This is a genomic window from Mycobacterium sp. P2_H7, from assembly GCF_056403275.1.
Window position 1 is genome coordinate 55,401 of the sequence record NZ_JBFUFU010000021.1, and the last position, 56,180, is coordinate 111,580.

Here is a 56,180-nt window from a genome sequence, read left to right on the forward strand (position 1 = left end):
ACTGCATGAACTGCTCGCCCAGGTAGTCGCCCTCTTCGCGGGCCACGCTGGCCAGCCGGGTGATCTGCTCGGTGACGGTGCGCTCCTGCTCCAGCGCCAGCCGTAGGGCCTGGGCGGGGGTGTCGAAGGTGTTGTGCACCGAATCGATGCCGGGGATCTCGACATCCAGGTCGCGATCGAGCAGGTACTGCACCAGCATCATGGCGTGATTGCGCTCTTCCACGGACTGGGCGTAGAAATGCGCGGCCAGCCGGGGCAGGTCCGTCCCATCGCAGTACACGGCAATGGCGATGTATTGCTGCGACGCGGTGAACTCACTGCGGATCTGTTCACGCAGGAGGGTGTTGAATTTCGTGTCGAGTGCGGTCGCGTCGTTCATGATCAAGACAATAGTGCAGGTCAGGGCACCTGTCAGCCAAGGTCACCCTTATTCAGGTTAGCGTTTCCTAACTGGAGTGACTCCAGTTACACCCAACATTTGAATGCGGCAAAAGTTTGCTGGAGCTAGGGCCCGTCGGTATTGAGGACGTCGTCGGGCACCGGGGTGTCGGCGCCCAGCGCGGCGAACAGCCGACCGGCCGCCTCGCTGTCCCACACCACCACCGAGCCGGAGTCGCTGCTGGTGAACTCGCCGATGGGCACCGTCGTGGTCACGGTGTCCCCGTGCAACGCCCAGCCCAGCCGCGCCAGATCCCAGACGTGCCCGCCCTGATCGACGGCGAGCGCTCCACCCGCGGCGTGCACCATCGGATACCACCGCAGCGGGTTCAGCAGCACCTCGGGGCTGGCGGCGCGGTGCAGGAGTGCGGCCATGAAGGCGCGCTGGTTGAGCATCCGGTCCAGGTCGGCCCGCGGTGTCGCACGGGAGCGGACGAAACCCAGCGCGTCGCGTCCGTCGAGTTCCTGACAGCCCGCCGGGAGATCGATACCCGCCAGCGGGTCACTGATCGGCTCGGCCGGACACATGGTCACCCCGCCGACCGCGTCCACGAGTTCGGCGAAACCGTCGAAGCCGACCTCGGCGTAATGGTCCAGCCGCAGCCCGGTGGCCTGCTCCACGGTCTGGGTCAGCAGGGGTGCGCCGCCGATGGCGAACGCGGCGTTGATCTTGTCCTCGCCGTGGCCGGGGATGTCCACGTAAGAGTCCCGGGGCAGCGACACCATCGTCGTCGGCACACCCGATCCCAGGCCCCCGATGTGGACCAAGAGGATGGTGTCGGTTCTGCCGTTGCCGATGTCACCGCCCGTGGCGAGGGCGGCCTGCTGCTCCGGGCTGAGGTTCTGACGACTGTCGGACCCGACCAGTAACCAGGTGACGCCCTTGCCGGCGCCAGGCCGGTCCGGGTAGCTCGCGAGCGCAGGAATCCGGTGCAGCGTGGTGTCGAACCACACCGCACTCGCGGCGCCGGCGGCCAGCACGGTGAGCAGTAACACCATGAACACCGCCACCGCGCGGCGGAGACGACCGCGGCGACGGGGTTTGGCGGGAGTGGGGGGAGCCGCCTGACGCAGTGGGGGCGGTGGTGGCGGGCGGCGCGGTGTGGGCGGCGGAGATGCCGGCCGATTGACGGGTGGCGGAACCGGTCGCCGGGGTGTGGGCGGCGGTGCCGGCGTCGGCGGATTGGGTGGCCAGGGCGGCGGCGGCCGATGACCGGGATCGCGCCGGATGACTTGCGACGGCTCCCGCTGCGGTGGCCGCCGCCTCCGGGGCAGCGGCTCCGGTCCAGGCGGCCGGTAGTCGTTCACAACTGCGAATGTACTGGTAGTGACCGCGAAATCAGGTGAGCCAGCTCAAGTGGCCGGCGGCCAAGGAGTAGCCGACGAAGGCGACGGTGTCGATCAGGCCGTGCGCGACGATCAACGGCCACAACCGGCCCGTACGCATCCAGACGTAGCCGAACACCAGGCCCATGACCACATTGCCCAGCCCGGCGCTGTAACCCTGATACAGGTGGTAGGCGCCGCGCAGGACCGCGGACAGGGCCAGTACCGCCGCCGGATTGAACTGCAGCTGACGCAGCCGGGTGATCAGGAACGCGACAACGATGATCTCTTCGGCCCACCCGTTGGCGAAGGCGAGGGCCACCAGCACCGGGATGCGCCACCACGTGTCGTACAGCTCGGCGGGTTCGACGGAGGCGCTCAGCCCCAACAGCCGTGCCGCGACGTACAACCCGAGTCCGGGCAGCCCGATCAGCGCCGCCAGGGCCAGGCCGCCGGTCACGTCGGGATGCCAGCGGATGCGGCCCAGCCCGATGCTTCTGGGCCCGAAGCCGCTGCGCCACAACAGATAAAGGCCCAGCGCACCCCAGGCGAGCAGCTGGAAAACCGAGGCCATGTTCAGGCCGAAGTCGATCAGGTCGAACGGTGAGCGGCGCTGGTTGAGGGCGACGTGGCGGCCGGACAGGCCGAGCAGGACGGCCTCGATGAGGTCGAGCAGTGCCGTGTAGGCACTCAGGCCGAAGGTGACCGCGAGGACGACGAGGATCTCGATGCGGACGGTGCGCTTCGGCATGTCCGTGGGTTGGTCCGGTCCGGCGGTCACCGCAGACACGGTAGCCGCCGTCGGGTAGGGCTCAGATCCGGCGCGCGCGCAGCCCGTTGAGGAAGGGGCAGCCCATCAGCACCCGGATCGCCTGGCTCAGTCCGGTGACGTCGTCGACCGGCTTGGCGAACGGCAGTCGGACGTCATGATCGCCGGTCTCGTCCTCGACCCGTAGCTGCACGCCGTAGCGGTCCAGGCCCAGCGGCCGGACCCGGCCGGTGCGCAGCGCCATCGGCAGTTTCGCCGAGAGCCGTTCCACGACGTCGCGGTGCGCCGACTCCAGATGACGCAGCCACCCGGACTCCAGCCCGCAGAACGGGTCGGGCACGGCCTCCAGCAGTGCGCCGACACCGACAGATTCGGCGCCGGTCGAGTCGGCGACCACCACGGATTCGATCTCCAGGCGCACCAGGGCGTACGGGGTCTCGTCGCCCTGGGTGCCTTCGGTGTTCACCTGCAGCAGAGCGGGATTGGGGTGATCGGTGGCGATCAGGTCCAGTAGGCCGGGGATCTCGCCGGTGGGCACGGTGAACAGCCTGCCGCGGATCCATACCAGGGAGCGGACCGGTTCGCGCAGCGGCAGCGGCGCATAGTCCGTCATTTCCAGGACCGCCTGCAGGCCACCGGCACCGGCCGAGACCAGCGCGCCGGCCAGCGGACCGTCGGTGGGAATGGTGATCGCGAACGAACCGTCGGCGAGCAGGTGGTGCACCGGGGTTGCGGCCGGCTCCAGTCCTTCGACCGCGAGCATCGCGCCACCGGCCCGTGTGCAGGCGCTGCGGATCCGCTCGGCCGTTGTCGGTGCCGCCACCACAGTCGTCATCTGATCACCTTCCGGTTAGTGAGGTAAGCCTTACTTAACTACATGCTGGCCGGGGTCGCAAGGTTTCCCTCTCGGCGTACCTGACCCGCCGGGATCAGCCACTAGGGTTGAAGGCGTGCCACGCATCGCCTACTTCGGACCGGAGGGAACGTTCACCGAGGCGGCATTGCTGCAGATGGCGGCCCTCGGGATGGTGCCCGGAGGCGGCGCGGTGGACCCGGTCCCCTACGACAGCCCCGCCGGTGCGCTCGAAGCCGTCCGGGCCGGCAGCACCGACTATGCGTGCGTCCCGTTCGAGAACTCCATCGACGGATCGGTGCTGCCCACCCTCGACGGCCTGGCCACCGGATCGGCCCTGCAGGTCTATGCCGAGCACACCCTGGACGTCTCGTTCAGCATCGTCACCCGGACGGGCACCGCGGCGGCGGACATCGCCACCGTCGCGGCCTTCCCCGTCGCCGCCGCACAGGTCCGCAAGTGGCTGGCTGCCGAACTGCCGCAGGCGTTGGTGGTCCCGGCCCAATCCAATGCGGCGGCCGCCGCGGACGTCGCCGGCGGTCGCGCCGATGCCGGGGTCAGCACGGCGCTGGCAGCCACGCGTTACGGGCTGGCGGTGCTGGCCGCCGATGTGGTCGACGAACCCAATGCCCGGACGCGGTTCGTGCTGGCGGGCACACCGGGACCGCCGCCCGCCCGCACCGGAGCCGACCGCACCTCGGTGGTGCTGAGCCTGGCCAACGAGCCCGGTGCGCTGGTGGCCGCGATGACCGAGTTCGCGATCCGCGACATCGACCTCACACGCATCGAATCACGGCCCACCCGAACGGAATTGGGCACCTACAAGTTCTTCCTGGACTGCGTCGGGCACATCGACGACGACGCCGTGGCGCAGGCGCTCAAGGCGTTGTACCGGCGGTGTGCGGACGTCCGCTATCTGGGGTCGTGGCCGACGGGTGCCGCGACGGGAGCAGTGCCACCGGCGTCGGATGTGGCGACGCGGTGGCTGACAGCACTACGGCAGGGGGAGCGATCGTGAGCGGGCGGCTGGTACTGGTACGGCACGGGCAGTCCTTCGGCAATGTCGAGAAGCGCCTCGACACCCGCCCGCCCGGCGCGGCGCTCACCGACCTCGGCCACGAACAGGCGCAGACCTTCGCGAGGGACTGGACGCATCCGGTCGGCATGGTGGCGCACTCGGTGGCCGTCCGGGCCAGGGAGACGGCCACCGATATCGGCACCGGTCTGACGCTGACGCCCCACGAGTTCGACGACATCTACGAGGTCCAGGTCGGCGATCTGGAGGACCGTAACGACGACGCCGCCGTGCAGCAGTTCGACGAGGTGTACAAGCGTTGGCAGCTGGGCGATCTCGACGCGTCCATGCCCGGTGGAGAGAGCGGGCGCCAGGTTCTGAACCGGATTGTCCCGGTGCTCACCAAACTGCGGTTGCGCCACCTCGACGACCGGGACTGGCACGACGACATCGTGGTCGTCAGCCACGGCGCGGCCATCCGGCTGGTGTCCGCGGTACTGGCCGGGGTGGACGGCAACTTCGCGCTCGATCATCACCTCGCCAACACCGAGAGCGTGGTGCTCAGCCCCATCACCGACGGACGTTGGAGCTGCGTGCAGTGGGGGCTGCTGAGCCCGCCGTTCTACGCGGAGCGCACCCGTGAGGACCCGGTACCCGATCCGATGGGCTGAACCTCGGCGCAGAGGCAGCCGATGGCGGCACAGTCGAGGATGAAGGTGTGTTCGATCTCCGGGGCGCCGCAGTCGTCGGTGCACTCGGGCCGTTGCCCGACGTGCAGGATCACGGTGCCGTGGCAGTGTGCGAGGTCGGCCCCGCACTCCCGACAGCCAACATCCATGACTCGTTTCTAGCACCGCTCACCGACAAGCCGGGACTCCCACGCGGGATCTGCTAGGCCCAACCCAATTCGTGCAGCCGGTCGTCGTCGATGCCGAAATGATGGGCCAGTTCGTGCACCACGGTGATCGCGACCTCCTCGACCACCTCTTCGTCGGACGCGCACATCTCCAGTAGCGCGTCGCGGTAGATGGTGATGGTGTCCGGAAGGTAGCCGCCGTAGGACGAGTCGCGTTCGGTCAGTGCCACGCCCTCGTAGAGGCCGAGCAGCTCGGGCTCCTCGGGATGGCGACCTTCCACCAGGAAGACGACGTTGTCGGCGGCGGCGGCCAGCTCGGGCGGGATCAGGTCCAGCGCATCACCCACCAGTTCGTCGAACCGTTTCCGGTTCATCTGCACCGGCATCGGGCGATTACTGCCCCGGCGGGGGCGGCAGTACCGGCTCGGCCGGGCCGGGGGCCGGACCCGCAGGCGGTGCCGCGGGAGCATCCGCCGGGGGCGGCGGGCCGTCCAGCGGCGGGCCTGCGCCCGGCAGGGGCTGGTCGCCGACCTCACCCGGAGGCGGCGGCGGGGGACCGTTGATGAACGTGTTACCACCGCCGGGCGGTACCGGTGCCGGCGACGACGGCTGGGCGCTCTGCGTCGTGGGTGTCTGGGTGCCCTGCCCGGGCAGATGCTGATTGGACTGCGTCTGCTGGGTCGACTGGGTCTGCTGCGACGACTGGCTCGAGTCGTAGGACCCGGAGGACTGACTCTGGGACAGATCGATGGACGGCGCCGGAATGGCGGGCATGTTGAGGCGCTCGTCGGGGATGTCCGGCGGTGGGACGGGTGGCCGGCCGTTGATCATCAGCGCACCCTTGGCGCTGTTGAGCAGGGTGGACCAGCCACCGTTGCCCAGGGTGGTGCCGATGCTGCAGGACACCTGGTGGCTGCCGGCCAGCCAGCTGGGCAGCGAAATGGTGCTGTATACCAGCGTCAGCGTGGTGGTGCGCAACTTCAGGGGCGACAGGTATCCGTCGGTGACCGTCGCGCAGGTGTCCTTGACGTAGGAATCCTGCTCCTGGTCGGGCGGGACGCCGGCGGGGTACTTCTCGGCGAGGTTCACCGCACCGGTGACCTCCAGCGCGTGCGGGCTGGCGCAGTCGACGGGGACATCGGTCGGCTGGTTGGTGGCGGGGTCGATACCCAGGCAGGTGCCTGCCGGCCACACCTTCGACTGATCGACCGCAGCGACCTTGCCCTGGAAGGCCTGCTGCTGGTTCTCGGCCCCGGGCAGCTGCAATCCGCACAGCATCCGGCGTTCGCCGTTCTGCCGCCACGCCTTCTCCCCGGACCAGAGCAGGCTCACCGCGAACCGGCCGTTCGGGTCGTACTTGTCGCCCAGGTAGCGCTGGACGGCGCTCTGGCACTGTTCCTGGCTGATCTGCTGGATCCGGGCCGGCGACGGCGGGGCGGCGTCCGCGCCGTACTCGGTGCCCGGGAAGGCGCGCAGGTCGATCGCCTCGGCCACCTCGAACCGGTGCTCGGTGGTGCAGTCGACGATCTGGGCGGCGTCGGGCACCCGGTCCGGCCAGTTCAGGCAGGACCCGCTGGCGGCGTGATCGAACGTGCTGTTGGACCGGGACAGGCCGTTGGCGCCAGAGCTCAGGCCGGCAAGTCGGCCACCTGCGGCGGTGTCGGGCAGAACGGTGATGACGCCGGCGATCATGAGGCCGCCGAGCGCGGTCAACAGCAGTGCACGTCGGGTCGGGGTGAGCTGCGCATCGCGCAACCAGGCCAGCCTCCGCCGAGAGTGGCCTGGTTCGGCCGTCCCGTCGTACAGGAACGGCTCCGGGTGTTCGGGTGCGTCCAACATCGGTTCTATTGTGACAGGCGTGTCACGGGCTGTGACAAGTGATGCAGTTGTAATGTTATGGGGTTGTGGCATGCTGCCCCGGCCGACGCGGATCGGCACAGTAGGGTTACCGCCGTGATCGACCTCAAGCTACTGCGTGACGAACCCGACCGGGTGCGTGCGTCACAACGTGCCCGCGGCGAGGATCCGGGCCTGGTGGACGCGCTGCTGGATGCGGATACCGCCCGCCGTTCCGCCATCTCGGCCGCCGACAATCTGCGTGCCGAGCAGAAGACGGCAAGCAAGTCGGTGGGCAAGGCGTCCGCGGAGGAGCGCCCCGCCCTGCTGGCGCGTGCCAAGGAACTCGCCGAGGCCGTCAAATCCGCCGAAGCCGCGCAGGCGCAGGCCGAGAGCGCGTTCACCGCGGCCCATATGGCCGTCGGGAACGTCGTCGTCGACGGGGTGCCCGCGGGTGGCGAGGACAACTTCGTCGTGCTGGACACCGTCGGCGGTACCCCGGCGATCGAGTCGCCGAAGGACCATCTCGAGCTCGGCGAGGCGCTGGGCCTGATCGACATGGAGCGCGGCGCCAAGGTGTCCGGCTCGCGCTTCTACTTCCTGACCGGTCAGGGCGCGTTGCTGCAACTGGGCCTGCTGCAGCTGGCCGTGCGGCTGGCCACCGCGAACGGTTTCACCTTGATGATCCCGCCGGTGCTGGTGCGACCGGAAGTCATGGCGGGCACCGGATTCCTCGGCTCGCACGCCGACGAGATCTACCACCTCGACGAGGACGACCTCTACCTGGTGGGCACCTCCGAGGTGCCGCTGGCGGGTTATCACTCCGACGAGATCCTGGACCTGTCCGACGGTCCGAAGCGCTACGCCGGGTGGTCGTCATGCTTCCGCCGCGAAGCAGGTAGCTACGGCAAGGACACCCGCGGCATCATCCGTGTGCACCAGTTCGACAAGGTCGAGGCGTTCGTCTACTGCAAGCCGCAGGACGCCGAGGCCGAACACCAGCGACTGCTCGGCTGGCAGCGCGAGATGCTGGCCGCCATCGAGGTGCCCTACCGCGTGATCGACGTCGCCGCAGGCGATCTCGGCTCATCGGCGGCGCGCAAGTTCGACTGTGAGGCCTGGGTGCCCACGCAGGGGACCTATCGCGAACTCACCTCGACGTCGAACTGCTCCACGTTCCAGGCTCGCCGGCTGTCCACCCGCTACCGCGACGACGACGGCAAGCCGCAGATCGCCGCGACGCTCAACGGCACCCTGGCCACCACCCGGTGGCTGGTCGCGATCCTGGAGAACCATCAGCAGCCCGACGGCAGCGTGCGGGTACCCGCCGCGCTGGTGCCCTATCTCGGTACGGAGGTCCTGACAGCGTGATCGAACTCGACGACGCAGAGCTGCGGAACTGGTTCGGCTTCGGGGTGGCGGGCAACTTCGCCGGCCATCTCGAACAAGCCGGTGAGGCAGTTGATTTCGCCAATGTGCAATCGGAAGGGACGGCACCGAAGGGCATCTTCCCTTGGTACGCACCGGGATACGACAGCTTCCTCGGCGAGTTCCCGCTCTCGCACGACGCGATCGCCCTGCCCGCCAGCGATACGCCGCTGAACCTGCAGATCGAGCCGGAGGTGGGGCTGGCGTGTGAGGTGACGTGGCGGGGCGACACCGTGGCGTCGCTGCGGCCGTTCGCCCTCGGTGCGTTCAACGACTGTTCCATCCGGCGGCCCAACGCCCCGAAGATCAGCCACAAGAAGAACTGGGGCCCGGCGTCCAAAGGTGTTGCGCGGCAGTTCTTCGACATCACCGACCTCACCCCGGACGGCCCGACCGCCACCCTGCGGCTGGTGTGTTTCCTGCATTCGGCCGACGGCCAGGAGCACGAGTACGGCGTGGACAGCCCGCTGCTGGGCTACTCGTACTACGGCGAGGTGCTGCTGGACTGGATCGTCGAGCGGCTGGCCAACCAGAAGGGTTCGCCGGACACGCCGCTGGAGGACGTCGGTGCGCTGATGGTCTCCTCGGGACACCCCGAGCATGTGCTCATCGGGATCGGTGCCACCCGCTACACCCCACTGGGTGAGACGACGTTCCTGGCGCCCGGCGACGAAGCGGTGGTCCGCGTGTACGACACCGCCTCGGACCTGTACTCCGAATTGCGCCAGAAAGTTCGCTGAGCGAAGCGTCTGGTCATGAATCGCGGCGGTTCCCCGTACACCGGGTGCCGTTGTGCGATGTACTGACCCCGAAGCGATGGCCATGCCGCCTGCCTAGGGGGAAACACGCATGAGTACGGCTGCCGAACGCGCTACCCAACTCGATCTCGTTGGCCGGCTGAAATCGGCGTATCCCGAGATCCCCGACGCGCCCTACCCGGACCTGATGGACCACGGCCGGATCGTCGCGCTCACCAAGCCGGTCCACGACGTCGGCGGTGAGCCCGACGCGCCGATGCGCTACGTCAACAAGGATTACGAGTACTGGGAGCACATGACCTACGTCATCTGCGAAGTGCTCGCCTGGCGCGGTATCTGGCTGTCCGAGGAACGGCGCCGGATCGGCAATGTCGACGTGGGACGCGCTGTCTACCAAGGGTTTCCGTACTACGGCAGGTGGCTGCTCTCGGTTGCGCGGGTGCTCGTCGAGAAGCACCACATCGGGCTCACCGAACTCACCGAGCGGATGCTCGAGGTGGCGGGCCGCTACGCCGACGGCCTCGACGGCAAGCAGCTCAAGGCCGAACCCAAGTGCGAGGGCGACGGGTCGGGGGTCGCCCGCAACGAGCACCACATCCATGCCGTCGGCAAGGGTGATCCGCAGGTGTACGCGGGCCAGGCCGGTGCCGCCAAGTTCAAGGTCGGCGACCGGGTGGTGGTGCGCGACGAACTGCCGGTGCTGTTCTACACCCGCACACCCGAGTACTGCCGCGGCGCCGAAGGCGAGATCGCCGTCGTCGCCTACGAGAGCCCGGCCGCCGAAGATGAGACGTGGGCCCGCTCCGACGCCAAGCCGGAATGGTTCTACGTCGTGCAGTTCACCATGGCGTCGCTCTGGGACGACTACACCGGAGCGCCCGCCGACACATTGCGGACCGAGATCCCCGAACACTGGTTGCGAGGCGCCTGATGCACGACCACGACCACGACCGCACTGTCAAGCCGATGGTCGACGAGATCACCGACTTCGAGGTGCTCGAGATCGCACTGCGCGAATTGTGCATCGAGAAGGGCATTTTCACCGCGGAGGAGCACCGTCGCTTCACCGAGTTCGCCGAACAGATCGGGCCTACACCCGCGGCGAAGTTGGTGGCGCGCGCCTGGCTGGACCCCGACTTCAAGGCACTGGCGCTGGCGGAGCCGATGACCGCCAGCAAGGAGGTGGGCGTCGACTGGATGGAGCCCACCGGCTTCGGTACGCCGAGTGACTTCACCGCCTTCGAGATCCTCGCCGACACCCCGACGGTGCACCACGTCATCGTGTGCGCGCTGTGCTCCTGCTACCCGCGCCCGATCCTGGGCAATTCGCCCGAGTGGTACCGCACACCCAACTACCGGCGTCGCCTGGTGCGCTGGCCGCGGCAGGTGCTCTCCGAGTTCGGCCTCTATCTGGGCGACGATGTCGAAGTGCGAGTGCAGGATTCGAACCAGAAGCACCGGTTCATGGTGATGCCGCTGCGGCCGGCGGGCACCGACGGCTGGACCGAGGACCAGCTGGCCGAGATCGTCACCCGCGACAGCCTCATCGGCGTCGCCCTGCCAAAGGCCGGCGTGACCACCAACGTCATCGTCGAGACCCGCCCCGCCATCCACCCGAACGGCGCATGAGCACCCCGCCCGAAGCGCTGGCCGGCATCGTCGAGCGCAACCAGGTGTGGCCGCGGATGGCGGCGAAGTACGGTGTCGAGAATCCGGTCCCGCCGTGGAAAACCAGCCTCGACGGCATGTGCGACGCCCTGGACCGCGCCGGGTGCGAGGCCGACATCCCCGACTTCAAGCAACGACGGGACGAGGAGGACGCGCTGTCGGCGTCGGTGTACTCGGAGCTTCCCTACCCGGAGAACCAGCTGATGGCGCTGGCCCATTCGCTCCTGGAGCGCGGGGTCATCGGTGAGCAGGAGCTGGCGCAGCGGCTGGCCGCCGTGCGGGCCCGGCTGCAGGCCTGACGCTTCAGGCCTGGCCCAGCAACTCGTCGAGCACCGACAGGAACTCCTTGACCCGCAGCGGGGTGAACGCGGGGCTGGGCCGGGTGCCGGGCACGTCGAGCACCACCAGGGTGGATTTGATGGGCCGCCACACGTCCAGCGGCAGCCAGCGGCGCGGATCGTCGGACGGTCCCCAGATCCGGAACCGGTCGAAAGCGAGGCGCATCGATTCGGTCTTGTATCCCCGAATCGAGCGCAGCGCAATGATCTTCGATGTCCCGGACGGGAAATGATAGCGGCGCAGTGTCAGGGCCTGGCGGTCCAGCAGGACCAGCCCGTCGTCGTAGGACAGCGCTGTGGTCATGACTGTTTCGCACTCCGCAACGGGTGGCCCTTGGCCGTCAGGCAGCGGCCGTTCTCCAGGTTCCACTGCCAGCCGTGCAGGTTGCAGGTCAATGTGGAGCCTTCCACCACACCGAATTTGGACAGGTCGGCTTTCAGGTGCGGACACCGGCGCTGGATCTCCCAGCCGTCCAGCGTGGTCGAGGCTGTGTCGTCGTGGGCTTCGGCGAACCAGCCGTCCGCGTAGGCGATGCGTTCATCGGTGAGGCATTTGAAGAACGTGTAGAGGAACTCGTTGTACCCACCCACCCGCCACGCCTTGAACCGGGTGGACAGGAAGATTGTGTTCACCCAGTCGGGTTCGTTGTCGCGCACCACGGTGCGCACCAGCTGGGCCGGTATCTCGAAACCGTAGCGGAACTTCTCGTCCGGAACCGGCTCGCGGACAGCACGTTTGGGGAAGTCCAGGACGATCGTCTCGGGTCCGAGCCGCAGCTCCACCGGATACCCGATGCCGTCGCAGATCTGGTCGGACTGGATCATGATCGGCTCGAACCGCGCACGCAGTGGCTCCAGGAGCGACTCGCCTTCGGCAGGCGCCCACGCGGCCTTCTCGGCGGCCAGCACGGGCGCCATCCGCCGGGCGTAGTCCTCGATGTAGGCGGCCTTGCCGGTGGTGAAGATCTCCTCGGGGTCCGGCACCGGATGGGTCAGCGAATTCAGTTGCGAGCCCGCGAAATCCGCTGTCGAGCCGGGGATCATCAGCAGCCCGCCGTGGTGACCGTGGGTGCGCATCTGGTCCAGGAAGACGATCTGGTCCGGGAAGATGTTGGCCGGGTCGCCGTGATCGTCGTTGAGATCGCGCAACTCCGGATCCAGGAAGCAGGGCGGCCCCGCCGACGGCACCACCCACGTGGCCCCCACCTGGGCGATGTACTGGCGGCAGCGGTCCATCTGGCGCTGGCGCTTCTGGGTTCCGAAGGCCTCCTTGGCCCGGGCCGGCATGTCGTAGACCATCGGGTACCAGATGGCGCCGGAGTACTGCAGCATGTGCACGTCGATGGGGCCGAACTGGCCGAGAACGTCCAGATCCACCGGCCGGGCGTCGTTCATGTTGAACGCGGTGGTCACGCCGTCCGACACGACCAGGCCCGAGTCGCCGATGGGGCCGTCGGCCGGGGCGCGCAGCGCGATGATCATCACGTCGAGATCGCCCTTGGGCCCGCTGACGATCTGCTTCACCGAGTCCGTGGTCTCGACGAAGGTGTGGAAACCCAGGGCTTCCAGCTCGCGGCGCAGATCGGGCACCGGGAAGTCCGGCAACAGCACCACCGCGTCCTTATTGACGTGATCGCGCAGGTTCACCGGGTCGAAATGGTCCTTGTGCAGGTGGCTGACGTAGAGGTAGTCGCAGTCCCCGAAGGCGTCCCAGTCCAGCGTGCTGTTGTCCGGGAACGGGAACCAGGAGGCGAAGTACGCCGGATTGACCCAGGGGTCGCACAAGATGCTGCCTGCCGCCGTGTCAATCCGGAAGCCTGCGTGCCCCACGCTCGTGACCTGCACAAATACCCTTTCGCATGGTTACCGTCGTGCGCTATCAGGGTAACCGGCGCGGCGGGGGCCGCGCGCCCGAGACTTGCCGTGTGGGCGGGCAATGCGTCCGGCACTAGGCTGTTCGGTGTGGAACCGGTATACGGAACTGTCATTCAAGCCGCCCGCCTGGTGTGGCGGTTGCAGGGCTTGAAGTTCACCGTGACCGGGGTGGAGAACCTCCCCGTCACCGGGGGAGCGGTCATCGCGATCAACCACACCAGCTATTTCGATTTCACGTTCGCCGGGTTGCCCGCGTACCTGCAGCACCGTGGCCGCAAGGTTCGGTTCATGGCGAAGAAGGAAGTCTTCGACAGCAAGGTCAGCGGCCCGATCATGCGCAGCCTGCGGCACATCGAGGTGGACCGCGCCAGCGGCGCCGAATCGTTCACCGCCGCCTGCCAGGCCCTCAAGTCCGGTGAGCTGGTCGGGGTGTATCCCGAGGCCACCATCAGCCGCAGCTTCGAGATCAAGGACTTCAAGTCCGGCGCCGCGCGGATGGCCATCGCGGCCGACGTGCCGATCGTCCCGCACATCGTCTGGGGCGCCCAGCGCGTCTGGACCAAGGGCCATCCGCGCAACATGCGCAGGCCCAAGGTGCCCATCACGGTCGCTGTCGGCGAACCCATCTACCCGACGCTGCCTGCCGCCGAGTTGACCGCCCTGCTGCATTCCCGGATGCAGCACCTGCTGGAGCGGGTCCAGGACGAGTACGGGCAGCATCCGGCCGGCGAGTTCTGGGTTCCGCACCGCCTCGGCGGCGGTGCGCCGACGCTGGCCGAGGCCAACCGGATGGATGCCGACGAGGCTGCGGAGAAGGCCGCCCGCCGGGCCCAGCGCGCCGGTGAGGCGCCGGAATAGGGATGCTGCCCACTCTCATCGCCACCGACGTCGACGGCACGCTGCTCGACGAGGACGAACACGTCACCGCCAGGACCAGGGCCGCGGTGCGCGCCGCCGTCGACGCCGGCGCCCAGTTCGTGCTGGCCACCGGCCGGCCGCCGCGCTGGGTGCCCCCGGTGGTCGAGCAACTGGGCTTCGCGCCCATGGCGGTCTGCGCCAACGGCGCGGTGATCTACGACTCGGCGACCGATCGCATCGTGTCCGCCCGCACCCTCTCGGCAGAGGTGCTCGCCGTGCTGGCCGACATCGCCACCGCGATCATCCCGGGAGCGGGCTTGGCGGTCGAGCGGGTGGGTCGCAGCGCGCACGACGCGGCCACCCCGCAGTTCGTCAGTTCACCGGGCTACGAGCATGCGTGGCTGAACCCCGACAACACCGAGGTGTCGCTGGAGGACCTGCTCAGTGCCCCCGCGGTCAAGCTGCTGATCCGTAAGTCCGGCGCGCGCAGCGCGGACATGGCCGAGGCGCTGGCCCCGCACATCGGCGCTGCGGGCGACCTGACGTACTCCACCAACAACGGTCTGATCGAGGTGGTGCCGCTGGGCATCAGCAAGGCGACCGGGATCGACGAGGTGGCCCGGCCGCTGGGCATCGTCGCTGCGGACGTGGTGACATTCGGGGACATGCCCAACGACGTCCCGATGCTGCGCTGGGCGGGCCTGGGTGTCGCGATGGGCAACGCGCATCCGGATGCGCTGGCCGCGGCCGACGAGGTCACCGGCACCAATGCCGAGGACGGCGTGGCGCGGGTGCTCGAACGCTGGTGGATGTAGGTTCACCAGGCGAGCGAAGCGACGGGAAATGATTCAGCGCGCGTCGATCGGGGTGAACCGCTCCATCTGGATCGGTGAGTGATTCGGTGCGGGCAGCTTCAGCGGCACACCGTCGGTGACGCGGGTGATCTCGCCGGTCTCCCGGTCGAAGTTCAGGGTGCCGTGCTGGAAGTTCTGCACGATCCACAGCGGTTCGTTGATCTCGCCGCTGGTGGGCAGGCCCAGTGCGCCACGCTCGAAACCCAGCGAGCCCCAGGCGTCGTAGATCGCCCCGGTCACCGGTTGCGCGCCGCTGACCGGTGACCAGTACATGGCCCCGCGATCGAAGGTCACATAGCGGGCCGCGCCGTCGCCGGCGGCTTCGGGCGAGGTGGGCACACCGAGCGGGCCCTTGTCCGCGCCCATCGCCTGCCACCTGGCGAAGATCGCACCGCCGCGCAGCGTGTCCACCAGGTCGGCGGGGCCGGCGGGCCGGTTGAACCGGGCGGCGATATCGCGCAGCACGGGCATCAGGGCGTATGCGGCGTTGCCCGGGCAGTCGGTGTTGCCGACGTCGCGGTGGGTGAAGATCGTGGGCAGGGTTTCCACGGCGCCTTGCGGGAACTTGGTGAAACCGCCGCCCGCCGAGGTCAGCGCGACGGTGCCCAGCGGGTCGACATGGTCGAGCCCGAGCCGCCAGCCCAGCAGCCTGCCCACCGTGCGCAGCTGGACGGGGGTCGGCGGCACGACGTCGAAGTCGCCGAGCATCGCCACACCCCAGGTGTCGGTGTTGAACCCACCGGTGTGCGCGCCCTGGACCGGCCGGTCCATCCCGCCCGCGCGGCCTTCGAACACCTGCCCGTACTTGTCGACCATGGCGTTGTAGGCGATGTCGCACCAGCCCAGCGTGCGGGCGTGGTACTCGTAGATCGACCGCACGATCGCCGCGGAGTCCTCGGGCAGGTAGTCGTTGCTGCCCGCGGTGTGGTGCACGACGCCGGCGCGCACGCCCCGGTCGTAAATGGGTGCGCCGCACTTCATGCCCTCGTCGGCGCCCCACTGGGCGCGGCTGATGATGTTCGGGGGCTGGCCGGGAATGGTCGTCGCGGCGGCCGGCGGGTTGAACTGCCCGTCCACCGGCGCCTTGGGCGGGCTGATCAGCACGGCATTGACGTTCATGGGCAGCGGCTGCTCGACGTTGGCCGGGATGTAGCCGAGATCTGGCTTGGGATGCGCGGGTGGCGGCGCATGCGTGACGGAGATCTGCACGGTGGTGGTGCGTCCGACGAACACCGGCTCGGTGCCGTGCGTGGTCTTGCCTTCCGGGCCGACGCCTTCGAGGGTCTCCGTCTCGTACCAGGGCCCCCACGCGCCGTCGGGTTGCTTGGCCCGAACCCGTGCGGTGGTGCCGTCCAGGTCGTCGGCGGTGATGGCCACCATCGAGAACGGGGTGTCCTGGTGGACTTCGCGGATGGTCTCACCGGCCGCGTCGGCACCGCCCAGTCCGGCCAGCGGCTGTTGGCTGATGACGACGGGCGGGGGACCGGGATTCTGGGGCACGCCGTTGACCGCCCACGGCAGGATCACAACCGTGCCCACGACCGCTGACAGCAGCAGTGAGGGTGCAGGACGACGACGCGACACGCCCTGATGTTACGTATGGGTCTGGTGTTACCAGAGTTTCGACACGACATGAATTCTGCTCATCACATAACGGCACCGCAGAGCCGGAAGGGCTTCTGCGGTGCCGTTCGGTGACAGGCTTTTGACGGGCTGTGCCGGGTCAGGCGCCCGCGCCCGAAGCGACCTGAGCGATGGCGGCCGGGGCGGCCGCCAGAGCGGGTGCCGCCGCTGCGGCCGGAGCCGCTGCCGCCGCGGCGGGTGCCGCCTGCTTGATGGCCGACTGGATGGCCGGCATCACCATGCCCTTGAGCAGATCGATCGCCTGGCCGGCGCCGAGCTGATTCGCGGCACTGCTGAGGTCGCCGATCAGACCGCCGCTGCCGCTGGCCGCGGCCGGAGCGCCGAGTCCGAGACCGGGATCGCCACCGAGGATCGGGTACGTGCCCGCCATCGGGTCCAGCCCGATCGGCGCCGAGATCGGCACCTCACCGGGAAGCCCGAGGCCGGTGGTCCCGAGGCCGGGCGTGCCCAGGCCGGGGGTACCCAGACCTGTGGTGCCCAGGCCTGCCGGGGTGGCCAGGCTCGGCGTCAACGGCGACGTCAGACCCGGTGTCGCACCGGTCAGGCCGGGATTGGTGTTGAGCGGATCGGTCAGCGACGTGGGGCTCAGCGAGGGCGTCGTCGCGTTGATCGGCGGCACGCTGAGTCCCGGCGCCAGCGGCGAGGCCGGCGCTCCCGGCAGGCCCAGGCCGGGCGTCAACCCGGTGGCCGCCGCGGGCGGCATCAGACCGGGCGTTGCGCCCAGGCCCGGTGACAGCGGCGAGGTCAGGCCGGTGGCGCCCAGGCCGGGGGAGGTCAGCACGGGGCTGGCCGCGGGCGAGCCGGTGAGCATGCCCGTCGGCATCGGCGGCAGATTGACGCCGAACTGGGACAGTCCCTGGGACAGGGCCGAGATCAGTTCACCGGGCAGGTCGGTGATCAGCGCGGCCTGCACGAACTGGCGATGCTGGGGTTGTTCGTTGTTCGCGGGTAGTTCTGAGATCGCAGCTACTGCAACTGGACTTGCGACGGCCAGGGCGGCGACTGCGCTCATGGCTGTCGAGAGCTTGCGTCGACGTCGGTTAGGCACGGAAGTCTCCTCAATACATGGACTACGTGTTTGCGGTGTGTGTTTCGGTGGAGCGTCGGCGACGTTGACTTCCTGAGGTCCTGTGCCTTGCCATCAGCTCCGAAAACGCCGTCTTCCAACGTGATCGATGGTACTGGTGTGACTAGTGAGTCTGGAGTGACGATATTGAATCGTGAGCGAATTGCGACCTGCCGATAACGTCTCGCCGTCACACGTTTCGGGTGGGTGGGGGCCGGTCGGATACCCTTGCTGCCGATGACCGATCAATCTGCCCGGGTCGCCGCGCGCCCTTCCACCGGTCGTTACGACCTCCTCGTAGTGGGCTCAGGGTTCTTCGGCCTGACCATCGCCGAACGCGCCGCCACCCAATTGAACAAAAAGGTGCTGGTGGTCGACCGCCGGTCCCACCTCGGCGGCAATGCCTACTCGGAGCCCGAACCGGAAACCGGTATCGAGATCCACAAGTACGGCGCCCACCTCTTCCACACCAGTAACAAGCGGGTGTGGGACTACGTGCGCCAGTTCACCGACTTCACCGGCTACCAGCACCGCGTGTTCGCGCTGCACAAGGGCCAGGCCTACCAGTTCCCGATGGGCCTGGGTCTGGTGTCCCAGTTCTTCGGGCGGTACTTCTCCCCGGACGAGGCCCGCGCGCTGATCGCCGAGCAGTCGGCCGAGATCGAGACCGGCGACGCGCAGAACCTGGAAGAGAAGGCCATCTCGCTGATCGGCCGCCCGCTCTACGAGGCGTTCGTCAAGCACTACACCGCCAAGCAGTGGCAGACCGACCCCGCCACCCTGCCCGCGGCGATCATCAACCGGCTGCCGGTCCGGTACAACTTCGACAACCGCTACTTCAACGACACCTATGAAGGTCTGCCTGCCGACGGGTACACCGCGTGGCTGCAGAACATGGCCGCCGACGACCGGATCGAGATCCGGCTGGACACCGACTGGTTCGACGTCCGCGACGAACTCCGCGCCGAGAGCCCCGATGCGCCGGTGGTGTACACCGGCCCGCTGGACCGCTATTTCGACTACGTCGACGGCCGGCTCGGCTGGCGCACCCTGGACTTCGAGACCGAGGTCCTGGCGACCGGTGACTTCCAGGGCACGCCCGTCATGAACTACAACGACGGTGATGTGCCCTTCACCCGCATCCACGAGTTCCGGCACTTCCACCCGGAGCGTGACTACCCGGCCGACAAGACGGTCATCATGCGGGAGTACTCCCGCTTCGCCGAGAACGACGACGAGCCCTACTACCCGATCAACACCGAGGCCGACCGGACGCTGCTGGCCGGCTACCGCGAGCGGGCCCGGGCCGAAACGGCCGCGGCAGCGGTCCTGTTCGGTGGCCGCCTGGGCACCTATCAGTACCTCGACATGCACATGGCCATCGCCAGTGCGCTCAACATGTACGACAACATCCTGGCCCCGCACCTGCGCGACGGCGCGCCGCTGCCGGCCTCAGACGAAAGCAGCAATCCATGAGTGACATCCCCTCCGGCGCGCTCGAAGGCGTCGAGTCGCGGGCCGTCAGCCTGCTGTCCCGGGTCATCCTGCCGCGGCCGGGCGAACCGCTCGACGTGCGCCAGCTCTACATCGAGGAGTCGGCCACCAACGCGCGGCGAGCCCACGCCCCGAGCCGCACCACGCTGGAGATCGGTACCGAATCCGAGGTGTCGTTCGCCACCTACTTCAACGCGTTCCCCGCCAGCTACTGGCGGCGCTGGTCGATCCTGGAATCGGTGGTGCTGCGGGTCGAGATCACCGGCAGCGCCCGCGTCGACGTGTACCGGTCCAAGGCGACCGGGGCGCGAATCACGGTGGGCGGCACCGAAATCGTCGATTCCGGCGTCGCCGAGTTCGAGATGGGCCTGGAACCGTTTGAAGACGGCGGCTGGATCTGGTTCGACATCACCACCGATTCGCCGGTGACGGTGCGCAGCGCGGGCTGGTACGCACCGGTCCCGGCGCCCGGTGTGGCCAACATCGCGCTCGGTATCCCGACGTTCAACCGGCCCGCCGACTGCGTCAACGCGCTCGCGGCCCTGACCTCGGATCCGTTGGTGGACAAGGTCATCACCGCGGTCATCGTGTCCGACCAGGGCAACAACAAGGCCAAGGACCACCCCGGTTTCGCCGCGGCCGCGGCCCCGCTGGGCGACCGGCTCACCATCCACAACCAGCCGAACCTCGGCGGGTCCGGCGGATACAGCCGGGTGATGTACGAGGCGCTGAAGAACACCGACTGCCAGCAGATCCTGTTCATGGACGACGACATCCGCATCGAGCCGGACTCGATCCTGCGCGCGCTGGCACTGAGCCGGTTCGCGAAGGTGCCCACCCTGATCGGTGGCCAGATGCTCAACCTGCAGGAGCCGTCACACCTGCACGTGATGGGCGAGATGGTCGACTCGGAGAACTTCATGTGGACCGGCGCGGTCAACACCGAGTACGACCACAACTTCGCCAAGTACCCGCTCAACGACGAAGAGGAATACCGCAGCCGGATCCTGCACCGCCGCATCGATGTCGACTACAACGGCTGGTGGATGTGCATGATCCCGCGCCAGGTCGCCGAGGAGCTCGGTCAGCCGCTGCCGCTGTTCATCAAGTGGGACGACGCCGACTACGGACTGCGCGCCGGTGAGCACGGCTACCCGACGGTGACGCTGCCGGGCGCGGCCATCTGGCACATGGCGTGGAGCGACAAGGACGACGCCATCGACTGGCAGGCGTACTTCCACCTGCGCAACCGCCTGGTGGTGGCGGCACTGCACTGGGACGGCGATGTCAAGGGACTGATCGCCAGCCATCTCAAGGCGACCCTGAAACACCTTCTCTGCCTTGAGTATTCGACGGTCGCCATCCAGAACAAGGCGATGGACGACTTCCTGGCCGGCCCCGAGCACATCTTCTCCATCCTGGAGTCGGCGCTGCCCGAGATCCGGGCGATGCGCCAGGAATTCCCGGACGCCGTCGTGCTGGCGAGTGCCACCACGCTGCCCACCCCGTCGGACAAGAAGTGGCGCAGGAAGGTCAAGATCCCGGTCGGCCCGGTATCGATCTCCTACCGGCTGGCCCGAGGGTTGCTCTACCAGCTGACCGCCCATGATCCCGAACACCATGTGCGCCCGCAGATCAACGTCGCCACCCAGGACGCGCGCTGGTTCTCGCTGTGCAAGGTCGACGGCGTCACGGTCACCACGGCCGACGGCCGTGGCGTGGTGTACCGCCAGCGGGACCGCGAGAAGATGTTCGAGCTGCTGCGCGAGTCGGTCAAGCGACAGGCACTGCTGGCCCGCAAGTTCAACCGGATGCGCAAGGTGTACCGCGCCGCGCTGCCCGAACTCACCAGCACCCAGCGCTGGGAGGCCGTGCTCAACGCGCACGCCGAGACCACCTCTTTGGAAAAGGCGTGATGTGGCAGGCGATCTGACGCGCGAGGAGACCGCGCTGGTGGTGGTGCAGGCCACGCTGGCCGGCCGGCCGGGAGTGCTCCCCGCCGCGCGCGTCCTTTCGCATTTCGGTGAACACAGCGCGGGCTGGGTCGGCGTCGCCGCGCTCGGTGCCGTGCTGGCGCCGCAGCGTCGCAGGGCCTGGCTGACCGCCGGCATCGGAGCCTTCGCCGCCCMCGCGGCGGCGGTGGTGATCAAGCGCGTGGTGAAACGTGAACGCCCGCACAACCCGGCGATCGCCGTGAACGTCGCGACACCGAGCCGGTTGAGCTTCCCGTCGGCGCACGCCACCTCGACCACCGCGGCCGCCATCCTGATCGGCCGGGCCACCGGATCGCGGCTGCCGTGGTCGGTGATCCCGCCGATGGCGCTGTCGCGCTTGGTGCTCGGGGTGCATTACCCGACGGACGTCCTCACCGGCGTGGTGGTCGGTGCACTGACGGCCAAGACGGTGGGGGCGATCTCAGAAAAACTGGGTGAAGGAGTCGTGCAGTGAGTGAAGAAGCGCCGGCGTCGACCCTCGGCCCGCCCAAGAACCTCTTCACCGGGGTGATCAAGGCGCTTCGCCCGCGGCAATGGGTGAAGAACCTTCTGGTGCTCGCCGCGCCGCTGGCCGCCCTGGGCACCGACGTCCAATACGACTACGGCTTCCTGGCGTCCCGCGTCGCCGCGGCATTCGTGGTGTTCAGCATGGCGGCGTCGTGTATCTACCTGATCAACGACGCCCGCGACGTCGAGGCGGATCGGCAGCACCCGACCAAGCGGTTCAGGCCGATCGCTGCGGGGGTTGTCCCCGAGTCGTTGGCTTACGGCCTGGCCGCCGTGCTGGGCGTGGCGGCGCTGGCTCTCAGCTATCTGGTCAGTCCCAATCTCGCGGTGGTCATCGCGGTCTACATCGCCATTCAGCTGGCGTACTGCTTCGGCCTCAAGCACCAGGCGGTGCTCGACATCTGCATCGTCTCGTCGGCCTACCTGATCCGGGCGATCGCCGGTGGCGCCGCCACCAATATCCAGTTGTCGCAATGGTTCCTGTTGGTCATGGCGTTCGGCTCGCTGTTCATGGCGGCCGGCAAGCGTTATGCCGAGCTGCAACTGGCCGAGCGCACCGGCGCCAAGATCCGTAAGTCGCTGGAGAGCTACACCAGTTCCTATCTGCGCTTCGTCTGGACGCTGGCCGCCACCGCCGTGGTGTTGTGCTACGCCCTGTTCGCCTTCGAACGTGACGGCGGGTCGGCGTCGTGGTGGGCCGTGTCGATCATCCCGTTCACCATCGCGATCCTGCGCTATGGCGTCGACATCGACGGCGGCGAGGCGGGTGAACCGGAGGACATCGCCCTGGGTGACCGGGTACTCCAGCTGCTCGCGCTGGCGTTGATCGGAACAGTCGGTGCCGCTGCCTACTTCGGCTGACCGCGCCGGCCGCGCCATCGCGGCGTGGTTGTCCGGTTGGCCGTCGTTCCGCTACAGCACATCGGTGCGGATCAGCCTGTGGGTCTCGGTGGTCGTGGTGGCCGGACTCTTCGGCTGGGGTGCCTGGCAACGGCGCTGGATCGCCGACGACGGTCTCATCGTGTTGCGTACGGTGCGGAACCTGTTGGCGGGCAACGGGCCCGTGTTCAACGCCGGGGAACGCGTGGAGTCCAACACCTCCACCCTGTGGACCTACCTGATCTACGGTGCGAGCTGGCTCAGCGGGCCGGTGCGCCTGGAGTACGTCGCACTGACGCTGGCCTTGGTGTTCTCGGTTGCCGGCGTGGTGATGATGATGCTGGGCACCGGGCGGCTGTATGCACCGGGTCTGATGGGTCGGCAGGCGGTGTTGCTGCCCGCCGGTGCGCTGATCTACATCGCGGTCCCGCCGGCCCGCGACTTCGCCACCTCCGGCCTCGAAAACGGTTTGGTGCTGGCCTATGTCGGCCTGCTGTGGTGGTTGATGGTGGCCTGGTCGCAGGCGCAGCGGCTGCCCGGGCAGCGGCGTCAGGGCGCGGTGTTCCTCGCGGCGCTGGCCTTCGTCGCGGGGCTGAGCGTATTGGTGCGCCCGGAACTGGCCCTGCTCGGCGGTGTCGCTCTGCTGATGATGCTGGTGGCCGAACGGAGTTGGGGACGCCGGTTCCTGATCGTGGCCGCAGGTGGTGCATTGCCGGTGGGCTATCAGATCTTCCGGATGGGTTACTACGCACTGGCGGTCCCGCAGACCGCCATCGCCAAGGACGCCTCGGGCTCGAAATGGGCGCAGGGTTTCGAGTACCTGACCAACTTCAACAACCCGTATCTGCTCTGGGTGCCGCTGGTACTGGTGGTGCTGCTCGCGGTGGTGTTGCTGCGGGGCCGATCGCACCCGTGGACCATCCGGCAGGTCGAGCCGAACGGGTCCGCGCACCGGCCGAGTCGTGCGGCGCGGATCGTGCAAAGCCCCACCGCGGTGGTCGTATTCATGGTCGGCAGTGGTCTGCTGCAGGCCGTGTACTGGATTCGCCAGGGCGGTGACTTCATGCACGGGCGGGTGCTGCTCACCGCGTTGTTCTGTGTGCTGGCACCGCTTTCGGTGATCCCGGTCCGGGTTCCGGAGGAGGCGCGCGTCAGCAGGCAGACCGGCTATCTGCTGGCAGGGGCGACGAGTGTGCTGTGGCTGGCGATCGCGGGATGGTCACTGTGGGCGGCGAATTCGCCCGGCATGGGCGCCGACGCCACCAGGGTGACGTACTCGGGCATCGTCGACGAGCGGCGTTTCTATGCCCAGGCCACCGGGCATGCGCATCCGCTGACCGCGGCGGACTACCTGGACTATCCGCGGATGCGCGCGGTGCTCACCGCCATCAACAACACCCCCGACGGTGCCCTGCTGCTGCCGTCGGGTGACTACGACCGCTGGGATGTGGTGCCCGCCAAGCCACCCCCACCGGACAAGCTCTATCGGAACGGCGAAACCGGTCCGCACACAGTCTTTTTCACCAATATGGGCATGTTGGGCATGAATGTCGGGCTCGATGTCCGGGTGATCGACCAGATCGGTCTGGTGAACACCTTGGCCGCGCACACCGCGCGCCTCGAGGACGCCCGCATCGGCCACGACAAGAACCTGTTCCCCGACTGGGCCGTCGCCGAGGGCCCGTTCCTCAAGGAGCGGCCCTATATCCCGGTCTACCTGGACGAGGACTGGATTGCCCAGGCCGAGGTGGCGCTCACGTGTCCGGAAACCCACGTGATCCTGAACTCCGTGCGCGGCAACCTGACGCCCCGGTTGTTCCTGTCCAACCTCACCCACGCGCTGCAGTTCGGCAGTTACCGGATCGACCGGGTTCCCCTCTATGAGCTGTATCGCTGCGGCCTGGTGGCCCCGCCGCCGAAGGTTCCGCCCTACACCGGAATGCCCGCTACGGGCCCCTAGGGTTTTGGTGGTCTCGTAACGCCCCGGCTATGTTGTGGCGATACAAGAAGCGTGGAGGCACTGGTGCCCCCGCTCGGGGGACTCCGGCCTTGAAATGCGAAGCATCGCATTGCCTGTGAAACGGAATGGATGAACGACGCATGCGCAGGACCAAAGGTGTGAAGCTGATCACAGCACCGCTGCGCGCGGTGCTGGTGACGCTTGTCACCACGGTCGCCGCGCTGGTGGTGCCGCTGCCCGCTGCCCACGCGTTCTCGCGTGAAGGGCTGCCGGTCGAATATCTCGACGTGTTCTCCGCGGCGATGAACCGCAACATCCGGGTCGAGTTCCAGGGGACCGGAGGCGCACCGGCGCCCGCACCGGGTACCGGAACGGCCCCCGCGCCGACATCGACTCAGGCGGCGCCCAGCAGTCGCGCCGTCTACCTGCTCGACGGCCTGCGCGCCCAGGACGACTACAACGGCTGGGACATCAACACCGCCGCCTTCGAGTGGTTCTACGGTTCCGGCGTCTCGGTCGTGATGCCCGTCGGCGGGCAGTCCAGCTTCTACAGCGACTGGTACTCGCCGTCGTCCTTCAACAGCCAGGGCTACACCTACAAGTGGGAGACCTTCCTCGCCAGCGAGCTGCCGCAGTGGCTGGCAGCCAACAAGCAGATCTCCAGTTCGCGCAACGGGGTCGTCGGGCTGTCCATGGCAGGTGGGGCGGCCCTGACGCTGGCCGCCTATCACCCGCAGCAGTTCAGTTATGCCGCGTCGCTGTCCGGGTTCCTCAACCCGTCGACGGTGTTCATGAAGCAGGCCATCCGGGTCGCGATGCTCGACGCCGGCGGCTACAACGTCGACAACATGTGGGGCCCACCCTGGGACCCCGCGTGGAAGCGCAACGACCCCGTCGAACAGGTGGGCAGGCTGGTGGCCAACGGCACCCGCCTGTGGGTCTACTGCGCGCCCGGCGGGTCGACGCCGATCGACGAGAACGCCGACCCCGGCCAGAAGCTGAACGCCGACAGCCTGGAGGGGCTGGCGATCGGCAGCAACAAGCGATTCCAGGATCGCTACACCGCTGCCGGCGGCCGCAACGCGACCTTCCAGTTCCCTTCCTCGGGGAACCATTCGTGGGCGTACTGGGGCGCCCAATTACAGGCTCTCAAACCCGATCTCATCGCCACCCTGAACGGCTGAGGCAGGAGTGAAACGGGACCATTTCGGTGACAGGGGCGGACTTTCGCGGAAGAGAGAGTCACACAGACTTGTGATTGACTACACGGGCAATGCGGCCCGGACCGGCGCACACCGACCGGGTGCGGCACACGACAGAATGGATTGGTAAGCAGTTATGAGTTTCGTTGGGAAAATTCGCGGCGCCACGCGCCGAGTGGKGGKCGCGGCCGCCGCGGCCGCGGTACTGCCCGGTTTGGTGGGCGTTGTCGGAGGCTCGGCGACTGCTGGTGCCTTCTCCCGGCCGGGTCTCCCGGTCGAATACCTGGACGTTCCGTCGGCCGGTATGGGCCGCGACATCCGGATCCAGTTCCAGAGCGGTGGTGCGAACTCGCCGGCGGTGTACATGCTGGACGGGCTGCGCGCGCAGGACGACTTCAACGGCTGGGACATCAACACGGCCGCATTCGAGTGGTACAACGGCTCGGGCATCTCGATGGTCATGCCCGTCGGTGGCCAGTCCAGCTTCTACTCCGACTGGTACAAGCAGGCCTGTGGCAAGGCCGGTTGCTCCACGTACAAGTGGGAGACCTTCCTGACCCAGGAACTGCCGGCATGGCTGCAGGCCAACCGTCAGGTCAAGCCCACCGGTGGCGCGGCCGTCGGTCTGTCGATGGCCGGTTCGGCCGCGATGACGCTGGCGATCTACCACCCGCAGCAGTTCATCTACGCCGGCTCGATGTCGGGCTTCCTCAACCTGTCCGAGGGCTGGTGGCCCTTCCTGGTCAACATCTCCATGGGTGACGCCGGCGGCTACAAGGCCGACGACATGTGGGGCAAGACGGGCGACGCGGGCAGCGCGTGGAAGCGCAACGACCCGCTGGTGAACATCAACCAGCTGATCGCCAACAACACCCGGCTCTGGGTCTACTGCGGCAACGGCACCCCGTCCGAGCTCAGCGGCGGCGCCAGCCAGGGCAACCTGTTCAACGCGAAGTTCCTCGAAGGCTTGACCATCCGTACCAACAAGACCTTCCGGGACACCTACATCGCCAACGGCGGCACCAACGCCGTGTTCAACTTCCCGGAGAACGGCGTGCACGACTGGCCGTACTGGGGCCAGCAGCTGCAGGCCATGAAGCCGGACATGCAGCGCGTGCTGGGAGCCGTGCCGACCGCCTGATCCGCGGCACAGCGACGAACAACTGAAGACTGACGGCGGTGACCCCTCGGGGTCGCCGCCGTCAGTCGTTTGTGGATCGTTTCGAAAGCAACGGGCGTCAGTGATGTGATTCACTACAACGCGGTGGTGGGGAGAGATCGGTGACCAGGATGAGGTGGGATATGCACGCGACGATCCGTCGAGCCGCGCAGGCGACCTGCGCAGTGCTGCTGGCGCTGGGCCTGTGGTCGGCCGCGGGAACGGTCGATACCCCCGCCAAGGCCGACGGCATCGAATACCTCCAGGTCCCCTCGGCGGCGATGGGCCGCGACATCCCGGTGGCCTTCCAGGGCGGTGGCCCGCACGCGGTCTATCTGCTCGACGCCTTCAACGCCGGCCCAGACGTGAGCAACTGGGTGGGCGCGGGTGCGTTCAACACGCTTGCCGGTAAGGGCATCTCGGTGGCCGCCCCGGCCGGTGGCGCGTTCAGCATGTACACCAACTGGGAGCAGGACGGCAGCAAGCAGTGGGAGACGTTCCTGTCCCAGGAACTGCCGGACTGGCTGGCGGCCAACAAGGGCCTGGCCCCCTCCGGGCACGGCATCGTCGGTGCGGCGCAGGGTGGCACCGCGGCGCTGACGCTGGCGGAGTTCCATCCGGACCGCTTCCGCTACGCCGGGTCGATGTCGGGCTTCCTCACCGTCGGCAACACCTTCCTCAACGGCGCGATCACCGCGGGGATGGCGCAGTTCGGCGGGGTCAACACCCAGAACATGTGGGGGCCCGCGCAGTTCGGCCGGTGGAAGTGGCACGACCCCGACGCCCACGTACAGCTGTTGGCGGACAACAACACCCGCATCTGGGTGTTCAGCCCGCAGACCCTGACGTGTGCCGATCCGGCCGCGATGATCGGCTACTGCGATCAGGCCCAGGGCAGCAACCGGGCCTTCTACTCGCATTACCGCGGCCTCGGCGGCCGCAACGGGCACTTCGACTTCCCGACCGGTGGACAGCACGACTGGAGCAGCTGGGGCCCGCAACTGGCGGCGCTGTCCGGCGACCTCTCGGCCGCCATCCGCTGACCCCGGTTCGACCCGCTGCGACCAACGCCACAGTCACGGCATCGTCTCGGGCTTGTCTCACGCCGGGGCCTGCGCGGGAGAGCCGGTACCGTGGAACCGTGCTGCGTAACCACCGGTGGACAGCGGGTCTGGCAAAGAGACCCGCCCTGGTGCTGACCCCGCTGATGCTGGCCTCCACCGCGGTGGCGGCGTGCGGATGTTCGTTCAGTGACGACGTCATCACCACCATCGGGCTGCCGTCGTCGCAGTCCGCGGGGCACACCGACGGGTTGGGCAGCATCGCGCCGCCGGCGGCCAGTGCAACCGGCGGGCGGCACGAGCACATGCCGATGTCGCATCAGCAGCAGTCCTATCTGGACGCGCTGGGGACGGCCGGCGTGCACCCGTCCGACGAGATCATCGCGCTGACCATCGGGTCCTACGTCTGCCAGGCCCGCGCGGCGAAGCAGACCGATCAGGCGGTGTGGGACTTCGTGCTGCCGTTGGTGCGGGCGGATGTCCGTGAGGCGCACGTCAGCTCGGCAGCGCCGCCGACGGGTGAGGTCGACTCCGTCACCGCCGACTACATTCGCATCGCGACCGACCAGCTCTGCTGACCGCGCCCCGCGGATTCCAAGCAGGCCGGCGTTGACTTGAGGAGCGCTCAGAACTATGGCGAACAATCGCAAACGCCACCGGATTCTCGCGGTGGCCGCGGCCGGGGCCGTCGCCGTCCTGGTGGCGGTGATCGTCGCCGCGCTGGTGGTCTGGCTGCGCCAGCCGGAGTCCCCACCGCTGGCCACGCCGTCGACGCCGCCCCCGTCAGGCCAGCAACAGAGCAGCGCACCGTCGACCAGCAAGCCGCGCCCCGAGTCCCAGGACGCCAGCTGCCCGGATGTGTTCCTGCTGTCGATCCCCGGCACCTGGGAGTCCTCTCCGGTGCTCGACCCGAACAACCCGGTGCAGTTCCCGCTGGCGCTGCTGCTGAACGTCACCAACCCGTTGCTGCAACAGTTCGGTCCGGACCGGGTGCAGGTCTACACCGTCCCGTACACCGCGCAGTTCCATAACCCGTTCTCCGCGGACGGGCAGATGTCCTACAACGACTCCCGCGCCGAGGGGATGAAGAACGCGGTCAAGGCGTTGACGGACATCAACAACCGGTGCCCGTTGACCAGTTATGTGATCGCCGGCTTCTCCCAGGGCGCGGTGATCGGCGGCGATCTGGCCAGCGACATCGGCAACGGCCGCGGCCCGGTGGACCAGGACCTGGTGCTCGGCGTGACGCTCATCGCGGACGGCAGGCGCCAGGACAACGTCGGCCAGAACCTGCCCGCGAATCCGCCGGGGCAGGGCGCCGAGATCACGTTGCACGAGGTGCCGATGCTGTCGGCGCTGGGTCTGGCCATGACGGGCCCCCGCGACGGCGGCTTCGGCGCTTTAAACGACCGCACCTATCAGATCTGCGGTAACGGCGACCTGATCTGCGCCGCCCCCGAGGAGGCGTTCTCGGTGGGCAACCTGCCCGCGACCCTGCAGACCCTGCTGGGCAGCACCGCAGGGCCCGTGCACGCGCTGTACAACACGCCGCAGTTCTGGAGCCTGGACGGCCAGACGGCCACCCAGTGGACGGAGCAGTGGGCCCGCAACCTGCTGGAGAACGCTCCGCACCCCAAGCACAGCTGAGGCAGGCACCCCACCGCCGTCGCTTCGCTCGCCCAGATCCCCGACTCGCCGGTAACCAGATTTGGCCTGCGGGAATCGGTCGCCTAACATTAAGAGAAAGCTAAGAGTGGCAGGCGGTCGTCGGAGGGGGGATCCGGGAGCCCCGGTACGATCGCCGGGGCTCGCGATGATCGTGCTGAAGTGTGTGCAGTGACAGGAGAATTTGATGCCGTTCCATAACCCGTTCCTCAAGGACGGTCAGATCAAGTTCCCCGATGGAGCCAGCATCGTCTCGCACGTCGAGCGCTGGGCCAAGGTCCGTGGCGACAAGCTCGCCTACCGCTTCCTGGATTTCTCCACCGAACGCGACGGCGTCCCCCGCGATCTCACCTGGGCCCAGTTCAGCGCCCGCAACAAGGCCGTCGCGGCCCGGCTGCAGCAGGTCACCCAGCCCGGCGACCGGGTCGCGATCCTGTGCCCGCAGAACCTGGACTACCTCGTCGCCTTCTTCGGCGCGCTCTACGCCGGCCGCATCGCGGTGCCGCTGTTCGATCCGTCCGAGCCCGGTCACGTCGGGCGTCTGCACGCGGTGCTCGACAACTGCAGCCCGACCGCCATCCTGACCACCACCGAAGCCGCCGAAGGCGTCCGCAAGTTCTTCCGCAGCCGGCCGGCCAACCAGCGCCCCCGTGTCATCGCCGTGGACGCCGTGCCCGACGACGTCGCCGCCACGTGGGAAGAGGTGGTGGCCACCGAGGAGACCATCGCCTACCTGCAGTACACCTCCGGCTCGACGCGTATCCCCACCGGCGTGCAGATCACGCACCTGAACCTGGCCACCAACGTGCTGCAGGTCGTCGAAGCCCTGGAGGGCGAAGAAGGCGACCGCGGCATCACCTGGCTGCCCTTCTTCCACGACATGGGCCTCATCACCGTCCTGCTGGCGCCGATGATCGGCCACTACGTCGCGTTCATGACCCCGGCCGCCTTCGTGCGTAGGCCCGAGCGGTGGATCCGCGAGCTCGCCCGCAAGGAAGGCGACACCGGCGGCACCATCTCGCCCGCCCCGAACTTCGCCTTCGACCACGCCGCGGCCCGCGGCGTTCCCAAGGAGGGCGCCGAGACGCTGGACCTGTCCAACGTCAAGGCCATCCTCAACGGCAGCGAGCCCATCTCGGCGGCCACGGTGCGCCGGTTCAACGAGGCGTTCGCACCGTTCGGCTTCCAGCCCAAGGCCATCAAGCCGTCCTACGGCCTGGCCGAGGCCACCCTCTTCGTGTCGACGACGCCGTCGGCCGAAGAACCCAAGATCATCAACGTCGACCGCGATGCGCTGAACACCGGCCGCATCGTCGAGGTCGCTGCCGACTCGCCCAAGGCTGTCGCGCAGGCCTCGGCGGGCAAGGTCGGCATCTCCGAGTGGGCCGTCATCGTCGACGCCGAGTCGGCCACCGAACTGGTCGACGGCCAGATCGGCGAGGTCTGGCTCAGCGGACAGAACATGGGCACCGGCTACTGGGGTAAGCCGGACGAGACCCGGGAGATCTTCCAGAACACCCTGAAGTCGCGGACCAGCCCGTCGCATGCCGAGGGCGCCGCTGACGACGCGATGTGGGTGCGCACCGGCGATTTCGGCGCGTTCTACGACGGCGATCTCTACATCACCGGCCGCGTGAAGGATCTGGTGATCATCGACGGCCGCAACCACTACCCGCAGGACCTGGAGTACTCGGCGCAGGAATCCAGCAAGGCGTTGCGCACCGGCTTCGTGGCCGCCTTCTCGGTTCCCGCCAACCAGCTGCCGGCCGAGGTCTTCGAAAACAGCCATGCCGGACTGAAATTCGACCCGGAGGACTCCTCGGAGCAGTTGGTCATCGTCGGTGAACGGGCGCCGGGCTCGCACAAACTGGACCTGGCCCCGGTGGTCGACGACATCCGCGCCGCCATCGCGGTGCGCCACGGCGTCACCGTGCGCGACGTGCTGCTCACCCCCGCCGGTGCCATCCCGCGGACCTCCAGCGGCAAGATCGGCCGCCGCGCCTGCCGCGCCGCCTACCTCGACGACTCCTTGCGCAGCGGCAAGATCGCCAATGCCTTCCCGGACGAAGCTGACTGACCCCCGCACTCAACCGGCCCGTCATCAAGGCCGCACGGCGGCGAAAGTGAATGAAAATGACTGAAAACAGCGAGAATTCGCAGGAATCGTCAAAGACTGCCGCCACTCCGGCCTTCGACATGACGGTCAACGAGATGCGCGAATGGCTGCGCAACTGGATCGCCACCGCCACCGGTCAGTCCGCGGATGCGATCAACGAATCGGCACCCATGGTCGAACTCGGCCTGTCCTCCCGGGACGCCGTCGCCATGGCCTCGGACATCGAGGACCTGACCGGTGTCGCACTGACCGCCACCGTCGCGTTCCGGCACCCCACCATCGAGTCGCTGGCCCAGGTCATCGTCGAGGGCGAGCCGGAACCCCCGAACACCGGTGACGAGGACTGGTCGCGGCCGGCCGGTGTCGAGGACATCGCGATCATCGGTGTGGCGACCCGCTTCCCGGGTGATATGAACAGCCCCGACGAGATGTGGGCCGCACTGCTCGAGGGCCGCGACGCCATCACCGATCTGCCCGAAGGCCGCTGGGAGGAGTTCCTCAGCGAACCGCGCGTCGCGGAACGGGTGAGCAGGGCCCGTACCCGTGGTGGATACCTCTCCGACATCAAGGGTTTCGACTCGGAGTTCTTCGCGCTGTCGAAGATGGAAGCCGACAACATCGACCCGCAGCAGCGGATGGCACTCGAGCTGACGTGGCAGGCCCTTGAGCATGCGCGGATCCCGGCATCGAGTCTGCGCGGCACCAATGTCGGTGTCTACGTTGGTAGTTCGGTCAACGACTACAGCTTCATGGCGGTCTCCGACCCGTCGGTCTTCCACCCGTACGCCATCACCGGTACGGCCAGCTCGATCATCGCCAACCGGGTGTCGTACTTCTTCGACTTCCGTGGACCGTCGGTGGCCCTGGACACCGCGTGCTCCAGCTCGCTGGTCGCCGCGCATCAGGGCGTGCAGTCGCTGCGCACCGGCGAGTCCGACGTCGTCGTGGTCGGTGGCGTCAACGCGCTGATCACCCCCATCGTCACCATCGGGTTCGACGAGGTCGGCGGCGTGCTGGCCCCGGACGGCCGGATCAAATCGTTCTCCGCCGACGCGGACGGCTACGCCCGCTCCGAGGGCGGCGGCATGCTCATCCTCAAGCGGCTGTCGGACGCCCGCCGTGACGGTGACCCGATCCTGGCGGTCATCGCCGGCTCGGCGGTCAACCACGACGGCCGGTCCAACGGCATGCTGGCGCCCAATCCCGATGCGCAGGAAGCGGTTCTGCGTAAGGCGTACAAGAACGCCGGCATCGACCCTCGCGACGTCGACTATGTCGAGGCGCACGGCACCGGCACCATCCTGGGTGACCCGATCGAGGCCGACGCGCTGGGCCGGGTCATCGGACGCGGGCGGGCGGCGGACAAGCCCGCCCTGCTCGGTGCGGTGAAATCCAATGTGGGCCACCTGGAATCGGCGGCCGGCGCGGCAAGCCTGACCAAGATGGCGCTGTCCCTGCAGCATGGCAAGATTCCGCCGTCCATCAACTACGCCGGACCCAACCCGTACATCGACTTCGACAAGGAACACCTCAAGGTCAACGACACCGTCTCGGAGTGGCCGCGCTACAGCGGACATGCCATCGCCGGTGTGTCGGGCTTCGGCTTCGGTGGCGCCAACGCGCACCTGGTGCTGCGCGAGGTGCTGCCGGCAGATCTGGTCGAGCCCGAGGTCGAACCCGAAGCGGTCGAACAGAAGTCGGCCGACGACGCGGATGCCGTGTATGTCGGCGGGGTCCGGATGGACGAGTACGGCGAGTTTGTCGATGAGCCCGAGTACCCGGCCTACGACGAAGGCAGCCATGAACTTCCCGGTCTGACCGATGAGGCCAAGCGGCTGATCGAGGCCGGCCGTCAGGAGCTGGAATCCGAGGAGCAGCCCACTCCCGTTGTGCCGCTGGTCATCTCCGGCTTCCTCACTTCGCGCAAGAAGGCCGCCGCCACCGAGCTGGCCGACTGGATCGACAGCGAAGAAGGCCGCGCCTCGTCGCTGGAATCGATCGGGCGTTCGCTGTCCAAGCGCAACCATGGTCGCTCGCGCGCGGTGGTGCTGGCCCACGATCACGACGAGGCGATCAAGGGCCTGCGTGCCATCGCCGACGGCAAGCAGAGCCCACTGGTGCTGGCCTCCGACGGTCCCGTCACCAACGGACCCGTCTGGGTGCTCGCCGGATTCGGTGCGCAGCACCGCAAGATGGGCAAGAGTCTCTACCTGCGTGACGAGGTCTTCGCCGAGTGGATCAACAAGGTCGACGCACACATCCAGGATGAGCGCGGCTACTCCGTCGTCGAACTGATCCTCGACGACGCGATCGACTACACCAACGAGACCTGCGAATACCCCATCGAGGTGGTCCAGACGGTGATCTTCGCCCTCCAGATCGCGCTCGGTGAGCTGCTGAAGCACCACGGTGCGAAACCCGGTGCGGTGGTGGGGCAGTCGCTCGGTGAAGCGGCCGCGGCCTACTTCTCCGGCGGGCTGTCGCTGGCCGACGCGACCCGCACCATCTGCTCGCGCGCACACCTCATGGGTGAGGGCGAGGCCATGCTGTTCGGTGACTACATCCGGCTGATGGCACTGGTCGAGTACTCGGCCGAAGAGATCAAGACCGTCTTTTCCGATTTCCCGGGCCTGGAGGTGTGCGTCTACGCCGCCCCCACCCAGACCGTCATCGGTGGTCCGCCCGAGCAGATCGACGCGATCATCGCCCGCGCCGAGGCCGAGGGCAAGTTCGCCCGCAAGCTGCAGACCAAGGGCGCCAGCCACACTCAGCAGATGGACCCGCTGCTCGGCGAGCTCTCGGCCGAGATCCAGGGCATCGAGGCGCACCCACTGCAGACGGCGTACTTCTCCACCGTGCACGAGGGCAAGTTCATTCGTGCGGGCGCCGAGCCGATCCACGACGTGGAGTACTGGAAGAAGGGGCTGCGTCACAGCGTCTACTTCACCCACGGCATCCGCAACGCCGTCGACAACGGGCACACCACGTTCCTGGAGCTCGCGCCGAATCCGGTGGCGCTCATGCAGGTCGGCCTGACGACGGCCAGCGCGGGACTGCACGACGCGCAACTCATCGGCACGCTCGCCCGCAAGCAGGACGAGGTCGACTCGATGACGGTGGCCATGGCCAACCTGTTCGTCTACGGCCACGACCTGGACCCGCGGGTGTTCTTCGGGTACGGATCCGCCGCGACCGGCGGCCAGGATGACCACGCGAACATCCCGGCCACCCGCTTCAAGCACAAGGAGCACTGGCTCAACGCCCGGTTCGCCGGGGACAGCTCGGTGCTCATCCCGGGGACCCACGTCGCCACGCCCGATGGCAGGCATGTGTGGGAGTACGCCCCGAACGGTGCCACCGACCTGTCGGCACTGGTGAAAGCCGCTGCCACCCAGGTTCTTTCGGACGCCGTCGTGACGGCCTTCGAGCAGCGTGCCGTCCCCGGTGACGGGTCCCGGCTGGTCACCACCCTCACCCGGCACCCGGGCGGCGGCACCGTGCAGGTGCACGCGCGGATCGACGAGTCCTTCACGCTGGTCTACGACGCCGTGGTCAGCCGCAGCGGAACGGCCGCCGCACTGCCGGTGGCCACCGGTGCTGCAGTTGCCATCGGTTCTCCGGTGGTCGGCCAGGTCCCGGCGGAGGATGATGCTCCGTCTGATGTCGCCGCCGGGGCGGCTCCGGCTATCCTCCAGGACAACCTCACCGCCGGAGCGGGTCTCGCGGCCAACTTCGCCAAGTGGTCGCCGGACTCCGCGGAGTCGATCGCGGATCGGTTGGGCGCGATCGTCGGCGGGGCCATGGGCTACGAGCCCGAGGACCTGCCGTGGGAGGTGCCGCTGATCGAGTTGGGCCTGGATTCCCTGATGGCGGTGCGGATCAAGAACCGTGTCGAGTACGACTTCGACCTGCCGCCGATCCAGCTGACCGCGGTGCGCGACGCCAACCTCTACAACGTCGAGGAGCTCATCAAGTACGCGATCGAGCACCGCGACGAGGTCGGTGCCCTGCACGAGCACCAGCTGGGCCAGTCCGCCGAGGAGAACGCGGCGGAGATGAACGCGCTGGTGGCCGCCAGGGCCGCCGCTCCGGAGGAAGCCCCGGTCGAGACCCCGGTCGCGAACCCGACCGAGCTTGAGATTCCGCCGCCGCCCACCGATCCGAGCGGACCGGCCATCCCGGCACCGCCCAGCGACCCGGCCGGCCCCAGTAAGGCCACCGCCGCCGCGGCTGCCGCGAAGGTGCTGACCCAGGAGGCCGTCACCGAGGCGCTCGGCGCCGATGTGCCGCCGCGGGATGCCGCCGAACGCGTCACCTTCGCCACCTGGGCGATCGTCACCGGCAAGTCACCGGGCGGCATCTTCAACGAGCTGCCCGCACTGGACGACGCGGCCGCGGAGAAGTTGGCGCAGCGCCTGTCCGAGCGTGCCGAGGGCACCATCACCGTCGACGAGGTGAAGGACGCCGAGAACATCGAGGCGCTGGCCACCGCGGTCCGCAACCAGCTCGAAGATGGCGTGGTGGACGGGTTCGTGCGCACCTTGCGGGCCCCCAAGGAGGGCTCGAATGCGGTGCCGCTCTTCGTCTTCCACCCCGCCGGTGGATCGACGGTGGTCTACGAGCCGCTGATCAACCGGCTGCCCGCCGACACCCCGGTGTACGGCATCGAGCGGGTCGAGGGCTCCATCGAGGAGCGGGCCGCCGAGTACGTGCCGAAACTGCTTGAGGTGTACCAGGGTCCGTTCGTGCTGGCGGGCTGGTCGCTCGGTGGCGCGCTCGCCTACGCCTGCGCCATCGGCCTCAAGCAGTCCGGAGCGGATGTGCGCTTCGTCGGCCTGATCGACTGCGTGCGGCCTGGCGTGCCGATCGACAACACCCAGGCGGGCATGCGTGCCCGCTGGGATCGGTACGCGCGCTTCGCGGAACGCACCTTCAACGTCGAGGTGCCCGCCATTCCGTACGAGGAGTTGGAGAAGCTCGACGACGAGGGCCAGGTGAAGTTCGTCCTGGATATCGTCGCCCAGAGCGGGGTTCAGGTGCCGGGCGGGATCGTGGAACACCAGCGCACGTCCTACCTGGACAACCGTGCACTGGACACCATCGAACTCCAGCCCTACGACGGGCATGTGACGCTGTACATGGCCGACCGCTACCACGATGACGCGATCGTGTTCGAGCCCGCCTACGCCACCCGCCAGCCCGACGGCGGCTGGGGCGAAGCGGTCAAGGATCTGGAGGTGGTGGCCATCGGTGGCGAGCACATCCAGGCGATCGACGAGCCGATCATCGCCAAGGTCGGCGCGCACATGAGCGAGGCCATCAACCGGATCGAAGCCGAGAAGGACGCGAACAAGTGACTGAAACTCCGTCAGCCCCTGCCGTGACCACTGCGCAGAAGCTTGCCGAGCTGCGCGAAAAGCTGGCTCTGGCAGCCGATCCCGGTGACGAGAAGGCGCGGGCCCGCCGCGATAAGAAGGGCATCCCCAGCGCCCGCGCCCGCATCCACGCGCTGCTGGACCCGGGCAGCTTCCTGGAGATCGGTGCGCTGGCCAAGACCCCCGGCGACCCGAACGCCTTCTACGGCGACGGCGTGGTCACCGGGCACGGCACCATCGATGGCCGCCCCGTGGGCGTCTTCAGCCACGACCAGACGGTGTTCCAGGGTTCGGTCGGCGAGATGTTCGGCCGCAAGGTCGCCAAGCTGATGGAATGGGTGGCCATGGTCGGTTGCCCGATCATCGGCATCAACGACTCCGCCGGTGCCCGCATCCAGGACACCGCGACGTCGCTGGCCTGGTACGCCGAACTCGGCCGCCGCCACGAGATGCTGCGCGGCCTGGTCCCCGAGATCTCCCTGATCTTCGGCAAATGTGCGGGCGGAGCGGTGTATTCGCCGATCCAGACCGACCTGGTGGTCGCGGTGCGCGATCAGGGCTACATGTTCATCACCGGCCCGGACGTCATCAAGGACGTCACCGGTGAGGACGTCAGCTTCGACGAGCTGGGCGGCGCCGACGTGCAGGCGCAGCGTGGCAACATCCACAAGGTGGTCGAATCCGAGTCCGCCGCATACCAGTACGTGCGCGATTACCTGGGCTTCCTGCCGCCCAACCACTTCGACGACGCGCCCATCGTCAACCCGGGCCTGGAGCCCGAGATCACGCCGTCCGACCTGGAACTCGACACGATCGTCCCGGACTCGGACAACACGGCCTATGACATGCACGAGGTCCTGCTGCGGATCTTCGACGACGGCGACGTATTCGAGATCGCCGATCAGCGCAGCCCGTCCATGATCACCGCGTTCGCGCGGGTCGACGGACGCTCGGTCGGCGTGATCGCCAACCAGCCGATGCACATGTCCGGCGCGGTGGGCAACGAGGCCTCCGACAAGGCGGCCGGCTTCATCCGGTTCTGCGATTCGTTCAACCTGCCACTGGTTTTCGTCGTCGACACCCCGGGCGCCATGCCGGGTGTGGAGGAGGAGAAGGGCGGCATCATCAAGCGCGGCGGACGGTTCTTCAACGCCATCGTCGAAGCCGATGTACCGAAGGTGACCATCATCGTGCGCAAGGCGTACGGCGGCGGATACGCGGTGATGGGCTCCAAGCAGCTGTCCGCGGACCTCAACTACGCATGGCCCACCGCGCGGATCGCCGTGATCGGTGCCGAGGGTGCGGCGCAGCTGCTGGTGAAGCGCTTCCCGGATCCGACCGCACCCGAGGTGCAGAAGATCCGCACCGACTTCATCGAGGGCTACAACCTCAACCTGGCCACCCCGTGGATCGCCGCCGAGCGCGGCTACATCGACGGCGTCATCGAACCGCACGAAACCCGGCTGCTGCTGCGCAAGTCGCTGCATCTGTTGCGCGACAAGCAGAACATCCACAAGGTGCAGCGCAAGCACGGCCTGACTCCGCTGTAACGATGGCGAACGCGGTGGTGGTGGGCGGTGGCCCCAACGGGCTGGCCGCCGCCATCACGCTGGCCCGCGCCGGTGTCGAGGTGACGGTGCTCGAGGCCGCCGACGAGGTGGGCGGCGGGGTGCGCTCGGGGGAAGCGATCGTGCCGGGTCTGGTGCACGATCACTGCGCCGCCATCCACCCGATGGCCGTCGGGTCCGAGTTCCTCGGTGGACTGGACCTGGCGAAGCACGGATTGCGGTGGCGCCACCCGGAAATCGACTGCGCACACCCGCTGGACGGCGGTCGTGCCGGGTTGTTGCACCGCAGCGTCACGGACACCGCCGCCGCGCTGGGCCCCGACGGTGCGCGGTGGCGGGCATTGTTCGCCCGTCCGGTCTCCCGCTTCGACTTGTTGTCGCAGGACATCATGGGGCCGCTGCTGCATGTGCCGAAACATCCGCTGGCCCTTGCCCGTTTCGGCATTCCCACGGTTCTGCCCGCCGCGGCGCTGACGAGGGTCTTCCGTACCCCGGAGGCTGCCGCGCTGTTCGGTGGCGTGGCCGCACACGCCTTCCGGCCCCTGCACCACCCGCTGACGTCGGCGATCGGGCTCGGCATCCTCACCGCCGGGCACCGGCACGGCTGGGGGGTCGCCGAGGGCGGCTCGCAGTCGATCACCGATGCGCTCGCCGCGTCGCTGTCCGAGCACGGCGGCAAGGTGGTGACCGGGGTCGAGATCACCTCGGCGGAGCAACTGCCCACCGCCGACGTGGTGCTCTTCGACCTGGCGCCGACAGCCGTCGCCGATATCCTCGGCGACCGGTTGCCCCGCCGGATCGGCCGGGCATTCCGGCGATTCCGATACGGCCCAGGAGCTTTCAAGGTCGACTTCGCGGTGCAGGGCGGCGTGCCGTGGACAAATGCGGCGGCGCGCCGGGCCGGAACCGTGCACCTGGGCGGCGAGTTCGGGGAGATTGCGGCCACCGAGCGACAGATCCAGGCGGGCCGGATGCCCGAACGCCCGTTCCTGATCGTCGGTCAGCAGTACCTCGCCGACCCCGGCCGCTCGGTGGGCGACATCCACCCGGTGTACGCGTACGCCCATGTGCCGCACGGGTTCACCGGTGACGCCACCGAGGCCGTCATCGGGCAGCTCGAGCGGTTCGCGCCCGGCTTCCGTGACCGCGTGGTCGGCATGGCCGTCCGCTCGACCACCGAACTGTCGGTGGACAACCCCAACTTCGTCGGCGGCGACATCAACACCGGGGCAATGGACGTCCGTCAACTGGTGTTCGGGCCGCGGACCACCCTGCACCCCTACCGGCTCGGCACTCCCGGCATGTACCTGTGCTCGGCCGCCACCCCTCCCGGGCCCGGCGCGCACGGGATGTGCGGGGCGAACGCGGCGGCCGACGCCCTCGCCTACCTTCGGCGCTGAAACTCCGACCGCACTCCGAGATGCGGCACACCAGCTCTGATCGGCCATTACACTTCGCCCATGCCGCTCGAGGAAGGCCAGGTGATCGCCGGGTACACCGTCGTGCGGTCGCTCGGTGCGGGCGGGATGGGCGAGGTCTACCTGGCGCAGCACCCGCGGTTACCGCGCCGCGACGCGCTCAAGGTGCTCGGCGCCACCGTGTGCGCCGACCCGGAATACCGGCAGCGCTTCGAGCGCGAGGCCGACATCGCGGCCACCCTGTGGCACCCGCACATCGTGGAGGTCCACGACCGCGGTGACGTCGACGGCCAGTTGTGGATCGCCATGGACTACGTCGAAGGCACCGACGCCGGCGCGCTGCTGTGCGAGCGCTACCCGAACGGCATGCCCGCCGACGACGTGGTGCGCGTCATCGCGGGCGTCGCCGAGGCGCTCGACTACGCGCACCAGAAGGGACTGCTGCACCGCGACGTCAAGCCGGCCAACATCCTGATCGCCAATCCGGACACCCCGGATGAGCGGGTCCTGTTGGCGGACTTCGGCATTGCCCGTCGCACCGGTGAGACCAGCAATCTCACCGGCACCAACATGACCGTCGGGACGGTGGCATATGCGGCGCCCGAGCAGCTGACCGGCGCCGAGATCGACGGCCGCGCCGACCAGTACGCGCTGGCGTCCACCGCCTATCAGTTGCTCACCGGGGCGCCCCCGTTCCAGCATTCGAACCCGGCGGTGGTGATCAGCGCGCACCTGACCGCCACTCCGCCACCCATCGGGGACCGCCGGCCGGAATTGTCCGGTCTGGGGCCGGTTTTCGAGCGGGCGCTGGCCAAGAACCCGACCGAGCGGTACGGCAAGTGCGTGGACTTCGCCCGCGCCCTCGAACACCGCCTCGGCAGTGCCGGATCCGACGCCACCATGCTGGCGATGTCCACGTCCGGGCCGCGACATGCCAAGGTGCACCCGGTCCCGGCGAAACCGCGGTCCCGGCTGCTGGTCCCTGCCGCGGCGCTGGTCCTCGTCGCGGTGGTCGCGGCGGCGGTGGCGTTCGCCTTCGGTGCGTTCAGCGGCACGAGCGGCACCCCCGCCACGTCCGCCCAGCCGAAGTCCGCCACCCCGACGGCCGCGCCACCGCCACCACCACCGCCGGTACCGTCGCCCGCCGTCGCCCCGGCCATCCCCGTCGTGGTCGTCGGAGCCACCTGCGCCACCCTGGGGGCCGCCGGCGTCGCGGAGTCCGGTGCGCCCGCGTACTGCGCCCAGCTGCCGAATGCCGCCTCCACCATCTGGTCGTTGACGGAGCAGGTCACAGCGCCCAGCGCCACCCCCGCCGAGGGCGAGCCCACCTACGCCCCCGAGACCGAGGGACCGGTGCAGGTGTGTGTCGACCAGACGCACCAGACGCGGCTGCGCTGCCTGGAGGACATCATGCGCGGCAACGGCCGAGCGTGATGCCCACTGACGGACCCCGGGAACCCCGGTCGTCGGCCCCGGTCGACCTTGCCGCCGGGATAGCCGCCACGGCGGTCGGTGGCGCCGTCGCCGTCTACCGCGGAGCCGAACGGTTGCCCGTCCTCGGGGGTCTGCTGCACCACACCCGCACCCAACTGGCCGCCCGCGGCGAACGCGCCATGGAACCGGTCAAGGCGGCGGTCGCGACCATCGCGGTGCAGATCGTGGAACGGGTGCTCGACGAACTGGACCTCAACGAGCTCGTGCGCACGCGGGTCGATCTGGTCGGCTTGGCGAACGAGGTGGTGGACGGGATCGACCTGCAGGCGATCATCCGGCAGTCCACCGAGTCCGTCACCGCCGAGGTGATGACCGACGTTCGCAGCCAGGGCGAACGGGCCGACGACCTGGTATCGGGTTTTGTCGACCGCCTGCTGGGGCGTGAGCGTGAGTGACGTCCGCGCCGCCGGTGTCGTCAGCCGCGGGGTCGCCGCGGTGATCGACCTGGTGATCGTCGGGATCGTGCTGGCCGCGATCTACCTCGGTCTGCTGTTGAGCCGGTTGATGTTCCACCCCACCGCATTCCGGGTGCCGACCACGAGCGCGATCTTCTCCACCGCCGTGCTGTTCGTCGTCGCGGTCGGCTACCTCACCGCGTGCTGGGCGGTATCGGGCTGCACGGTCGGATCGGTGACCATGGGTTTGCGGGTGACGGGCCGGCGCGGAGGGCGGGTATCGCCCGCGGTGGCGTTGCTCCGGGCGGTGGCGTACGTGCTGCTCCCGGTCGGGCTGCTGTGGGCGGCCGTCGACCGGCGCCGGAGATCGTTGCAGGACATCGCCTTCGGCACCCGGGTCGTCTACACGCGGCAGTAGTCCCGGACGGACCGCACCCGTGCTACCGTGTCTGTAACGATCCGTACAGACATGGAGTACCGGTGACCGCACCGCAGACCAGGCGTCAGCAGCAGGGTGAGAACTCCCGCGAACAGATTCTCGACGCGGCCGAACGGCTGATGGCAGGCCAGGGCTACGCGGCCACCTCGATCAGCCACATCCGCAAGGAGTGCGGGCTGCCCGCCAGTTCCATCTACTGGCATTTCGGTTCCAAGGAAGGCGTGCTGGCCGCGGTCATGGAACGCGGCGCCGATCGCTTCTTCGCGCAGATTCCGCGCGACCAGGATGTCGAGAGTCAACGCGCCGCTGCCGTGCGACTGCATGCCCAGCACCCGGAGTTCCTGCGCCTGACCTACATCCTGTCGCTGGAGCGCACCGATGATCCCGCCGTCGGGGCGGCCGTCCGGCGGGTCCGCGACCAGGCCATCGCGGACTTCCGCGGCATCATTGCTGCGCTACTTCCCGATGGCGTCGACCCGGACCGGGCCGAACGCGTGGTCGCCGAGCTGGCCGGTTTGGCCACCGCTTTGTCCGACGGGGTGTTCTTCGCCGTGCACCTCGAACCCGATTCGACCGATGTGGACCGGATGTATACCCGGATGGTCCAAGCGGTCCAAGCCCTGATCCCGATCCTGTTGGAGGAGAAGTGAACACGCGATCCGTCGTCATCACCGGAGCCAACGCGGGCCTCGGCCTCGAGTGCGCCCGGGCCATCCTGGAAACCGACCCGTCGGCCCATGTCGTGCTGGCCGTGCGTGACGCGAGGAAGGGTGCCGCCGCCGTCGCCGACCTCGGGTCACCGGACCGGTGCACCGTGCTCCCGTGCGACCTTGCGTCGCTGCAGTCTGTACTTGCCTTCCCTGCCGCCTACGCGGCGGCCGGCCTTCCGCCGCTGCACGCGGTGGTCTGCAACGCCGGCCTGCAGATGGTCTCCGGCCTGCACAAGACGGCCGACGGCGTCGAAATGACCTTCGGCGTCAACCATCTCGGCCATTTCGCACTCATCGACGGGCTAATCGAACACCTGGCCACGCCAGCCCGGGTGGTCGTGGTTGCCAGCGGCACCCACGATCCGAAGAAGTTCACCGGCATGCCGCACCCCGCCTACACGTCGGCGCGGGAGCTGGCGCACCCGCCCGCCGGCGCCCCCGCCGACGGCAGGCGCAGGTACACCACGTCCAAGCTGTGCAACATGCTGTTCGCCTACGAACTCGACCGCAGGCTCGGGCACGGCGCCCGCGGCATCACCGTGACGGCCTTCGACCCCGGCCTGATGCCGACGTCGGGCCTCTCCCGTGACTACACGCCGGCGCAAAAGGTCGTCTGGAGCGTGGTGTCCCCGGTGCTGCGACTGCTCCCCAACGTCAACAGCGTCGCGACGTCGGGCCGGAATCTGGCCGCGCTTGCCGTGGACCCGGCGTTCGACGGCGTCACCGGTGAGTACTTCGAGGGCACCAAACGCATCCGGTCGTCGGCGGACTCCTACGACGCAGCCAAGGCCCTCGACCTGTGGGATACCAGCGCGCAACTGGTGGCGCCCTAGATCGGGTCGAGGTCCAGCCAGGAGTCGACCATGAACGCATCCCCGCGGGCGACGATGGTCGCGCCGCCGTGGCCCGGGTAGTGCGCCGGGATCACCGACGCCCGCCGCCGCGCGGCCTCGGTGAAGATGCGTTTGCGGCTGGCGACCGCGGCGGGTCCGTCGACGTCGAAGGCACAGGGGTCCGCGGGCCGCGGGATCTGAATGGGGCAGTGGGTCAGATCGCCGACGAACACCGCAGTTCTGTCCGCGTCCAGCCACACCACCGACGAACCCGGCGTATGGCCGGCGGCCGGCCGCAGCCATACCGACGCGCTCAATTGATGGTCACCGGAGAACAATTCGACCTGCCCGGCGGCATATACCGGGGCGACACTGTCGTCGAACACGATGGCCGCGGCCGCGTCGGCGCCCGCGCCACCCGGTTCGAAGTGCCGGAAGTCGGCCTCCGGCAACAGGTATCGCGCGTTGGGGAAGAACGGCGCCCACGCGTCGCCACTGCGGTGGGTGTTCCACCCGACATGGTCGCTGTGCAGATGAGTGTTGACCACCACATCCACGCTCTCGGGCGGCACACCCGCCCGCGCCAGCGCTGCGGGGAAATCGGTGTCCAGGTCATCGAGGACCGGCACGGCGCGCCGTCGGCCGTTACCGACGCCGGTGTCGATCAGTATCCGCAGGCCGTCGACATCGATCACCCAGGACTGCACGACGACGCGCCAGCGCTCGGCGTCCGGCCGGTAGAACGTCGGCACCAAGAGGTCGGCGTGCTCGCGCCACGCCTCGGCCGGAGTGTGGGTGAAGACCGCGGCGGGCGGGTCGAACATCGTCTCCACCACACGGGTGAGGACGGCGGTCCCGAGGCGGATGTGATCGGGCATGGCTTGACGGTACGGCGAGGTCGGGTAGGTTGCTGGGCAGGCGCGCAGGAACGCCCGACGTCCGCTCGAAGGGGCTCAGCCCTCCTGCAGCAGTTCCTGACGCCGGCTGAATTGCCGGCTCAGCCGGCGGTGACCGACCTCTTCTCGGCCCGACTTCGCGGACACCGGGCTTGCGAGAGGAGGCCGTCATGGCCAGCACACTGCCCGACAACCCATCGCTCGACCGGATCCGTGTCGATGCGCGAACCCTGCAACGGGCGGTGCGCGCCGGCGACGCCGATGCCCGGGCGACGGTCGTACGCCACCATCTGCGGGCTGAGATCGCCCTGGCGCGAACCGATTTCGCTCTGCACGATGCCCAGCTGACGGTGGCGCGCGGCCACGGCTTCAGCGGCTGGCCCGCGCTGGTGCGGTATCTGCAGCTCGCCGCCGGCCTGAGCGTCGATCCCGGTTCCGTCGACGAGGACGCGCTGCCCCTGCCGGATCTGTTCTGCGCCATGGCCGCACTGCGCTACGACGGCGCTGACGCCCCACCGCGATGGCAGGCCGCTGCCGAACTGCTGACCGGGCAACCCGACCTGGTGGGCGGGCACATCTGGGCCGCCGCCGCGGCCGCCGATCCCGACGCGCTGCGGTATCACCTGCGTACCGGCGCCCCGGATGCCAAAGGTGGCCCGTACGGCTGGTCGCCGTTGATGTACCTGGCCTACAGCCGGGTTCCCGGAGCCGCGGTGGCGGCCGCCCGCCTCCTGCTCGACGCCGGCGCCGATCCCGACGGCGGCTATCTGTGGCGCGGGATGTCCACCCCGTTCACGGTGCTCACCGGGGTGTTCGGGGAGGGCGAACAGGGTGCCCGCAGACAGCCGCGGCACCCGCAGGCCGACGAACTGGCCACCCTGCTGCTGGAGCGCGGAGCGCACCCGGCCGACCAGCAGACGTTGTACAACAGGATGTTTCGTGCCGACGACGGGCACCTGCGGCTGCTCTTCGCCCACGGCCTGGCCGATGCCGCGCCGAGTCCCTGGGAGCGCCGCCTCGGTGAGGCGATGGAAACGCGGGCCCAGATGTGGCAGCGCCAGGTGCACTGGGCGGCCGAGCACGGCTTCGCCGACCGGCTGGCGCTCCTCGCCCGCCACGGCGTCGACACCTCCGCCGCGCGCCTGCGCCCCGTCACGTTTCCCGCCGACCCCAACCTGCATGATGACGACGGCGCCACCCCACTGCACCACGCGGCGTGGGACGGCGACCTGGCGCTCATCGCGCGGCTGCTGGCGGCGGGCGCCGACCCGGGTGTCACCGACGCTCGGTTCGGTGCCACACCGCTGGGCTGGGCCGAGCACGCCTACCAGAGCGAAGCCGCCGACCTGCTGCGCGGCGTAGGGAGCGGCTAGGCCTCGATCCGGATCCGCCCCGGCGAGTACAGCCCGGAGTGCGTCGCGGTGCCCAGCTCGATCTCGGCGGGCGCCGCATCGACGATGGTCTGGAACTGGCGCAGCGATCCCCAGTCCCGGCCCCAGTCCTTGTTCAGGTACGTCGCCATCAGGTGCGCCCGCAGCAGCAGGTCACTGATCCCGAGTAGGCCGCCGTTGATGCCGTCCTGCCAGGTGTCGGTGTCCTTCTGCTTGGCGTTGTAGTCCGGCGTGATGCGGTACTTGGGCACGTCGGTGACACCGTTGGCGTGCAGCATCGGCTGCTGGCACGGGAACGCCAGGCCGACGGCCCAGTCCAGCAGCACGGGCTGTTGGGACCCGATGTACTCCTGGATCGTCTTCATCTGCGGCACCCGCGGCGGGGTGATGGCCACCCAGTCACCCTGGGACAGCGACTTGTCCTCGGCCACCACACGAACGAACGTGGCGTCGGCCGGGATCTGGTCGCGGTCATACCGCAGGTTGCGCCACGACGGCAGTGGGCCGATGTCATACGGCGTCAGCCGTCCCGCGGCCACCGGAGCGCCGTCGGCCCCGGGCTTGCCGTACTCGAGCTGCACGGGCTGGCCCTGGGTGAGGCCGTTGAAGATGCTGTTGCCGGTGATGGTGCCGGCCGCGGTGACGACCACCAGCGGATGCGCGGCATCCCGCGGCGGCAGCTGGTACCAGGCTGAGGCCAACCGGGCCTCCTGCTGCGACGGACCCTCGGCGAAGCTGCCTGCCAGCGGCACCTTGGTCGGGTCCAGGCTGTAGGGCAGGGGCACGGTCGAGCCGTTGATCCCGGGGACCTTCAGCTTCACCGCCGCATCCCAGTCGTAGTCGGTGCCCGGCATCGGCAGGGACAGCCGGATCGCCTCGGCGACAATGTGATCCGGTACGCCGTTGGGCGCGAAGCCGACCGGCTTGACGCCGCCCAGCGGGCCCAGCGGGCCGTAGTCACCCGGTAACGCGGTCAGGAAACCCTCGTTGGGATCCGGCTCGACCAGCACGCTGTCGGCCAGCCCGCAGCCGCCCGCGAGCGCCTCGACGTTCGACGACGCATTCGTATAGGTGCCGTGCTGGCGCACCACACCGAACAGCATGGACGCCACGAACACGGTCACCATGAAGCCGGCCGCGATCGGCACGGGCGCGGCCGTCACCCACCGCACCACCCGGCTCTCGGGACGGTCGCGGGGCGCCAGGTGCAGCCAGAACGCCCACACCGCGGCAATCAGGAACAGCGCGAAGAAGATCGCGCTGACGGTGATCCCACCGATCGCGGGTTTGTCGTTGTTGAACGGCACCCCGTAGCTGGACACGTACCACCATCCGTTGGTGGTGGCGAAGCACAGCGCCAGCACGAACAGCACGGCCGCCGCGAACGCCATCCGGTTGCGCGCCGAACGCAGCACCACGCGCGAGGCGAGCACCGTCACCACCGCCGCCATGGCCGCGCCCACCGCGGCGAACAGGCCGAAGTGGTGGACCCACTTGGTGGGGGTGAACATCAGGCAGAACACGGTCGCGAAGATGATGCCCATCAGCCGCCACACCGGGCCGCGGGCAACCCCGGGAATCCGCTTGCGGCGCAACATGATGAACATCGAGGCGAACAGGCTCAGCGCCGTGATCATGAAGCCGAACCGGCGCGAGACCGAACCGTCCACCGTCGGCAGGATCAGGTAGTAGTAGCGCAGGTTCTCGGTGTACCACTCCTGGCTGGGCCCGATGGCGGTGCGAATCCTGGTGGCCTCCAACACCGTTGCCAGCGTCTGATCGGCGAACACGACGCACAGGATCACCGTGCCCGCAGCCAACAGTGGCAGGATCAGCGGCCACAGCCCGACCTGGCGGCGACGCCGCACCAGGATGCGCAGTACTGGGCGGCCACCGGCCAGCAGGGCGGCCACCGCGATCAGCCCGGTCGGCTGGATGCCGAGGGTGAACGCGGCCGAGATGATCGCCATCGCCGCAGGCGTGAGCCGGCCGGAGATGACGGCCCGTTCGATCAGCACGTAGGTGATCAGGGCGCCGGTGGCGATCTGGCCCTCCGGGCGCAGACCGTTGTTGAACGGCATCCATGCGCCCATCAGCACGAAACCCGCAGCCCACAGCGCGGGCCTGCTCGCGATGACGGCGGGCCCCAGCCGGGGCAGCACCTCACGTGAGAGCAGCAGCCAGCACACCAAGGCGCACAGCAGGTCCGGCAACCGCATCCAGATGCTGGCGTCGCTGATGTGGGTCATCAGGGCGAGCAGGTTGTAGAACCAGCCGAACGGGTCCTCCGGGCTGCCGAACCAGCGGAAGTAGTTCGACATGTAGCCGGCGTGGTCGGCGACGCGGGCCATCTGCAGGATGTAGCCGTCGTCGGACGAGTTGGCGCCGATCACATGCCACAGCAGGAACCCACCGACCACGACACCGTCCACCGGTGTCACCGTGCGCCAGCGGGTCGGGATGATCCGCTGCATACGGCGACCGTCGGTCTGGTCCAGCCGCCACAACGCGAACAGCGCCACCACGGTGGCCACGATGCCCAGCAGGATCGCGGCGAGCTTGAGTGCGGTGGGTTTGGTGGTGAACCGGGTGTCGATGGTCGCCGACAGCGAAAGCCCCTGCGGTGCAGGTCCGGTCAGGTCGGTGAACACCCCGACGATCGTCGGGCGCAGGTTCGGGTCCGGGAACCCGCTGCGCAGGTCCTTCCCGTCTGTGACACTCCCCGAGTCGCTGCGCTCTCCCCCGCTAGCGGGAGGTGCCCCCTGCCCGCCGGCACCAGCCACCCCGACAAAGGTCGCGAACGTGCCGTCCGCGGACGAGGTGATCTCGATGCGCTGGCACGCAGCGGCTTTCGCGCGCGGGACGCTGGCGATCACCACATTGCGGTCGGTGATGTCGACGCGGGAGGCGCTGACGTTGACGAACAACGCGTTGAGCGCGGCCTGCTTACCTGACTTGGGGGCGGTGCCCAGCACCAGCGCCCCGGCCGGCGGCACCGACCGGATCACGTCACACGGCACCGTCGCCGTCAGCTGGACCGGGGTCTGGGTGATCAGCGGGGCGGTGACGCTGTTCAGCTGGCCCGCCTGCGGCCAGTTCAGCGTCGCCGTGGTCTGCACCACCGGCAGCAGCGGGGTGGCCACCGCACACAGGAAGCCGATGAGCCCGGCGATGATCGCCACCCAGCGGGTGATCTTCATGTCTTCTTTCATGGGAGCGCCCTGATCGGTCCGGACCTACTCCAGCCGAACACCCGTTGGGTGCCCTCGTCGACGTGGGCGACCGGCGCCTGGGCCGGCGGCACCACCGGGTTGTAGCGCTCCAGCGAACCCCAGTCCCGATACCAGTCGTTGCGCAGGTACGTCGGGATGGTCGACGTGCGCAACAGCGCCTGGATGAACAGGAAGGGGCCACCCTTCTGGGCGGACTGCCACATGTTCGACGACACCACCACTTGTTTGACGTTGGGCAGGATGCGGTACTGCGGAAGCTCGGCGACGCCGAGGTGTTCGGCGAACGGCCGCTGGCACGGGAAGTTCGCGGCGGTGGCGATGTCCAGCATCACCGGGGTCTGCGAACCGAGGAACTGTTGCGCGGTCTGCAACTGGGGCACCCGCGGCGGGGTGAAGCCGAACCACTGGTCGTCCGAGAGGTTCGGGTCGTCGGCCACCAACCGTGCCACATTGGCCTCCGGCGGCGCCCATGCAAGCGGGAACCGCAGGTTACGCCAAGCGAATTGGGCGAAGACGTCGATCGGCTGCACCGAGTCCAGCGCCTGGTAGCTGCCGTCGGGACGGTGCACGCCCCACTGCAGTTTCAGCGACTGGCCGTAGTGGAACTCGCCTTCCTCGTCGTAGTACCAGATGGCGCCGGCCGCGGCGACGGTCACCAGGGGGCGATCGGCGCTGCGGGGCGGCAGCTGGTACCAGGATGAGGTGGCCTTGGCGGCGGTCGTGTTCTCCTTGTAGCTGCCCATCACGGGGGTGCGCGCGGGGTCGAGTCCGAACGGCAGGAACACATTCGAGCCGTTCACCCCGACGGGGCCGTAGCCGCCGCCGGTGCCCGCGGCGTACGCGATGCCGACGTTGGGCTTGTTGGGGGAACCGTCGGAGTTCACCGTGCCCGGGTTGGCGACCACGGGTTTGGGCGGTTCCAGGGTGTCGCTGATGCCGTTGGGGGTGAACCCGACCGGGTTCTCGCCGCCCAGCGGACCGTACTGGCCGTAGGTCTGGCCCGGAACCGGTTGCAGCGAACCGGCATTCGGGTCGGCCTCGACGAGGACGTCGTCGGCCATCGCACAGCTGGTGCCCGACAGTCCGGAGCGCAGCGCGCCCAGATTCGCCGACGCGGTGGTGTAGGCCGGGTAGCGCTGCACGAAACCCTTTGCCATGGAACCGGCTTCGAGCACCACCATGATGACGGCGACGATCAGCAGGGGCGTCGAGGCCAGGGCGCGGTTGCGGCCGGTGTTGGCCACCTCGGTGTGCCCGGCGTAGTCGATGCGGAAGTGCAGCCAGCCGGCGAGCACCGCGGTGATGATGGCCAGCGCCAGGAACATGGACGTGACGGGCGCCCCGGCCAACACCGGCTGCCGGTCGAACCAGGGCACCCCGTAGTTGCCGGTGTAGAACCAGCCGTTGATCCCCGAGGTCGCCCAGGCCAGCACGAACAGCAGCGCGGTCACATACAGCGCCAGGTTCCGCCGGCTGTGCAGGCCCACCCGCGCGAACGTGAAGGCGGTCACCGCGCCGAACGCACCGGAGATCCCGGCGAACGCACCGAACTGCACCGCCCACTTGGTCGGCGTGAAGGTCAGCAGCAGCAGACCCACCCCCGCGATGCCGATCAGCCGCCACGTCGGTCCGCTCGCCAGACCGGCGATCCGGCCCTTGCGCAGCAGCACGGCGATCATGCCGAACAGGCACAGCAGCAGCACCAGCACGGAGAACCGGCGGGTCAGGGAACCGTCGGTGCTGTCCTCCACCGTCAGGAAGTAGTAGCGCAGGAACTCCTGATACCAGGAGATCGTGGGGCCGACGGTGTACTTGATCCGCACAGCCTCGGCGACACCCGCCAGCGTCTGACTGCGGAACACCACGACCGCCAGCAGCGACGCCGCGGCGGCGAATGCGGCCAGCGCGGGCAGCACCGCGCGCCGGTCCCGGATCACGCTGATCACGGCCCGGGACCCGACCAGCAGCGGGGCCAGCACCAGGATGCCCTGCGGTGCCAGCGTCACGGTGAACACCGCGACCACGACGGCCGCAGCCGCGGGCCACAGCCGGCGCGACGCGATGGTGAATTCGGCGAGTGCCCACGCCGCCAGCACACCGAAGGCGATCAGCGGTTCGGGCCGCAGACCGTTGTTGAAGGGGAACCACGCCGCCAGGAACACCGCAGCAGACGTCCAGACGGCGATCCGGTTGACCGCCAGCTTGCGGCCCAGCCGCGGGATCAGCCAGCGGGACAACAGGATCCAGGTGCCGATGCCTGCCAACAGCGCGGGCAGGCGCATCCACACGCCGGCCGTGCTGATCGCGGCGAGGTGGCTGAGCACCGACTGATACCAGTCGAACGGGGCTTCCGAGGCGCCGAAGTAGCGGTAGTAGTTGGCGACGTAGCCGGCCTCGCCGGACACCCGGGCCATGGTCAGGTTGTAGCCGTCGTCGGAGGAGATCGCGCCGATCACGTGCCACACCAGCAGCCCGCCGATGACCGCGATATCGGCGATCCAGGTGGCGGGGCGGACCCGCCAGAACCGTCGCCACGCGCGCTCGATGCGGTGGCTGGTGCGGCGGTCCAGCACCGCCAACGCCCCGATCGAGATCAGCACGCTCAGCACGCCGAGGCCCATGACGGCGGCCTTGAGTGCGGTCGGTCTGGAGATGAAGCGGGTGTCGATGTCCACCCGGGCGCTCAGCCCGGCTTGGGCAACGATCTTGAGGTCGGTGTAGATCCCGGCGACCTGCGGTTTCTTCTCGATGGCCGCGGTGCCCGCCGCGCCGGGGATCCCGACGAAGTCGGCGCCGACGCCACCGCCGTTGGCCCAGATGTGCAGCGTGCTGCAGGCGCCCGAGTTGACGGCGGCGCGCGGCGCGACGGCGGTGACGGCATCGCGGAAGGCGACGAAGACGGTGTCGGTGGTGGCCCGGGCGAACAGCCCGTTACGGGTGGCGTCGATACCGCCGGGCGGAATCGTGGAGAACACCAGCCCACCGGAGGCCGGCAGGGTGGCGACGGCCTGGCAGGGGATGGACACATCGAGGGCCAGCGGCGCCCCGGAGACCAGCGGCGCCGTCAGGTTTCCGACGAATCCGTCAGCGGTGGGGGCTTGGGGCCAGGTGATGGTGGCGGTGGTCTGTTTGACCGGAAGTAGCGGGGTCAGCGCACACAGCAGCAGGCCGACGATGCCCGCGATGATGGCTACGAGTCGGGCAGTCCTGGCGGGCACGATGCTCGAGAGTAGGCGACGTAACTATGGGTGCCGCCCGGCGACCCGCGACGGTGCCCGAGTTTTGTGCGTGCTCTACGTGCGCCCGGCGGTGGAACGCGGACGGACGGGACCGAGCGCCGCCAGAGCGGCGTCGCCGCCGTAGTGGGCCAGCACCCGGTGATCCATGGTCCGCCGCCACAGCGGCGTGCACCAGGCCAGCACCAGCATCGTGCCGTACCCGTAGGGCAGCTGCGGTGCCTGATCGGACGGCCGCAGGGTCTGGTAGCGGCGCTGCGGGTTCGAGTGGTGGTCGGAGTGGCGCTGCAGGTGGAACAGGAAGACGTTGGCGATCAGTGTGTCGCTGTTCCAGGAGTGCTGCGGCCCGACCCGCTCATACCGGCCGCTGGCCAGCCGCTGGCGGCGCAGGCCGTAGTGCTCCAGATAGTTCACCGACTCCAGCAGGCACACCCCGATGACGGCCTGGCCGATCAGCCAGGGTGTGACGACGATGCCGAACCACACGTTGAGCCCGATGAACAGGCCGGCGCCCAGGAGCCAGGCGTTGATGACCTCGTTCTGAAGGAACCAGCGCAGGCTCCATTTGGAGGTCCCGGCCCGGCCCAGCCGCTCGCTCTCCAGGTTCCATGCCGACCGCACGCCGCCCACCACCGAGCGGGGGATGAAGTGGCAGAGCGCCTCCCCGAGGCGGGCGCTGGCCGGATCCTCGACCGTCGCGACCCGGACGTGGTGGCCGCGGTTGTGCTCCACGAAGAAGTGGCCGTAACCCGTCTGCGCCAGCGCGAGCTTGCACAGGCGGCGTTCGGCATTTGCCCGGCGGTGGCCGAGCTCGTGTGCGGCATTGATCGAGATGCCGCCCACGATCCCGACGGTGAGCATCAGGGCGGCCTTGTCCGCGGCGTGCATGGTGACCCAGCCGCCGCCGCTCCACAGCCAGCAGGCGAACACCAGCGACAGATATTGGTTGGGCAGATAGAGGTAAGTCACCCAGCGGTAGAAGGCGTCGTCCTCGAGCCACTCCAGGGTTTTCTCAGACGCGCGGGAATCGTCGCTTCCCACCAGGTGATCGACGACAGGGATGATGATGAAGGCCATGAGCGGACCCACCCACCAGAAAATTTCCTGTCCGGTCAGCTTGACCAGTAGCCACGCAAAGGGAACCAGGCCGGGAACAATGGCACCGAGCAACCAGAGGTATCGCTTCGCGTCACGCCATGTCGGCGCGCGGAGGCCCTCTTGATCTGCCACGTAAAGTCCTTGCCGGTCGGTTCGAGCTGTTTGCTGTAGAGACTATTTAACCTGGAATCTGACGCAACGCAAAGGCGGACGACGTCCAGGAACGTATTTGCTGAGAGGGCGTGTGTGACACTACCGCAGAATAAGTTGACGAGACGTAAATTTCTCGGCGCTGCCACCGGTATCGCCCTCGGTGGTGCCGGTGCCGGTGCGTACCTCCTCTCCCGTCCCGAACATCGTCCCGAAACGCGCAAGCATTACCGCGCGATCGTCATCGGCAGCGGGTACGGCGGAGGGGTCAGTGCGTTGCGGCTGGGACAGGCCGGTGTCGAGACCCTGGTGCTGGAGCGGGGCAGGCTGTGGGACACCCCCGACGCGGACGGCAAACGTTTCACCAAGATGTTGCCCGCAGACCACCGCGCGGGCTGGTTCGCCGATGTCCCGCCCAGCATCGTGACGTCGTTCCGGGGGGTGTCCATCGACGCGGTCGCCGCGCAGAACCCCGGTGCCCAGCCCAAGCAGGCCGGCATCTGTGAGAAGGACACCCACGGCGCCCACAACGTGTTCCGCGGTGTGGGGGTGGGTGGTGGCTCGATGGTGAACGCCGCCATCGCGGCCGTCCCGACCGCGGATCAGGTGCGCGCGGCCTTCCCCGACATCGATCCCGCCGAGTTCCTCGGCACCTATGTCGAACGGGCCAAGACGGCGCTGCGGATCAGCTACCGGAACATGGACTGGTTCGAGCAGACCCCGTACTTCCAGTACGCCAGGGTGGGCCGCATGTACGCCGAGACCGCCGGCTACAAGGTCGACTACAACGGCAGTGCGTATTCGTTCGACTACATGGTGCGTGAGGCCAACGGTGAGGTGCCGTTGTCGGCTCTGGATTGGGAGTGCCAGTTCGGCAACAACTACGGCCGCGACGGCAGCGTCGATGTGACCTACATCGCCGAGGCGGTCAAGACCGGGAAGGTGACGCTGCAACCGCTGACCGAGGTCACCGGGATCCGCCGGGAGCAATCCGGCGAGTACGTGGTGTCCACCCGGCGCATCGACCGATGGGGCGCCGAGCAGTCACGCGACGAATTCGGTTGTGATCAACTGCATCTCGCGGCGGGCGTGTTGGGCACCAACCAACTGCTGCTGCGGGCCCGCGAGACCGGTGCGCTGGCCGATCTGTCCGACGAGATCGGCCGCGGCTATGGCAACAACGGCGACGTGATGGTCGCGCACAACACCAAGGACACCGATCCGGTGGGCACCAAGCAGTCGCTGCTGGGCATGATCAACCTGGACGGCCGCGACGACCCGGAGAACCCGGTGTACGCCAGCATGTTCTCGCTGCCGCTCCCGGTGGAGACGAATGCGCTGGGGTACTACGTGATGGTCAAGACCGGCGACCGCTCCGACATCACCTTCGACAAGGCGTCGGATTCGATCACGATCGACTGGCCGCAGAGTCATACCGACCACCTGATCGAACGGGCCAAGATCGTCTTCGACAAGCTGACCCAGGCCAACGGCGTCGACTATCGCGATGACCTGTTCTCGGGACAGGCGTTCGCGCCCAACACCGTTCACCCGCTGGGGGGATGCGTGCGCGGCAAGGCCACCGACGCGTTCGGCAGGGTCAACGGGTACGACAACCTCTACGTCAACGACGCGTCCCTGATCCCCGGCTATATCGGCTGCAACCCGTACATGTCGATCACGGCACTGGCCGAACGCAACATCGAGGCGGTCCTGGCGGGCCGCCACTAGGTCACCCGGCTAGGGAGCTTCGGCGGGCAGCGGCGGGGCCGGTGCGTCCACGGGTGCCGGCGCCGGGGTTTCACCCGCCGCCGCGCCCGGCGGCTGGTAGTACGGGGTGTCCGGTTTGGGCACGTTGACCCCGAAATGCGCGTCCTCGTTCTGGCGGTCCGGACGGACACCGTCGATCATGTCGCGCAGCGGCGGCAGGTCGATCGGCTTGTCGGTGACCGGCGGCACGGCCGGAAGATTCATCGGCTGATCGGCGCGCTCCAGCGCAGGCGGAACCACGGCCTGCGCCACCTGGAAGGCCGCGTTGTTGAGGGCGGGATCGCCCATCGCCGGATTGGGCGGCAGGGCTCCGGGCGCCAGTGCGGTCAGCGGGTTGGCCCCGGGTGCCGTACTGCCCGGCAGGGCGCCGCCGTGCAGGCCCTGGTTCAGCATGGCCAGCTGTGGCCCGGCCACCGCGGCGAGCATCTGCAGCGGGTTGGGCGGCGGGGCGGCAGGTGCGGGTGGCGCGATGACCGTCACCGCGGCCGGGACCACCGGAGCGGCGGCGGGCGGGGGCAACTGCGGCGGTGCGGGCGGTGCCGCGGGGGGCGGGGC

At 68.5% G+C, this 56,180-nt stretch carries 45 protein-coding genes and 1 pseudogene (1 of these 46 only partly in view); 30 read left to right on the top strand and 16 right to left on the bottom strand.

The features are described from left to right. From AC1DY7_RS27470 to AC1DY7_RS27485, 4 genes are all read right to left on the bottom strand, one after another. On the bottom strand, nt 1-379 hold the 5' portion of the coding sequence (locus AC1DY7_RS27470; protein WP_477496913.1) for a ferritin. The gene continues 167 nt to the left of window position 1, outside the view; only the first 379 of its 546 coding nucleotides appear in the window; it begins with the start codon at nt 377-379; the stop codon falls past the left edge of the window. A 125-nt stretch (nt 380-504) separates the two neighbouring features. After that, a complete protein-coding gene (locus AC1DY7_RS27475) occupies nt 505-1,512 on the bottom strand; it encodes an LCP family protein (RefSeq protein ID WP_477496956.1) in 1,008 nt (335 codons plus the stop codon). Nucleotides 1,513-1,777: 265 nt separating this feature from the next. Continuing rightward, a complete protein-coding gene (locus AC1DY7_RS27480) occupies nt 1,778-2,545 on the bottom strand; it encodes a CPBP family intramembrane glutamic endopeptidase (RefSeq protein WP_477496914.1) in 768 nt (255 codons plus the stop codon). A 31-nt stretch (nt 2,546-2,576) separates the two neighbouring features. Further along, a complete protein-coding gene (locus AC1DY7_RS27485) occupies nt 2,577-3,368 on the bottom strand; it encodes a DUF2470 domain-containing protein (protein WP_477496915.1) in 792 nt (263 codons plus the stop codon). A 115-nt stretch (nt 3,369-3,483) separates the two neighbouring features. On the opposite strand from AC1DY7_RS27485, the gene pheA reads away from it, so the two are divergent. Continuing rightward, nucleotides 3,484-4,404 (top strand): prephenate dehydratase, encoded by a 921-nt coding sequence (gene pheA / locus AC1DY7_RS27490; protein ID WP_477496916.1) that lies wholly within the window; start codon nt 3,484-3,486, stop codon nt 4,402-4,404. Further along, on the top strand, nt 4,401-5,072 hold the full coding sequence (locus tag AC1DY7_RS27495; RefSeq protein WP_477496917.1) for a histidine phosphatase family protein: 672 nt from the start codon (nt 4,401-4,403) through the stop codon (nt 5,070-5,072). The genes pheA and AC1DY7_RS27495 overlap by 4 nt, the downstream gene beginning before the upstream one ends. On the opposite strand, the gene AC1DY7_RS27500 is transcribed toward AC1DY7_RS27495, so the two are convergent. From AC1DY7_RS27500 to AC1DY7_RS27510, 3 genes are read right to left on the bottom strand one after another with little or no spacing between them, the layout of a single operon-like run. Then, nucleotides 5,024-5,239 carry a hypothetical protein gene (locus AC1DY7_RS27500; protein ID WP_477496918.1) on the bottom strand — a complete coding sequence of 72 codons (216 nt, stop codon included), beginning with the start codon at nt 5,237-5,239 and terminating at the stop codon, nt 5,024-5,026. The two genes, AC1DY7_RS27495 and AC1DY7_RS27500, sit on opposite strands and share 49 nt — an antisense overlap. A gap of 53 nt (nt 5,240-5,292) precedes the next feature. Next, nucleotides 5,293-5,643 carry a metallopeptidase family protein gene (locus tag AC1DY7_RS27505; protein WP_477496919.1) on the bottom strand — a complete coding sequence of 117 codons (351 nt, stop codon included), beginning with the start codon at nt 5,641-5,643 and terminating at the stop codon, nt 5,293-5,295. A 7-nt stretch (nt 5,644-5,650) separates the two neighbouring features. Further along, on the bottom strand, nt 5,651-7,105 hold the full coding sequence (locus AC1DY7_RS27510; RefSeq protein ID WP_477496957.1) for a septum formation family protein: 1,455 nt from the start codon (nt 7,103-7,105) through the stop codon (nt 5,651-5,653). 105 nt (nt 7,106-7,210) lie between these two features. On the opposite strand from AC1DY7_RS27510, the gene serS reads away from it, so the two are divergent. The 5 genes from serS (at nt 7,211) to AC1DY7_RS27535 (ending at nt 11,246) form a co-directional block, all read left to right on the top strand. Beyond that, nucleotides 7,211-8,464, top strand: a complete 1,254-nt coding sequence (gene serS, locus AC1DY7_RS27515; RefSeq protein WP_477496920.1) for a serine--tRNA ligase — start codon at nt 7,211-7,213, stop codon at nt 8,462-8,464. Continuing rightward, on the top strand, nt 8,461-9,261 hold the full coding sequence (locus AC1DY7_RS27520) for a DUF5718 family protein (RefSeq protein WP_477496921.1): 801 nt from the start codon (nt 8,461-8,463) through the stop codon (nt 9,259-9,261). Before serS ends, AC1DY7_RS27520 begins: the two co-directional genes overlap by 4 nt. 109 nt (nt 9,262-9,370) lie before the next feature. After that, the gene (locus AC1DY7_RS27525; protein ID WP_477496922.1) at nt 9,371-10,210 is read left to right on the top strand and encodes an SH3-like domain-containing protein; all 840 of its coding nucleotides are present in this window, start codon (nt 9,371-9,373) and stop codon (nt 10,208-10,210) included. Next, nucleotides 10,210-10,908 (top strand): thiocyanate hydrolase subunit gamma, encoded by a 699-nt coding sequence (scnC, locus tag AC1DY7_RS27530; RefSeq protein ID WP_477496923.1) that lies wholly within the window; start codon nt 10,210-10,212, stop codon nt 10,906-10,908. Before AC1DY7_RS27525 ends, scnC begins: the two co-directional genes overlap by 1 nt. Further along, on the top strand, nt 10,905-11,246 hold the full coding sequence (locus tag AC1DY7_RS27535; protein WP_477496924.1) for a thiocyanate hydrolase: 342 nt from the start codon (nt 10,905-10,907) through the stop codon (nt 11,244-11,246). Before scnC ends, AC1DY7_RS27535 begins: the two co-directional genes overlap by 4 nt. 4 nt (nt 11,247-11,250) lie before the next feature. Here AC1DY7_RS27535 and AC1DY7_RS27540 read toward each other — a convergent pair whose 3' ends face one another. Both AC1DY7_RS27540 and AC1DY7_RS27545 read right to left on the bottom strand, forming a co-directional pair. Further along, entirely contained in the window at nt 11,251-11,589 is a 339-nt protein-coding gene (locus AC1DY7_RS27540) for a hypothetical protein (RefSeq protein ID WP_477496925.1), read from the bottom strand. Beyond that, a complete protein-coding gene (locus AC1DY7_RS27545) occupies nt 11,586-13,130 on the bottom strand; it encodes a Rieske 2Fe-2S domain-containing protein (protein WP_477496926.1) in 1,545 nt (514 codons plus the stop codon). The genes AC1DY7_RS27540 and AC1DY7_RS27545 overlap by 4 nt, the downstream gene beginning before the upstream one ends. A 117-nt stretch (nt 13,131-13,247) precedes the next feature. Between AC1DY7_RS27545 and AC1DY7_RS27550 the strand changes: the two genes are divergently transcribed. Together AC1DY7_RS27550 and AC1DY7_RS27555 are read left to right on the top strand one after the other, a co-directional pair. Further along, nucleotides 13,248-14,018 carry a lysophospholipid acyltransferase family protein gene (locus AC1DY7_RS27550; protein WP_477496927.1) on the top strand — a complete coding sequence of 257 codons (771 nt, stop codon included), beginning with the start codon at nt 13,248-13,250 and terminating at the stop codon, nt 14,016-14,018. Between the two features lie 2 nt (nt 14,019-14,020). Further along, nucleotides 14,021-14,833: an HAD family hydrolase gene (locus AC1DY7_RS27555; protein ID WP_477496928.1), complete on the top strand. Its 813-nt coding sequence runs from the start codon at nt 14,021-14,023 to the stop codon at nt 14,831-14,833. A gap of 33 nt (nt 14,834-14,866) precedes the next feature. On the opposite strand, the gene AC1DY7_RS27560 is transcribed toward AC1DY7_RS27555, so the two are convergent. Both AC1DY7_RS27560 and AC1DY7_RS27565 read right to left on the bottom strand, forming a co-directional pair. Continuing rightward, the gene (locus tag AC1DY7_RS27560; RefSeq protein WP_477496929.1) at nt 14,867-16,456 is read right to left on the bottom strand and encodes an N-acetylmuramoyl-L-alanine amidase; all 1,590 of its coding nucleotides are present in this window, start codon (nt 16,454-16,456) and stop codon (nt 14,867-14,869) included. 139 nt (nt 16,457-16,595) lie between these two features. Then, on the bottom strand, nt 16,596-17,564 hold the full coding sequence (locus AC1DY7_RS27565) for a hypothetical protein (RefSeq protein WP_477496930.1): 969 nt from the start codon (nt 17,562-17,564) through the stop codon (nt 16,596-16,598). Between the two features lie 255 nt (nt 17,565-17,819). On the opposite strand from AC1DY7_RS27565, the gene glf reads away from it, so the two are divergent. The 19 genes from glf to AC1DY7_RS27660 all read left to right on the top strand — a co-directional run bounded on the left by glf (nt 17,820) and on the right by AC1DY7_RS27660 (nt 43,851). Beyond that, complete coding sequence (gene glf, locus AC1DY7_RS27570; RefSeq protein ID WP_477496931.1) at nt 17,820-19,058, top strand: UDP-galactopyranose mutase; 1,239 nt, start codon at nt 17,820-17,822, stop codon at nt 19,056-19,058. Beyond that, nucleotides 19,055-20,992, top strand: a complete 1,938-nt coding sequence (locus AC1DY7_RS27575) for a glycosyltransferase (RefSeq protein WP_477496932.1) — start codon at nt 19,055-19,057, stop codon at nt 20,990-20,992. The genes glf and AC1DY7_RS27575 overlap by 4 nt, the downstream gene beginning before the upstream one ends. Nucleotide 20,993: 1 nt before the next feature. After that, on the top strand, nt 20,994-21,524 hold the full coding sequence (locus AC1DY7_RS27580) for a phosphatase PAP2 family protein (RefSeq protein ID WP_477496933.1): 531 nt from the start codon (nt 20,994-20,996) through the stop codon (nt 21,522-21,524). Beyond that, nucleotides 21,521-22,438: a decaprenyl-phosphate phosphoribosyltransferase gene (locus AC1DY7_RS27585; RefSeq protein WP_477496934.1), complete on the top strand. Its 918-nt coding sequence runs from the start codon at nt 21,521-21,523 to the stop codon at nt 22,436-22,438. Before AC1DY7_RS27580 ends, AC1DY7_RS27585 begins: the two co-directional genes overlap by 4 nt. Nucleotides 22,439-22,454: 16 nt before the next feature. Next, nucleotides 22,455-24,416, top strand: a complete 1,962-nt coding sequence (gene aftB / locus AC1DY7_RS27590) for a terminal beta-(1->2)-arabinofuranosyltransferase (RefSeq protein WP_477496958.1) — start codon at nt 22,455-22,457, stop codon at nt 24,414-24,416. Between the two features lie 140 nt (nt 24,417-24,556). After that, on the top strand, nt 24,557-25,600 hold the full coding sequence (locus AC1DY7_RS27595; RefSeq protein ID WP_477496935.1) for an esterase family protein: 1,044 nt from the start codon (nt 24,557-24,559) through the stop codon (nt 25,598-25,600). Between the two features lie 154 nt (nt 25,601-25,754). Then, the gene (locus AC1DY7_RS27600) at nt 25,755-26,759 is read left to right on the top strand and encodes an esterase family protein (RefSeq protein ID WP_477496936.1); all 1,005 of its coding nucleotides are present in this window, start codon (nt 25,755-25,757) and stop codon (nt 26,757-26,759) included. A 149-nt stretch (nt 26,760-26,908) separates the two neighbouring features. Next, nucleotides 26,909-27,820 carry an alpha/beta hydrolase-fold protein gene (locus AC1DY7_RS27605; protein ID WP_477496959.1) on the top strand — a complete coding sequence of 304 codons (912 nt, stop codon included), beginning with the start codon at nt 26,909-26,911 and terminating at the stop codon, nt 27,818-27,820. Between the two features lie 98 nt (nt 27,821-27,918). Then, complete coding sequence (locus AC1DY7_RS27610) at nt 27,919-28,416, top strand: DUF732 domain-containing protein (RefSeq protein WP_477496937.1); 498 nt, start codon at nt 27,919-27,921, stop codon at nt 28,414-28,416. 55 nt (nt 28,417-28,471) lie between these two features. Next, nucleotides 28,472-29,485: a carboxylesterase Culp6 gene (gene culp6, locus AC1DY7_RS27615; RefSeq protein WP_477496938.1), complete on the top strand. Its 1,014-nt coding sequence runs from the start codon at nt 28,472-28,474 to the stop codon at nt 29,483-29,485. A gap of 205 nt (nt 29,486-29,690) precedes the next feature. After that, nucleotides 29,691-31,580: a long-chain-fatty-acid--AMP ligase FadD32 gene (gene fadD32, locus AC1DY7_RS27620; protein ID WP_477496939.1), complete on the top strand. Its 1,890-nt coding sequence runs from the start codon at nt 29,691-29,693 to the stop codon at nt 31,578-31,580. A 119-nt stretch (nt 31,581-31,699) separates the two neighbouring features. After that, nucleotides 31,700-36,976 carry a polyketide synthase Pks13 gene (gene pks13, locus AC1DY7_RS27625; RefSeq protein WP_477496960.1) on the top strand — a complete coding sequence of 1,759 codons (5,277 nt, stop codon included), beginning with the start codon at nt 31,700-31,702 and terminating at the stop codon, nt 36,974-36,976. After that, on the top strand, nt 36,973-38,544 hold the full coding sequence (locus AC1DY7_RS27630) for an acyl-CoA carboxylase subunit beta (RefSeq protein WP_477496940.1): 1,572 nt from the start codon (nt 36,973-36,975) through the stop codon (nt 38,542-38,544). The genes pks13 and AC1DY7_RS27630 overlap by 4 nt, the downstream gene beginning before the upstream one ends. Before the next feature lie 2 nt (nt 38,545-38,546). After that, nucleotides 38,547-39,962: a phytoene desaturase family protein gene (locus tag AC1DY7_RS27635; RefSeq protein WP_477496941.1), complete on the top strand. Its 1,416-nt coding sequence runs from the start codon at nt 38,547-38,549 to the stop codon at nt 39,960-39,962. Between the two features lie 60 nt (nt 39,963-40,022). Continuing rightward, a complete protein-coding gene (locus AC1DY7_RS27640) occupies nt 40,023-41,414 on the top strand; it encodes a serine/threonine-protein kinase (RefSeq protein WP_477496942.1) in 1,392 nt (463 codons plus the stop codon). Beyond that, the gene (locus tag AC1DY7_RS27645; RefSeq protein ID WP_477496943.1) at nt 41,414-41,869 is read left to right on the top strand and encodes a hypothetical protein; all 456 of its coding nucleotides are present in this window, start codon (nt 41,414-41,416) and stop codon (nt 41,867-41,869) included. The genes AC1DY7_RS27640 and AC1DY7_RS27645 overlap by 1 nt, the downstream gene beginning before the upstream one ends. Beyond that, entirely contained in the window at nt 41,862-42,287 is a 426-nt protein-coding gene (locus AC1DY7_RS27650; protein WP_477496944.1) for an RDD family protein, read from the top strand. Before AC1DY7_RS27645 ends, AC1DY7_RS27650 begins: the two co-directional genes overlap by 8 nt. A gap of 62 nt (nt 42,288-42,349) precedes the next feature. Further along, nucleotides 42,350-42,958 carry a TetR/AcrR family transcriptional regulator gene (locus tag AC1DY7_RS27655; RefSeq protein WP_477496945.1) on the top strand — a complete coding sequence of 203 codons (609 nt, stop codon included), beginning with the start codon at nt 42,350-42,352 and terminating at the stop codon, nt 42,956-42,958. Continuing rightward, nucleotides 42,955-43,851 (top strand): SDR family NAD(P)-dependent oxidoreductase, encoded by an 897-nt coding sequence (locus AC1DY7_RS27660; RefSeq protein WP_477496946.1) that lies wholly within the window; start codon nt 42,955-42,957, stop codon nt 43,849-43,851. The genes AC1DY7_RS27655 and AC1DY7_RS27660 overlap by 4 nt, the downstream gene beginning before the upstream one ends. Here the strand turns inward: AC1DY7_RS27660 and AC1DY7_RS27665 are convergent. Further along, complete coding sequence (locus AC1DY7_RS27665) at nt 43,848-44,729, bottom strand: MBL fold metallo-hydrolase (protein ID WP_477496947.1); 882 nt, start codon at nt 44,727-44,729, stop codon at nt 43,848-43,850. The genes AC1DY7_RS27660 and AC1DY7_RS27665 overlap by 4 nt on opposite strands. A 188-nt stretch (nt 44,730-44,917) precedes the next feature. Here AC1DY7_RS27665 and AC1DY7_RS27670 point away from each other — a divergent pair, with 188 nt between their 5' ends. After that, a complete protein-coding gene (locus AC1DY7_RS27670) occupies nt 44,918-46,120 on the top strand; it encodes an ankyrin repeat domain-containing protein (protein WP_477496948.1) in 1,203 nt (400 codons plus the stop codon). On the opposite strand, the gene AC1DY7_RS27675 is transcribed toward AC1DY7_RS27670, so the two are convergent. From AC1DY7_RS27675 to AC1DY7_RS27685, 3 genes are all read right to left on the bottom strand, one after another. Continuing rightward, the gene (locus AC1DY7_RS27675; RefSeq protein ID WP_477496949.1) at nt 46,117-49,350 is read right to left on the bottom strand and encodes an arabinosyltransferase domain-containing protein; all 3,234 of its coding nucleotides are present in this window, start codon (nt 49,348-49,350) and stop codon (nt 46,117-46,119) included. The two genes, AC1DY7_RS27670 and AC1DY7_RS27675, sit on opposite strands and share 4 nt — an antisense overlap. Further along, a complete protein-coding gene (locus AC1DY7_RS27680; RefSeq protein WP_477496950.1) occupies nt 49,347-52,589 on the bottom strand; it encodes an arabinosyltransferase domain-containing protein in 3,243 nt (1,080 codons plus the stop codon). Before AC1DY7_RS27680 ends, AC1DY7_RS27675 begins: the two co-directional genes overlap by 4 nt. 75 nt (nt 52,590-52,664) lie before the next feature. After that, the gene (locus tag AC1DY7_RS27685; protein WP_477496951.1) at nt 52,665-53,837 is read right to left on the bottom strand and encodes an alkane 1-monooxygenase; all 1,173 of its coding nucleotides are present in this window, start codon (nt 53,835-53,837) and stop codon (nt 52,665-52,667) included. Between the two features lie 135 nt (nt 53,838-53,972). Here AC1DY7_RS27685 and AC1DY7_RS27690 point away from each other — a divergent pair, with 135 nt between their 5' ends. Further along, nucleotides 53,973-55,586: a GMC oxidoreductase gene (locus AC1DY7_RS27690; RefSeq protein ID WP_477496952.1), complete on the top strand. Its 1,614-nt coding sequence runs from the start codon at nt 53,973-53,975 to the stop codon at nt 55,584-55,586. Between the two features lie 9 nt (nt 55,587-55,595). Here the strand turns inward: AC1DY7_RS27690 and AC1DY7_RS27695 are convergent. Then, nucleotides 55,596-56,180 (bottom strand): annotated as a pseudogene (locus AC1DY7_RS27695) (hypothetical protein); the annotation flags it as partial.

Excerpts from the sequence above, each read along its gene's own strand:
- AC1DY7_RS27485 (WP_477496915.1), bottom strand. The coding sequence starts at position 3,368 with ATGACGACTGTGGTGGCGGCACCGACAACGGCCGAGCGGATCCGCAGC.
- AC1DY7_RS27500 (WP_477496918.1), bottom strand. The coding sequence starts at position 5,239 with ATGGATGTTGGCTGTCGGGAGTGCGGGGCCGACCTCGCACACTGCCAC.
- AC1DY7_RS27505 (WP_477496919.1), bottom strand. The coding sequence starts at position 5,643 with ATGCCGGTGCAGATGAACCGGAAACGGTTCGACGAACTGGTGGGTGAT.
- AC1DY7_RS27525 (WP_477496922.1), top strand. The coding sequence starts at position 9,371 with ATGAGTACGGCTGCCGAACGCGCTACCCAACTCGATCTCGTTGGCCGG.
- scnC (WP_477496923.1), top strand. The coding sequence starts at position 10,210 with ATGCACGACCACGACCACGACCGCACTGTCAAGCCGATGGTCGACGAG.
- AC1DY7_RS27535 (WP_477496924.1), top strand. The coding sequence starts at position 10,905 with ATGAGCACCCCGCCCGAAGCGCTGGCCGGCATCGTCGAGCGCAACCAG.
- AC1DY7_RS27540 (WP_477496925.1), bottom strand. The coding sequence starts at position 11,589 with ATGACCACAGCGCTGTCCTACGACGACGGGCTGGTCCTGCTGGACCGC.
- AC1DY7_RS27555 (WP_477496928.1), top strand. The coding sequence starts at position 14,021 with ATGCTGCCCACTCTCATCGCCACCGACGTCGACGGCACGCTGCTCGAC.
- glf (WP_477496931.1), top strand. The coding sequence starts at position 17,820 with ATGACCGATCAATCTGCCCGGGTCGCCGCGCGCCCTTCCACCGGTCGT.
- AC1DY7_RS27575 (WP_477496932.1), top strand. The coding sequence starts at position 19,055 with ATGAGTGACATCCCCTCCGGCGCGCTCGAAGGCGTCGAGTCGCGGGCC.
- AC1DY7_RS27595 (WP_477496935.1), top strand. The coding sequence starts at position 24,557 with ATGCGCAGGACCAAAGGTGTGAAGCTGATCACAGCACCGCTGCGCGCG.
- AC1DY7_RS27605 (WP_477496959.1), top strand. The coding sequence starts at position 26,909 with ATGAGGTGGGATATGCACGCGACGATCCGTCGAGCCGCGCAGGCGACC.
- culp6 (WP_477496938.1), top strand. The coding sequence starts at position 28,472 with ATGGCGAACAATCGCAAACGCCACCGGATTCTCGCGGTGGCCGCGGCC.
- fadD32 (WP_477496939.1), top strand. The coding sequence starts at position 29,691 with ATGCCGTTCCATAACCCGTTCCTCAAGGACGGTCAGATCAAGTTCCCC.
- pks13 (WP_477496960.1), top strand. The coding sequence starts at position 31,700 with ATGACGGTCAACGAGATGCGCGAATGGCTGCGCAACTGGATCGCCACC.
- AC1DY7_RS27635 (WP_477496941.1), top strand. The coding sequence starts at position 38,547 with ATGGCGAACGCGGTGGTGGTGGGCGGTGGCCCCAACGGGCTGGCCGCC.
- AC1DY7_RS27640 (WP_477496942.1), top strand. The coding sequence starts at position 40,023 with ATGCCGCTCGAGGAAGGCCAGGTGATCGCCGGGTACACCGTCGTGCGG.
- AC1DY7_RS27645 (WP_477496943.1), top strand. The coding sequence starts at position 41,414 with ATGCCCACTGACGGACCCCGGGAACCCCGGTCGTCGGCCCCGGTCGAC.
- AC1DY7_RS27665 (WP_477496947.1), bottom strand. The coding sequence starts at position 44,729 with ATGCCCGATCACATCCGCCTCGGGACCGCCGTCCTCACCCGTGTGGTG.
- AC1DY7_RS27670 (WP_477496948.1), top strand. The coding sequence starts at position 44,918 with ATGGCCAGCACACTGCCCGACAACCCATCGCTCGACCGGATCCGTGTC.
- AC1DY7_RS27675 (WP_477496949.1), bottom strand. The coding sequence starts at position 49,350 with ATGAAAGAAGACATGAAGATCACCCGCTGGGTGGCGATCATCGCCGGG.